This is a genomic window from Priestia sp. YIM B13551 (assembly GCF_042787905.1).
In the GTDB taxonomy this organism is placed as follows: Bacteria; Bacillota; Bacilli; order Bacillales; family Bacillaceae_H; genus Priestia.
On sequence record NZ_JBHZOX010000008.1, the window covers coordinates 57,672 to 114,534 of the forward strand.

The 56,863-nt window shown below is 37.8% G+C and carries 62 protein-coding genes, 1 pseudogene and 3 riboswitches (1 of these 66 running past the window's edge); of the genes and pseudogenes, 22 read left to right on the plus strand and 41 right to left on the minus strand.

The genetic code is table 11. The features are described 5' to 3' along the window. A protein-coding gene (locus ACFX4N_RS25945) for an NAD(P)-dependent oxidoreductase (protein WP_192101062.1) crosses the window boundary here: on the plus strand, positions 1–347 show its 3' portion. 274 nt of this gene lie to the left of the window's left edge; only the last 347 of its 621 coding nucleotides appear in the window; the start codon falls outside the window, past its left edge; the stop codon is at positions 345–347. A gap of 38 nt (positions 348–385) precedes the next feature. Here the strand turns inward: ACFX4N_RS25945 and ACFX4N_RS25950 are convergent, their stop codons facing one another. Continuing rightward, positions 386–583, minus strand: a complete 198-nt coding sequence (locus tag ACFX4N_RS25950) for a hypothetical protein (RefSeq protein WP_029320754.1) — start codon at positions 581–583, stop codon at positions 386–388. 181 nt (positions 584–764) lie between these two features. Here ACFX4N_RS25950 and gpmA point away from each other — a divergent pair, with 181 nt between their 5' ends. Next, complete coding sequence (gene gpmA / locus ACFX4N_RS25955) at positions 765–1,490, plus strand: 2,3-diphosphoglycerate-dependent phosphoglycerate mutase (protein ID WP_050689456.1); 726 nt, start codon at positions 765–767, stop codon at positions 1,488–1,490. Positions 1,491–1,521: 31 nt separating this feature from the next. Here gpmA and thiD read toward each other — a convergent pair whose 3' ends face one another. The 9 genes from thiD to ACFX4N_RS26000 all read right to left on the minus strand — a co-directional run bounded on the left by thiD (position 1,522) and on the right by ACFX4N_RS26000 (position 7,514). Next, positions 1,522–2,331 carry a bifunctional hydroxymethylpyrimidine kinase/phosphomethylpyrimidine kinase gene (thiD, locus tag ACFX4N_RS25960; RefSeq protein ID WP_057274981.1) on the minus strand — a complete coding sequence of 270 codons (810 nt, stop codon included), beginning with the start codon at positions 2,329–2,331 and terminating at the stop codon, positions 1,522–1,524. A 22-nt stretch (positions 2,332–2,353) separates the two neighbouring features. Beyond that, positions 2,354–3,373, minus strand: coding sequence for a thiazole biosynthesis adenylyltransferase ThiF (locus tag ACFX4N_RS25965; RefSeq protein ID WP_013055284.1), 1,020 nt, complete (start codon positions 3,371–3,373; stop codon positions 2,354–2,356). Next, complete coding sequence (locus tag ACFX4N_RS25970; RefSeq protein WP_013055283.1) at positions 3,370–4,137, minus strand: thiazole synthase; 768 nt, start codon at positions 4,135–4,137, stop codon at positions 3,370–3,372. The genes ACFX4N_RS25965 and ACFX4N_RS25970 overlap by 4 nt, the downstream gene beginning before the upstream one ends. A gap of 5 nt (positions 4,138–4,142) precedes the next feature. Beyond that, the gene (thiS, locus tag ACFX4N_RS25975) at positions 4,143–4,346 is read right to left on the minus strand and encodes a sulfur carrier protein ThiS (protein WP_013055282.1); all 204 of its coding nucleotides are present in this window, start codon (positions 4,344–4,346) and stop codon (positions 4,143–4,145) included. Then, the gene (gene thiO / locus ACFX4N_RS25980; protein ID WP_377263301.1) at positions 4,343–5,470 is read right to left on the minus strand and encodes a glycine oxidase ThiO; all 1,128 of its coding nucleotides are present in this window, start codon (positions 5,468–5,470) and stop codon (positions 4,343–4,345) included. Before thiO ends, thiS begins: the two co-directional genes overlap by 4 nt. Continuing rightward, on the minus strand, positions 5,454–6,077 hold the full coding sequence (locus ACFX4N_RS25985) for a thiamine phosphate synthase (protein ID WP_013055280.1): 624 nt from the start codon (positions 6,075–6,077) through the stop codon (positions 5,454–5,456). Before ACFX4N_RS25985 ends, thiO begins: the two co-directional genes overlap by 17 nt. Positions 6,078–6,198: 121 nt before the next feature. Further along, positions 6,199–6,300, minus strand: a riboswitch (TPP riboswitch). Between the two features lie 162 nt (positions 6,301–6,462). Then, on the minus strand, positions 6,463–6,678 hold the full coding sequence (locus tag ACFX4N_RS25990; protein ID WP_013055279.1) for a hypothetical protein: 216 nt from the start codon (positions 6,676–6,678) through the stop codon (positions 6,463–6,465). 47 nt (positions 6,679–6,725) lie between these two features. After that, positions 6,726–7,115: a fluoride efflux transporter CrcB gene (crcB, locus tag ACFX4N_RS25995; RefSeq protein WP_013055278.1), complete on the minus strand. Its 390-nt coding sequence runs from the start codon at positions 7,113–7,115 to the stop codon at positions 6,726–6,728. After that, positions 7,116–7,514, minus strand: a complete 399-nt coding sequence (locus ACFX4N_RS26000) for a fluoride efflux transporter FluC (RefSeq protein ID WP_057274995.1) — start codon at positions 7,512–7,514, stop codon at positions 7,116–7,118. It lies immediately after the preceding gene. A 341-nt stretch (positions 7,515–7,855) separates the two neighbouring features. Between ACFX4N_RS26000 and ACFX4N_RS26005 the strand changes: the two genes are divergently transcribed. The 3 genes from ACFX4N_RS26005 to ACFX4N_RS26015 are packed head-to-tail and all read left to right on the plus strand — an operon-like array spanning position 7,856 to position 10,130. Continuing rightward, the gene (locus ACFX4N_RS26005) at positions 7,856–8,677 is read left to right on the plus strand and encodes an amino acid ABC transporter substrate-binding protein (RefSeq protein WP_013055276.1); all 822 of its coding nucleotides are present in this window, start codon (positions 7,856–7,858) and stop codon (positions 8,675–8,677) included. Beyond that, on the plus strand, positions 8,661–9,365 hold the full coding sequence (locus ACFX4N_RS26010; RefSeq protein WP_013055275.1) for an amino acid ABC transporter permease: 705 nt from the start codon (positions 8,661–8,663) through the stop codon (positions 9,363–9,365). The genes ACFX4N_RS26005 and ACFX4N_RS26010 overlap by 17 nt, the downstream gene beginning before the upstream one ends. 30 nt (positions 9,366–9,395) lie before the next feature. Continuing rightward, entirely contained in the window at positions 9,396–10,130 is a 735-nt protein-coding gene (locus ACFX4N_RS26015) for an amino acid ABC transporter ATP-binding protein (RefSeq protein ID WP_013055274.1), read from the plus strand. A gap of 34 nt (positions 10,131–10,164) precedes the next feature. On the opposite strand, the gene ACFX4N_RS26020 is transcribed toward ACFX4N_RS26015, so the two are convergent. After that, positions 10,165–11,109 carry a nucleoside hydrolase gene (locus tag ACFX4N_RS26020; RefSeq protein ID WP_057274980.1) on the minus strand — a complete coding sequence of 315 codons (945 nt, stop codon included), beginning with the start codon at positions 11,107–11,109 and terminating at the stop codon, positions 10,165–10,167. Between the two features lie 183 nt (positions 11,110–11,292). Between ACFX4N_RS26020 and ACFX4N_RS26025 the strand changes: the two genes are divergently transcribed. After that, a complete protein-coding gene (locus ACFX4N_RS26025; RefSeq protein ID WP_057274979.1) occupies positions 11,293–12,288 on the plus strand; it encodes an NADPH:quinone oxidoreductase family protein in 996 nt (331 codons plus the stop codon). Positions 12,289–12,341: 53 nt separating this feature from the next. Here the strand turns inward: ACFX4N_RS26025 and ACFX4N_RS26030 are convergent, their stop codons facing one another. The 3 genes from ACFX4N_RS26030 to ACFX4N_RS26040 form a co-directional block, all read right to left on the minus strand. Then, a complete protein-coding gene (locus ACFX4N_RS26030) occupies positions 12,342–12,773 on the minus strand; it encodes an Rrf2 family transcriptional regulator (protein WP_013081642.1) in 432 nt (143 codons plus the stop codon). 66 nt (positions 12,774–12,839) lie between these two features. Beyond that, the gene (locus tag ACFX4N_RS26035) at positions 12,840–13,169 is read right to left on the minus strand and encodes an antibiotic biosynthesis monooxygenase family protein (protein ID WP_192101060.1); all 330 of its coding nucleotides are present in this window, start codon (positions 13,167–13,169) and stop codon (positions 12,840–12,842) included. Between the two features lie 123 nt (positions 13,170–13,292). Beyond that, positions 13,293–14,702: a SpoVR family protein gene (locus ACFX4N_RS26040; protein ID WP_013055269.1), complete on the minus strand. Its 1,410-nt coding sequence runs from the start codon at positions 14,700–14,702 to the stop codon at positions 13,293–13,295. A 321-nt stretch (positions 14,703–15,023) separates the two neighbouring features. On the opposite strand from ACFX4N_RS26040, the gene ACFX4N_RS26045 reads away from it, so the two are divergent. Further along, complete coding sequence (locus ACFX4N_RS26045; protein WP_013055267.1) at positions 15,024–15,275, plus strand: YhdB family protein; 252 nt, start codon at positions 15,024–15,026, stop codon at positions 15,273–15,275. A gap of 210 nt (positions 15,276–15,485) precedes the next feature. Then, complete coding sequence (locus tag ACFX4N_RS26050; protein ID WP_057274977.1) at positions 15,486–16,097, plus strand: biotin transporter BioY; 612 nt, start codon at positions 15,486–15,488, stop codon at positions 16,095–16,097. Between the two features lie 34 nt (positions 16,098–16,131). Here ACFX4N_RS26050 and ACFX4N_RS26055 read toward each other — a convergent pair whose 3' ends face one another. From ACFX4N_RS26055 to ACFX4N_RS26105, 11 genes are all read right to left on the minus strand, one after another. Continuing rightward, positions 16,132–17,886, minus strand: coding sequence for a phospho-sugar mutase (locus tag ACFX4N_RS26055; RefSeq protein ID WP_192101059.1), 1,755 nt, complete (start codon positions 17,884–17,886; stop codon positions 16,132–16,134). Positions 17,887–18,051: 165 nt separating this feature from the next. Then, a complete protein-coding gene (locus tag ACFX4N_RS26060; protein ID WP_013055264.1) occupies positions 18,052–19,731 on the minus strand; it encodes a glycerol-3-phosphate dehydrogenase/oxidase in 1,680 nt (559 codons plus the stop codon). A gap of 187 nt (positions 19,732–19,918) precedes the next feature. Next, a complete protein-coding gene (gene glpK / locus ACFX4N_RS26065; protein WP_057274975.1) occupies positions 19,919–21,409 on the minus strand; it encodes a glycerol kinase GlpK in 1,491 nt (496 codons plus the stop codon). Between the two features lie 67 nt (positions 21,410–21,476). Further along, positions 21,477–22,304, minus strand: coding sequence for an MIP/aquaporin family protein (locus ACFX4N_RS26070; RefSeq protein WP_013055262.1), 828 nt, complete (start codon positions 22,302–22,304; stop codon positions 21,477–21,479). Between the two features lie 178 nt (positions 22,305–22,482). Then, a complete protein-coding gene (locus tag ACFX4N_RS26075; protein WP_013055261.1) occupies positions 22,483–23,037 on the minus strand; it encodes a glycerol-3-phosphate responsive antiterminator in 555 nt (184 codons plus the stop codon). Positions 23,038–23,150: 113 nt separating this feature from the next. Then, positions 23,151–24,689 (minus strand): carbon-nitrogen hydrolase family protein, encoded by a 1,539-nt coding sequence (locus tag ACFX4N_RS26080; protein ID WP_013055260.1) that lies wholly within the window; start codon positions 24,687–24,689, stop codon positions 23,151–23,153. A 123-nt stretch (positions 24,690–24,812) separates the two neighbouring features. Next, positions 24,813–25,583: a L,D-transpeptidase gene (locus tag ACFX4N_RS26085; protein ID WP_057274974.1), complete on the minus strand. Its 771-nt coding sequence runs from the start codon at positions 25,581–25,583 to the stop codon at positions 24,813–24,815. 189 nt (positions 25,584–25,772) lie between these two features. After that, positions 25,773–26,567 (minus strand): SurA N-terminal domain-containing protein, encoded by a 795-nt coding sequence (locus ACFX4N_RS26090; protein WP_057274973.1) that lies wholly within the window; start codon positions 26,565–26,567, stop codon positions 25,773–25,775. Between the two features lie 259 nt (positions 26,568–26,826). After that, on the minus strand, positions 26,827–27,819 hold the full coding sequence (locus ACFX4N_RS26095) for a Gfo/Idh/MocA family protein (RefSeq protein WP_098901484.1): 993 nt from the start codon (positions 27,817–27,819) through the stop codon (positions 26,827–26,829). A 174-nt stretch (positions 27,820–27,993) separates the two neighbouring features. Then, positions 27,994–28,131 (minus strand): hypothetical protein, encoded by a 138-nt coding sequence (locus tag ACFX4N_RS26100; protein ID WP_179865099.1) that lies wholly within the window; start codon positions 28,129–28,131, stop codon positions 27,994–27,996. 128 nt (positions 28,132–28,259) lie between these two features. Beyond that, a complete protein-coding gene (locus ACFX4N_RS26105) occupies positions 28,260–28,652 on the minus strand; it encodes a YhcU family protein (protein WP_013055257.1) in 393 nt (130 codons plus the stop codon). Positions 28,653–28,807: 155 nt separating this feature from the next. Between ACFX4N_RS26105 and ACFX4N_RS26110 the strand changes: the two genes are divergently transcribed. Beyond that, a complete protein-coding gene (locus ACFX4N_RS26110; protein WP_098548319.1) occupies positions 28,808–29,719 on the plus strand; it encodes an RluA family pseudouridine synthase in 912 nt (303 codons plus the stop codon). On the opposite strand, the gene ACFX4N_RS26115 is transcribed toward ACFX4N_RS26110, so the two are convergent. The 3 genes from ACFX4N_RS26115 to ACFX4N_RS26125 all read right to left on the minus strand — a co-directional run bounded on the left by ACFX4N_RS26115 (position 29,657) and on the right by ACFX4N_RS26125 (position 33,050). After that, positions 29,657–29,869 (minus strand): hypothetical protein, encoded by a 213-nt coding sequence (locus ACFX4N_RS26115; protein ID WP_377263309.1) that lies wholly within the window; start codon positions 29,867–29,869, stop codon positions 29,657–29,659. The two genes, ACFX4N_RS26110 and ACFX4N_RS26115, sit on opposite strands and share 63 nt — an antisense overlap. Before the next feature lie 146 nt (positions 29,870–30,015). Then, the gene (locus tag ACFX4N_RS26120; protein ID WP_192101058.1) at positions 30,016–32,034 is read right to left on the minus strand and encodes a methyl-accepting chemotaxis protein; all 2,019 of its coding nucleotides are present in this window, start codon (positions 32,032–32,034) and stop codon (positions 30,016–30,018) included. Between the two features lie 140 nt (positions 32,035–32,174). Further along, entirely contained in the window at positions 32,175–33,050 is an 876-nt protein-coding gene (locus ACFX4N_RS26125; RefSeq protein WP_192101057.1) for a cation diffusion facilitator family transporter, read from the minus strand. Positions 33,051–33,382: 332 nt separating this feature from the next. Between ACFX4N_RS26125 and ACFX4N_RS26130 the strand changes: the two genes are divergently transcribed. Then, complete coding sequence (locus ACFX4N_RS26130; protein WP_057274969.1) at positions 33,383–34,339, plus strand: L-lactate dehydrogenase; 957 nt, start codon at positions 33,383–33,385, stop codon at positions 34,337–34,339. Between the two features lie 62 nt (positions 34,340–34,401). Then, positions 34,402–35,982, plus strand: coding sequence for a lactate permease LctP family transporter (locus ACFX4N_RS26135; RefSeq protein ID WP_057274968.1), 1,581 nt, complete (start codon positions 34,402–34,404; stop codon positions 35,980–35,982). 97 nt (positions 35,983–36,079) lie between these two features. Here ACFX4N_RS26135 and ACFX4N_RS26140 read toward each other — a convergent pair whose 3' ends face one another. After that, the gene (locus tag ACFX4N_RS26140) at positions 36,080–37,072 is read right to left on the minus strand and encodes a zinc-binding dehydrogenase (protein ID WP_192101056.1); all 993 of its coding nucleotides are present in this window, start codon (positions 37,070–37,072) and stop codon (positions 36,080–36,082) included. Between the two features lie 418 nt (positions 37,073–37,490). Here ACFX4N_RS26140 and ACFX4N_RS26145 point away from each other — a divergent pair, with 418 nt between their 5' ends. After that, the gene (locus ACFX4N_RS26145; protein WP_013055250.1) at positions 37,491–38,021 is read left to right on the plus strand and encodes an IseA DL-endopeptidase inhibitor family protein; all 531 of its coding nucleotides are present in this window, start codon (positions 37,491–37,493) and stop codon (positions 38,019–38,021) included. A gap of 248 nt (positions 38,022–38,269) precedes the next feature. Here ACFX4N_RS26145 and ACFX4N_RS26150 read toward each other — a convergent pair whose 3' ends face one another. Then, the gene (locus tag ACFX4N_RS26150; RefSeq protein WP_098548321.1) at positions 38,270–38,533 is read right to left on the minus strand and encodes a hypothetical protein; all 264 of its coding nucleotides are present in this window, start codon (positions 38,531–38,533) and stop codon (positions 38,270–38,272) included. A 127-nt stretch (positions 38,534–38,660) separates the two neighbouring features. Between ACFX4N_RS26150 and ACFX4N_RS26155 the strand changes: the two genes are divergently transcribed. Further along, positions 38,661–39,803 (plus strand): AI-2E family transporter, encoded by a 1,143-nt coding sequence (locus ACFX4N_RS26155; RefSeq protein WP_013055248.1) that lies wholly within the window; start codon positions 38,661–38,663, stop codon positions 39,801–39,803. 35 nt (positions 39,804–39,838) lie between these two features. Here ACFX4N_RS26155 and ACFX4N_RS26160 read toward each other — a convergent pair whose 3' ends face one another. Further along, entirely contained in the window at positions 39,839–40,234 is a 396-nt protein-coding gene (locus tag ACFX4N_RS26160) for an SET domain-containing protein (RefSeq protein ID WP_013055247.1), read from the minus strand. Between the two features lie 335 nt (positions 40,235–40,569). Here ACFX4N_RS26160 and rarD point away from each other — a divergent pair. Next, a pseudogene (gene rarD / locus ACFX4N_RS26165) lies at positions 40,570–41,489 on the plus strand (EamA family transporter RarD). 62 nt (positions 41,490–41,551) lie between these two features. Next, complete coding sequence (locus ACFX4N_RS26170; protein WP_013055245.1) at positions 41,552–42,322, plus strand: TatD family hydrolase; 771 nt, start codon at positions 41,552–41,554, stop codon at positions 42,320–42,322. Positions 42,323–42,354: 32 nt separating this feature from the next. Here ACFX4N_RS26170 and ACFX4N_RS26175 read toward each other — a convergent pair whose 3' ends face one another. Beyond that, positions 42,355–42,492, minus strand: a complete 138-nt coding sequence (locus ACFX4N_RS26175; RefSeq protein ID WP_013055244.1) for a lmo0937 family membrane protein — start codon at positions 42,490–42,492, stop codon at positions 42,355–42,357. 194 nt (positions 42,493–42,686) lie between these two features. Here ACFX4N_RS26175 and ACFX4N_RS26180 point away from each other — a divergent pair, with 194 nt between their 5' ends. Further along, positions 42,687–43,130: a YfmQ family protein gene (locus ACFX4N_RS26180; protein ID WP_013055243.1), complete on the plus strand. Its 444-nt coding sequence runs from the start codon at positions 42,687–42,689 to the stop codon at positions 43,128–43,130. A 524-nt stretch (positions 43,131–43,654) separates the two neighbouring features. On the opposite strand, the gene ACFX4N_RS26185 is transcribed toward ACFX4N_RS26180, so the two are convergent. The 5 genes from ACFX4N_RS26185 to ACFX4N_RS26205 all read right to left on the minus strand — a co-directional run bounded on the left by ACFX4N_RS26185 (position 43,655) and on the right by ACFX4N_RS26205 (position 48,209). Next, a complete protein-coding gene (locus ACFX4N_RS26185; RefSeq protein ID WP_013055242.1) occupies positions 43,655–44,182 on the minus strand; it encodes a GNAT family N-acetyltransferase in 528 nt (175 codons plus the stop codon). Between the two features lie 69 nt (positions 44,183–44,251). Then, the gene (gene nikA / locus ACFX4N_RS26190; RefSeq protein ID WP_057274963.1) at positions 44,252–45,793 is read right to left on the minus strand and encodes a nickel ABC transporter substrate-binding protein; all 1,542 of its coding nucleotides are present in this window, start codon (positions 45,791–45,793) and stop codon (positions 44,252–44,254) included. 142 nt (positions 45,794–45,935) lie between these two features. Beyond that, positions 45,936–46,127, minus strand: a riboswitch (cobalamin riboswitch). Positions 46,128–46,129: 2 nt separating this feature from the next. Beyond that, complete coding sequence (ftsZ, locus tag ACFX4N_RS26195; RefSeq protein WP_057274962.1) at positions 46,130–47,134, minus strand: cell division protein FtsZ; 1,005 nt, start codon at positions 47,132–47,134, stop codon at positions 46,130–46,132. Between the two features lie 359 nt (positions 47,135–47,493). Further along, positions 47,494–47,883 carry a tautomerase family protein gene (locus tag ACFX4N_RS26200; RefSeq protein WP_013055239.1) on the minus strand — a complete coding sequence of 130 codons (390 nt, stop codon included), beginning with the start codon at positions 47,881–47,883 and terminating at the stop codon, positions 47,494–47,496. A gap of 167 nt (positions 47,884–48,050) precedes the next feature. Continuing rightward, positions 48,051–48,209: a hypothetical protein gene (locus ACFX4N_RS26205; RefSeq protein ID WP_013055238.1), complete on the minus strand. Its 159-nt coding sequence runs from the start codon at positions 48,207–48,209 to the stop codon at positions 48,051–48,053. Between the two features lie 260 nt (positions 48,210–48,469). Between ACFX4N_RS26205 and ACFX4N_RS26210 the strand changes: the two genes are divergently transcribed. Next, entirely contained in the window at positions 48,470–49,423 is a 954-nt protein-coding gene (locus ACFX4N_RS26210) for a TRM11 family SAM-dependent methyltransferase (protein WP_057240565.1), read from the plus strand. Positions 49,424–49,459: 36 nt separating this feature from the next. Here ACFX4N_RS26210 and rluF read toward each other — a convergent pair whose 3' ends face one another. Then, a complete protein-coding gene (gene rluF, locus ACFX4N_RS26215) occupies positions 49,460–50,167 on the minus strand; it encodes a 23S rRNA pseudouridine(2604) synthase RluF (RefSeq protein WP_025601719.1) in 708 nt (235 codons plus the stop codon). 339 nt (positions 50,168–50,506) lie between these two features. Here rluF and ACFX4N_RS26220 point away from each other — a divergent pair, with 339 nt between their 5' ends. Further along, positions 50,507–51,082, plus strand: a complete 576-nt coding sequence (locus ACFX4N_RS26220) for a TetR/AcrR family transcriptional regulator (protein WP_192101055.1) — start codon at positions 50,507–50,509, stop codon at positions 51,080–51,082. 21 nt (positions 51,083–51,103) lie between these two features. Continuing rightward, positions 51,104–52,540 carry a DHA2 family efflux MFS transporter permease subunit gene (locus ACFX4N_RS26225; protein ID WP_057274960.1) on the plus strand — a complete coding sequence of 479 codons (1,437 nt, stop codon included), beginning with the start codon at positions 51,104–51,106 and terminating at the stop codon, positions 52,538–52,540. A 91-nt stretch (positions 52,541–52,631) separates the two neighbouring features. Here ACFX4N_RS26225 and ACFX4N_RS26230 read toward each other — a convergent pair whose 3' ends face one another. The 3 genes from ACFX4N_RS26230 to ACFX4N_RS26240 form a co-directional block, all read right to left on the minus strand. Then, complete coding sequence (locus ACFX4N_RS26230; protein ID WP_377263316.1) at positions 52,632–52,766, minus strand: hypothetical protein; 135 nt, start codon at positions 52,764–52,766, stop codon at positions 52,632–52,634. Between the two features lie 237 nt (positions 52,767–53,003). After that, entirely contained in the window at positions 53,004–53,453 is a 450-nt protein-coding gene (locus ACFX4N_RS26235) for a hypothetical protein (protein ID WP_025601723.1), read from the minus strand. Between the two features lie 436 nt (positions 53,454–53,889). Then, positions 53,890–54,378, minus strand: coding sequence for a QueT transporter family protein (locus tag ACFX4N_RS26240; RefSeq protein ID WP_029320702.1), 489 nt, complete (start codon positions 54,376–54,378; stop codon positions 53,890–53,892). Between the two features lie 9 nt (positions 54,379–54,387). Continuing rightward, positions 54,388–54,432, minus strand: a riboswitch (PreQ1 riboswitch). Positions 54,433–54,628: 196 nt separating this feature from the next. On the opposite strand from ACFX4N_RS26240, the gene ACFX4N_RS26245 reads away from it, so the two are divergent. From ACFX4N_RS26245 to ACFX4N_RS26255, 3 genes are all read left to right on the plus strand, one after another. Then, on the plus strand, positions 54,629–55,039 hold the full coding sequence (locus ACFX4N_RS26245; RefSeq protein WP_013055230.1) for an Lrp/AsnC family transcriptional regulator: 411 nt from the start codon (positions 54,629–54,631) through the stop codon (positions 55,037–55,039). 382 nt (positions 55,040–55,421) lie between these two features. After that, the gene (locus ACFX4N_RS26250) at positions 55,422–56,288 is read left to right on the plus strand and encodes a YitT family protein (protein WP_013055229.1); all 867 of its coding nucleotides are present in this window, start codon (positions 55,422–55,424) and stop codon (positions 56,286–56,288) included. A gap of 349 nt (positions 56,289–56,637) precedes the next feature. Then, complete coding sequence (locus ACFX4N_RS26255) at positions 56,638–56,856, plus strand: hypothetical protein (protein ID WP_013055227.1); 219 nt, start codon at positions 56,638–56,640, stop codon at positions 56,854–56,856. Positions 56,857–56,863: the final 7 nt, after the last annotated feature.

Genomic DNA, 56,863 nt, shown 5'->3' on the forward strand with positions numbered 1-56,863 from the left:
ATTACGGCGTTCATCGTATTCTTACTATTGGAACTGCAGGCATCTTACAATCACGAACAGAACCAGAAAAGTATCGTTTTCAATCAAATGAATCAAAGCGTAAAACGACCAGAGCAGCAGAAGATCATTTAAAAGGATACTTACACTTGAAGGAAAGTGATCTAAACTGGACGGTTATATGCCCAACATACTTGCCTGAGGGTGAAATAACAGGCACGTATCGAGTGGAAAAAGATATTTTACCAGCTGATGCCGTTAAAATTTCAACGGGAGATACCGCTCACTTTACCTACCATGAGATATGGGCTCAAAAATTTTCCAAATGCCGCGTTGGAATTGCTTATTGAAAAATCAGGAGAACTTTTCGTTTTCAAAACGAGAAGTTCTACATCCAGAAAATACCAATTATAGCTAATCCACCTAGAACAAAACCTCCTATTTGACCAACGAGAGCCGGTGTCAAAACAGGCTTTCCTTTTTCTTTCTCTAATGTGCTAATATCAAGCTTCATCTGATACATTTCTTCTTTTAAATCTTCAATCTGGCTGTGCAACGCTTGAATCTGACGTTCTTGGTCACTCATCGACTATCTTCCCTTCCCTTTTTTATTTTTATCATATGCGTAAAAAAGTTAAAGCTTTACTTTTCAGCATCACTTTTTCTAAATGATAAAAACTCCTTTCCCCGGCTTTAGGATAAAAAACTCTTTCCTTCTCATAATAAAAAAGAATAGAGTCCTTAGTCACTGTTGAAAGGAGAACACGATGATAAAACTTGTGTTGATTCGGCACGGACAAAGCGTGTGGAATCTGGAAAATAAATTTACAGGCTGGACGGATGTAGATCTTTCTAAAAATGGATTGCAAGAAGCGCGAGAAGCTGGAAAAGTGCTAAAGAAAAACGAATATACTTTTGATATTGCCTATACTTCTGTTTTAAAACGATCCATTCGCACTCTATGGATTGTCTTACATCAAATGGACTTCATGTGGATTCCCGTATACAAATCTTGGAGGTTGAATGAACGGCACTACGGAGCTCTTCAAGGTTTAAACAAAGAAGAAACCGCAAAAAAATTTGGAGAAGAGCAAGTACATTTGTGGAGAAGGTCGATGAACGAACGCCCTCCTGCTTTAAAGACAACAGATATTCGCTATGAAGCTTCCAACCCTAAGTATAAGGAATTAGCTAAGGGACAATTTCCTGTAACGGAAAACTTAGCCGATACAGAAAAGCGGGTTCTAGAATATTGGAACGAAACTATTGCTCCTTCTATTAAAGCTGGCAAAAAGGTTATTATTTCCGCTCACGGTAATACGATTAGAGCTCTGATGCAGTATTTGGATAACATTTCGCCTGATGGCATTGCGAACTTGAATATTCCCACAAGCGTGCCGCTTGTTTATGAGCTTGATGATAATTTAAAGCCCCTTAGACATTATTATTTAGGCATCGATGGAGAGATTCCTACACATATTCCTTCTTCATAAAAAACGTGCCTAGATTGTAGGCACGTTTTTTTTATATGTTTGAACGAAAGTATTTTCTATACGCCCAGTGATTAGTAGGACCGTGTCCGGAACCAATTTCAAGCGTATGCTTAATCGCATAGTGAACAAAATCCGAAGCGGTTTGAACTGCTTCAACCACGCTTTTACCTTTCGCTAATTCAGCCGTGACGCAAGCAGCAAACGTGCATCCCGTTCCGTGTGTATGCTTTGTATTCATCTTTTCATGCGTGATTTCAACGTACTTATGACCATCATACACTATATCAATCATATCTTGATGAGATTGATCATGTCCGCCTTTAATTACCACGTGCTTTACACCTAGCTCATGCATCTGTTTTGCCGCTTCTTTTCGGTCTTCAATCGTGTGAATTTCTTTACCCGTGATGACTTCCGCCTCCGGTATGTTCGGCGTAATGACTTCACAAAGAGGCAATAATTCTTTTAGAGCCTGTACAGCTTCTCTTTGAAGAAGAGACTGACCGCCTTTTGCAATCATAACGGGATCAACTACAACATTTTGCAGTCCGTACTGTTTGATTTTACGAGCCACTGCGTAAATAATATCAGCACTGAACAACATACCTGTCTTCACTGCATTAGGAAATAAGTCAGTGGCAATTGAATCTAACTGCGTTTCAACTGCTTCTACTGCTAAAGGATAAACTCCTTGAACGCCAACTGTATTTTGTGCAGTCACAGCTGTAATAACAGACATGCCAAAAACGTCACGCTCTTGAAATGTTTTTAAATCTGCTTGAATGCCTGCTCCTCCACTGCTGTCTGATCCAGCAATGGTTAATGCTTTTGGTACTGTCATGCCTGAAACCTCCATCTCTTTCTTACCCAATATACCGATGATAAAGTGACTTTGCTTCTACTATATCGTTTGTTCCATGGACAAAGACGCGCCCATCTTGAAACATCACTAAACGGTAATCATCTACATAAAAAGAAAGCAGATACGGATTTTGTTCAATTTTATATCCTTTTTCTTTTAATCGTTCACCTAAAGACTGCAGCGGCTGCTTGGCTGATTTGCCCGGACGGATTTGTACCGTGTTTCTTCCGCATAGCACAGCTGTTTTCGTTTGATTTTCATATTGTAAAAAGGGATACGTTTGTTCACTGCCGCATGAGCGGCAAGCAGATTTGCGAAACACGTTCACATTGATGCTCGTATACTCATTTTTCCATACGTCAAACGAAACAAGTTCCCTCCTGAGCGCATTCCAGTCTCCGACTAATATTTTTAACACTTCTGTTACTTGATGAGCGACTACCATTTGTACAGCAGGACTAATAATCCCCACTGTATCACATGTTAACCCTCCAAGCGGTACAGATTCAAGCAAACAGGATAAACACGGTGTTTCACTTGGTATGATAGTATAACTAATTCCATAACTTCCTACACATGCTCCGTAAATCCAAGGAATATCATATTTTTGTGATAAATCATTCATTACAAGGCGTGTGTCAAAATTATCGGTTGCATCAATCATAACATCTACCCCCTCAACAAGCTGTTCTAAAACTTGAGGGGTACCGTCTGCTACGTGCGCTTCTACTTTTACATCATGATTAATATCGTGAAGCCGTTTTTTAGCGGCAATTGCTTTTGGAATTCTTTTATCAGCATCTTTTTCACTATACAATTGCTGCCGCTGAAGGTTGCTCCACTCTACATAGTCCCGGTCAATGAGCGTTATTTTCTTTACCCCCGCTCGCGCAAGGGCCTCGGCGTTCCCTGTTCCAAGAGCGCCTGCTCCTACAATCAGAACATGCTTTTCTTGAATTTGCTGCTGTCCGCCTTTTCCAATAGGTTGAAACAATTCTTGGCGGGAATAACGATTAATCAACCGATACTCATCCCTTCTGTTGGACTGCTTGCCGTTGCATATTGTTTCTTTTCAATACGTCCTGCTTCAAATGCTGCTCGTCCTGCTTCAATCGCTAGCTTCATAGCACGAGCCATTTTCACAGGATCTTTTGCTCCTGAAACAGCTGTATTTAATAACACACCATCTGCTCCTAGCTCCATAGCTTGAGCTGCGTCTGAAGCCGTTCCAATACCTGCATCTACAATTACTGGAACAGTTGATTGTTCAATGATAAAACGCATGTTCAACGGATTAATAATACCTTGACCTGAACCGATAGGCGAAGCTCCTGGCATAATGGCATGTACGCCTAACTCCTCTAAACGACGCGCAAGTAAAACATCATCTGATGTGTAAGGTAAAACGGTAAAGCCTTCTTTTAACAGTTCTTCACTGGCTTTTAATGTTTCAACTGGATCAGGAAGCAGCGTTTTATCACATCCAATTACTTCTACTTTCACCATGTCACAAAGTCCAGAAGCCTTTGCTAATTTAGCAATACGTACGGCCTCTTCTGCATTTTTTGCTCCAGCAGTGTTAGGCAAAAGAGTGAAACGCTTCACATCAAGCGCTTCTAATAAATTAGGCTGATTTTGATCAAAAATATCCATTCGTCTCACAGCAAATGTTAAAATTTCTGTTTCTGACTCTTCTACCGCTTGACGCTGAGTCGTAAAGTCCGGAAATTTCCCTGTTCCTAATAGTAAACGTGAATTAAATGTATATTGTCCAATTTTTAACATACTCTTCATCCTCCTCCGACAAATGAAACAACTTCTAATATATCGCCATCTTTTAAGCATGCATCGCTATGTTCTTCTTTTTGCAAAATGTTCTTGTTTAGCTCAACAATTACCACTCGTTCATGCAGGTTCTGAGCCTGCAACAAGTGCTCGACCGTTTCAATTTCATCTCCAAAAGTAACGGTCTTACCATTAATGATTAGATTCAATGAACTCCCTCCATTACTCTTGTTAGCTGAAATGATGTAAAAAATGAATGATTCGGCTTTTTCCCTAACAAAGCATCAGCCATAATTTTTCCAGTTGCAGCACTTAATAAAATACCGTTTCGGTAGTGGCCAAACGCCATGTGTAGATTCGCTATTTCAGGATGCGCTCCTAAATAAGGCCAGCCATCATTTGTTTGCGGACGAAGACCAGCCCATGCTTTTTCAAATGTGGCTTCTTTAATAGCCGGCAGAAGCGCAGAAGCTTTATTCAGCAAAAATTGAATACCTTGTGCAGAAACCGTCTTGGTAAAATCATGCTGTAGCTTAGTTGCCCCGATTACGATTCTTCCACCAGTCTTAGGCACTAAGTAAAAACCTTCATCTAAAAAAATCGTTTTAGAAAGCAGCGGCTTTTGACTTTGAAGAGCAATACACTCCCCTTTTACGGGAAACACCTGACCTACATGTTCAGAAGAAATAAAGCGTTTAGCCCATGAGCCTGCTGCAATAACTACTTTTTCTCCATAAAAAGAGCCTTTGGACGTCTGTACACCTTTTACTGTTTCATTTTCCATAATAAGAGAATGAACGTCACAGTATTCGAATACATCTGCTCCGTGATACAAGGCTCCATGAGCAAGAGCTTGCGTTAACTTAGCCGGAGCTAGCTGGCCGTCTCCCGGTATTGTAATGGCTCCGTATATGTCTGGAGAGAGCCCGGGTTCTAACAAACGCGCTTCTTTTACATCGATCCATCTTACATGTTCATCCCACCGGTGGTGCTGAGCGGCTTTTTTCTTTAATACGTGTGCATCTTCTTCTGTTACAGCGACTTTTAATAAGCCTTTTTGAATGAGCTCTACATCGATGGCCGTTTTTTCTTTTAGTTCCTTCACCAGTTCAGGAAACATGCTTCTGCTCTTAATAGCAAGGTCTAAAAGAGGACCTTCTTCATTAATTTCAGCTTGAGCACCTAAAATACCAGCGGCTGCACTTGAAGCTTCACAACCAATTTGATTGCGTTCAAGAATAGCTACTGACGCTCCTTGTTTTGACAAATGATAAGCGATAGAAGAGCTGATTATACCTCCTCCGATTAACAGTACATCATAATGCTGCTTCATTTTCTCCACCTCCAGATGTCCATATATGAGAATATTGTTTAATCGCTTTGAGGGGATCTTGCGCAAGCATGACACCAGACATCACAGCTATACCGTGTGCTCCTGTTTGAAGCACCTCTTTGGCATTTACAGGTGTAATTCCTCCAATGGCAATAACCGGTATCTGCACAGCGTCTACTACTTCTTTTAGTGCTGCTATCCCTCGACTTTTTAATCCTTTTTTTGAATGTGTTGAATAAATATGTCCGTATAGAATGTAGTGAGCACCATCTTTTTCAGCTTCTAAAGCCTCTTCCACAGAGTGAACTGATTTTCCGACAATAAGAGAAGGAAATGCGTCTATAACAACCGAAACGTCTAAACTATGATAGGCAAGCTGTACGCCTTTTGCTTTTAAAGCATGCGCTACATCAACTCGGTCATTCAAAATAATTTTAGAGCGACAAAATGGCAGGCTTTCTAGTAAACATTGAATCTGCTTTGCCGTTTTCTCTTTTTCTCTAATATGAACGGCGCCCGCAAAAGGCGCGATAGCCGTTAAAATTTTTTGAAGCTCTTCGATTGGCTGCTTATCTGTTGTAATGACATGAAATTTAGGAATATCCACATGATCGAAACCTTTCTATTCAGAATAAAGAGAAATTTCAATCACCTCATCTTGTGTAGAGGGTTTTATTACATACAAAAAACCACTCTACAACGTAGAGTGGTTAGCATGCATCGTTATGTAAACATGATCACCACTTCCCTACGCTGGTCCAAACCAGATCAGGTTCAAAGGGTCCGAAATACATTCGTCTCAGCTTCAAAAAGCTCCCCTAGTGATTGCTATTTATTGATTTTGTTTTCGCACTTAAAATTATAACACAACTAGATGTAAATACAATATCTCTTTATGCTCTTACAGCTCTCTTCTTTTTATAGATGTATCTTTTAAGCTTCTTTAGTAAGTAAGAGGCCCGGCGCACCGCATCATTCTGCTTTTTATATGGTTAGTAATCGGTATAGTCGTCAAATTCTTCTTTGTCTTTTTCCTTTTTCCGATCCCATATAAACAGCAGGAGTAACATAATAAAAGTTAGAATATAAAAACCGTAAAAAATAAATGCCGCGACAACATTTATAAATAAAAATAAAAAACCGATGATCTGACCTGCAACAGCTACAATCAACAAAATGTATTTCCAAACTTCTGCTTTTCTATCCATTCTCTACTTCTCCGTCTTTTTGTTTTTCCCTACTAGAAACGTTCTCTTTACTTAAATAAAAACGTTCCTGCCAGTAAACCGACTGTAAATAAACCAACTGTTCCAAATGCTGAAATCCCCACATACGCCAACATTTTTCGATAAGATTTTTCTCGAATTAACTGTACGGTTTCCACACTGAACGTTGAAAAAGTGGTAAAGGCACCAAAAAACCCAATGCCAATCATTAAAAATATTGAATCATCATAAGCATGACTCGGAACCTTTCCATAATAACTACCGTAAAAAAGACCAAGGCCAAACGCACCGAGCAAGTTTACAAACAGCATTGATACTGGAAAAGGAGGGTTTGAAACTATTTTTGTAACTTTTAAACCCAAAAGATAACGGCATATCCCTCCAGCTGCCCCGCCAAGTGCCAAGCTCACTATGCTCATTTACTTCACCTCATGTACTTTCACTAAATTTTCCCCTGCCGCTTCACCGCATAGATAGCCTGCTAAAGCAAGAAGGATTCCACCTACTAAAGAGACAATTACATAAATGGCTCCCCAAAATAAATGGTGCTGAGTGAGAGAAATGACGTCTCCTGCAAACGTTGAATACGTTGTAAAACCGCCGCACACGCCAACTCCTAGTCCAAGCTTTATCCATTCTTTTGGCTTTTTCCACACAAAAAATCCTGTTAATAGGCCTAGTATGAAGCTTCCTAATAGGTTTTCAATTACCGTTCCTATTGGATAGCCCGTGTATAATAAGGAAAGATTCAGCAAATAACGTGCATATGTACCAGCGATAGCACCAAAGGCAATTGAGATTAAGTTTATGGCTTTCATCATATCGCTCCGTTTCATAAATTCTTCTTTAAGTGTACCATAAGGAATTTATTTCTACCTTAACATTTAACTATATGTTTATTGCACCAAAAGTCATGAAAAAATGAAAGAGAAAATCGTCGCATGAAACTTCCTTTTTACTCCTCAAATCTCCCTTAAAAATCCACTTAATCCAAATTTTAAAATCTTTCTGTATCCTTATGACAAACCGTGTATAGAAGGTATATTTCCCTTATTTTAAGTCACATTAATCGTATAAGTTTTTTTTGTTGACTTTTGCTGTGTTCTTGTTTAGTATCACAGAGTATCATTTCCTATCAGAATACTAGGGGGTTTAGAAAATGAAGAAATTTGCTGCACTTTTGTCGCTACTATTAGCTTTCACAGTTGTGCTTGCCGCATGCGGTTCTAGCTCAAAAAATGAAGCAAACAATGGAGACAATAAATCTTCACAAGGGGATTTATATAATAAAGTGAAAAAAGATGGTGTATTAACAATTGGAACTGAAGGTACATACCCTCCGTTCACTTTTCATGATGACAAACAAAAGCTAACTGGGTTTGATGTAGAATTGGCTCAAGAAGTAGCTAAACGTCTTGGCGTAAAAGCTGAGTTCAAAGAAACACAGTGGGATGGCATGTTTGCCGGATTAGATGCTAAACGCTTTGACATGATTGCTAATGAAGTGGGTATTCGTGAAGATCGTCAAAAGAAATACGATTTCTCTGACCCATACATCCAGTCAGGCGCTGTATTAATTGTTCGTAAAGACGAAAAAGATATCAAATCATTTAAAGATTTAAAAGGAAAAAAATCAGCGCAGTCATTAACAAGTAACTATAAAGACATGGCTCAATCTTATGGTGCAAACATTACGAGTGCTGAAGGTTTTGCTCAAGCAGTAGAACTAATGAGCGCAAACCGTGTTGATGCTACAATCAACGATAAATTATCGTTCCTTGACTATAAGAAAAAGCACCCTAACGCACCTATCAAAATCGCGGATGAAAAATCCGATGGTGCTGCAAGCGGCTTTATGTTTAGAAAAGACAGCGGTAAGTTAGTGGATGAAGTAAACAAAGCATTGAAAGATATGAAAAAAGACGGAACATACGCAAAAATTTCTAAGAAATGGTTTGGCGAAGATGTTTCTCCTAAATAATATTTTTCCTGATGGAGAGCGATTGAATCAATTGATTTCAATCGCTCAATCATCTCTCCTACCAATGCTAAAGGGAGCTATTCAATATTCTATTCCACTAACATTAATCACGTTTGTACTCGGTATCATTTTAGCTGTCTTAACAGCCTTGGCTCGTTTATCATCTATAAAAGTTTTAAATATAATTGCGCGCATCTATGTATCGATTATTCGAGGTACACCGCTGCTTGTGCAATTATTTATTATTTTCTACGGCTTACCCAATTTAGATATAACAATTGATCCATTTATCTCTGCTATTATTGGATTTTCATTAAGTGTAGGTGCGTATGCATCTGAAATTATCCGAGCAGCGATTCAATCTATTCCTAAAGGACAGTGGGAAGCTGGTTACTCACTTGGTATGACCTATTCCCAAGCATTAAGACGGATTATTTTACCGCAAGCAGCACGTGTATCGATTCCGCCATTATCTAACTCTTTTATTAGCCTTATTAAAGATACGTCACTTGCATCGCTCATTCTTGTTTCTGAGATGTTCCGTAAAGCTCAAGAAATTGCTTCGACTAACTATGAATTTTTACTTCTTTATAGTGAGGCAGCGCTCTTGTACTGGATTATGTGCACAATCTTATCCATTATCCAAGGACGCATTGAAATAAGACTAGATCGTTACGTATCTAAATAACCGTTTCGAGTAGCTAAAGGAGTTTTTCATATGATTAATATCAAAAATTTGCATAAATCATTCGGTGATTTGCAAGTATTAAAAGGAATTGATTTAAAAGTTGAACAGGGCAAGGTAATTGTATTGATTGGTCCTTCTGGATCGGGTAAAACTACTTTTTTACGTTGCTTAAATCTTTTAGAAATCCCAACAGACGGCACGATTGAACTTGATAAAAAAAGCATGAATTTCACCAAACCTGTTCGTAAAAAAGACATTACTTCATTTCGAAGCCTAACAGGTATGGTCTTTCAAAACTATAACTTGTTTCCTCATAAAAGTGCGCTTGAAAATGTTATGGAAGGTCCTGTAATTGTAAAAGGCGTTTCTACTCAAGAAGCAGAAAAAAGAGGGAAAGAATTATTAACACGAGTTGGCTTAGGAGACAAGCTTGACTTTTATCCTTTCCAACTATCAGGCGGACAACAACAGCGTGTTGGCATCGCCAGAGCAATGGCGATGGACCCAAAAGTTATGCTGTTTGATGAGCCTACTTCAGCTCTTGATCCTGAGCTTGTAGGAGACGTTCTTCAAGCGATGAAAGACTTAGCAAAAGAAGGAATGACGATGGTGGTGGTAACTCACGAAATGCGCTTTGCCCGTGAAGTAGCGGATGAAGTTATTTTTATGGATCAAGGTGTCATTATGGAAAGAGGTACACCGGATCAAATATTTTCAAATCCTCAACAAGAGCGGACACGTCAATTCTTGAATATGATTCATTAAAAAGGTTGCACACTTTCATGTGCAACCTTTTTCTTTATTTGGCTACTGCTTTTTTCATTAAATCTGTAATGTACGTAAAGAACGCTTCAGCTGTGACATCATATACGACATCTACAGGTCGTCCCTCTTGGGAAATTTCTGTTCTTCCTTGGCTCGGTGTTTCTGTATGCACAATACTCGAAACGGTTTTTACCTTCACAAGTGTTGAATTCCCTGTAAATGCTGTTGTGAGTACATCCCACAAATAATATGTTGAATTGGTTTCAACATGCACAAGCGGCGGACAGGCCGCGTAGCACTGCCCTACAAAGTCTACTCCTTCATACCTGCGAAGTGAAGCCCACATTTGACGAATAACCGGTGTTAATGGAACTTGATTCGTGCTTTCTAAAGCAACCATCTCAATTTTAATTCTGCTTTCCCATACTTTTGCTACTGCTTCTGGATCCCAAAAAGCATTCCATTCCGCCGTTCCATCATGTTCAGGCTCCTGTACATTTCCTACTTCTTGAAATGTACCGCCCATCCACACTAACTTGTCAATTTTCTCTTCTATTTCCGGCGCTTTTTCAAGTGCTCTTGCCAAATCAGTTAATGGTCCTGTAAATAATAAAGTCGTTTTTCCGGCTGTATGTTGTAATGTTTCAATTAAATGATCGTGAGCAGGCAGCTGACTTATTTTTGTTTGCACTTCCCCTTTTTCATTTAAAATCGGCAGTGCATCTACATAAAATGTATGCATGCGCCATTCCTTTGGAAATGGGTTCATACCGCGTGAAGTAGATTTGGCTACCTCAATATCATAACTTCCAAAACGATCAATAATTTTTTGGCTTGCGCTGATACCTGGCTCTAGGTATCCGTCAGCGGGAATAACAGATACCCCTGTTACCTTTACATCATCCATTTGCAGCAGTAAAAAAAGGGATACTAAATCATCAATACCTGCATCATGGTTAAAATATATGTTTGTACTCATTTCTCTTCTCCTCTTTCCTATGTATTGCTAACTAATGTTTAGCTATACCGCTATTTTATAATGAAATGACTCGTTTCGTAATCAAAGTATTATGAACTTCTTTTACTATTTTCTATAATGGGTATAGAAATAAGGTAATCTATGTATAGACATATACATCTCAGTATAGAAAGGAGAAATAAAATGGAGCAATCATTTTCAGCATTAGTGGTAGATAAAAAAAGGGAAGACCAAGTGGAGGCGTCCGTCCAAGAACTGACGCTAAACGATTTGCCAGAAGGCGATGTACTTATTCGCGTTCATTATTCAGGGGTGAATTATAAAGATAGCTTAGCCAGCATCGCAAACGGCAATATTGTGACAAGCTATCCGTTTGTCCCAGGAATCGACCTAGCAGGAGTTGTTGTATCTTCTGACAGCCCTGATTTTAAAGAAGGTGATCGTGTCATTGCAACAAGCTATGACATTGGCGTATCACACTTTGGAGGCTATAGTGAGTATGCGCGCATACGCAGCGAATGGATTGTCCCTCTTCCTGAAAATTTAACGTTAAAAGAAGCAATGATTATCGGAACAGCTGGCTTTACAGCTGCTTTATCTGTGCATCGCTTAGAGGAAAACCATACTAGTCCATCTAATGGCTCTGTGCTTGTAACAGGCGCTACGGGAGGTGTAGGAAGCTTTGCGGTTGCCATTCTTTCAAAATTAGGCTACACAGTGGAAGCAAGTACGGGAAAAAGCTCGGAAGCAGCTTATTTGAAAGAGCTTGGCGCTTCCTCTATTGTAGCGCGTGAAGACGTTTATAACGGCAAATTAAAAGCATTAGGCAAGCAAAAATGGGCCGCTGCGGTGGATCCTGTGGGCGGAGAGCCTCTAGCTTCTGTTCTCAGTCAAATTCAGTACGGAGGCTCTGTAGCTGTCAGCGGGCTAACAGCTGGAGGCAAAGTGCCAACAACCGTCTTTCCCTTCATTTTAAGAGGGATTAATTTATTAGGTATCGATTCTGTTTACTGTCCAATGCCTACTCGAAAAGAAATTTGGAATAGACTCGCTAATGACTTTAAGCCTGAAAGCTTCGAACTTTTCATTCAGCAGGAAATTTCACTACAACAGCTCCCTGAGGTACTTCCGACTTTATTAAAAGGACAAGCTCGAGGACGAACAATTGTGAAGCTATAAAAAAACGGAGAAACCTAGGTTTCTCCGTTTTTTTTACGAACAGAAGCATGTTATTATGCATCTATTTTTGCTATTAAATCCGTCACTAATTCTTTCATGGTCACATCGGCTAAGACTTGTTCCATGGCATCTTGAGAACGTTTTAAAATCAATTCAAGGACACTTTGAATATTGGCTCCTACAGGACACTCCACATTCGGATTTTCATGCATTTGAAACAATTCTCCTTCTTCCACTGCCGCCACCGCTCGATAAACGTCTAACAACGTTATCTCTTCTAAATCTTTCAATAGATAAGCTCCGCCAGCTCCGGCTTTTACACCCACGAGTCCAGCTTTCTTTAACATCCCAATTACTCGTCTTATAACAACAGGATTTGTATTTACACTGCTAGCAATCCACTCTGAAGTACTAGGGTGACTGCTATCTACTTTAATTAAAGATAGTATGTGAACGGCCACGGTGAATCGACTGCTAATTTTCATTGCTCTCACTCCTATTTTGTTGTAATCATTATAGTTACAACATTTATGAAAGTCAAGCATGCTTTTTTAGGAAAAAATGTCCTCTTCTACCGCCTCATAAAAGCGCAGCGTTTTCTTGATTTCCATAGCTTCAGAACATGCTTTCATTTTCTTTTTATTCGCTTCTTTATGTTCGTTCACATGTTCTTCTCTTGAGATCCACGCTTGAAAGAACTGCTTGTCTTCCCACTTGGATACAAAGACATATTCAACTTTATCTGCGGAATCTTTTTTCCAGCATTCGAACGATAAATTTCCTTTGGCTGCCTCAATTTCTGCTTTGTTTTTGTTAGCTTTTTGCTTGAGCTGTTCTTCAAATTTCTTTTCTGTTTCAAAACTTGCGTTTACAACAAACATCTTATCTTCCTTTCTAAATGAAAGTAATTCTCATTCGATTATTGCACAGTAATTTTATTTTTTCAATTTATATGGATAAATTACAGAAGCCCAAAAAGACCGCTGTTTAAGCGGTCTTCTTTTTTACAAATGTTTTCTATGCACTGTTTTTCCATCATACGTAAAGGCGATTGGCTTGCCTTCCATTACCGTTTCTAAATGAACGGGGCGGCCCCAAAGCTGATGAACGTACGGTACCACTTTTTCTAAGTATTTGACATCTAATTCAATTCCTTCATACCAGTGTTTTAAATAGAGCTCTCCATTTTTTAAATAGTCTCCATTGGTTACTGTGATGTAAGGAAATCCGCCGTTTACGCGCATATTAACAAGCTGATCTCTAACTTCTGTCCACTCTTTGTCGACGATTTTATAGTCTTTTCCTTGTTTTTGGAATAAGTACATATCCTCCCGCATGACTAAATCTTTTGTTAAGTAATTGCGGATAAAGGAAATATCTGATTCAACCTCACGTACCTCAAACATCTTCTCTCTTCCTGATCCAGGCTCCACGCCCCGGCGAATCATATCTTCTGTTGGATTATTGTAGCGTTCTTCAATGTCTTCAAAGATTTTTAATCCTAAATAATATGGATTGATTCCCGTCTTAGACGGCTGCACAACCCCTGCATTTAGCTTGGCGAATTCTATCGCTTCATCACTCGTTAAGTCCATTTCTCGAATAATGCGCTGATGCCAGAAAGAAGCCCAGCCTTCATTCATAATTTTTGTTTCAAGCTGCGGCCAGAAATAAAGCATTTCTTCTCGCATCATCGTTAAAATATCCCGCTGCCAATCCTCTAAATAAGGACTGTATTCTTCAATAAATAATAAGATGTCTTTTTCAGGCTGAGGCGGAAATTTTTTAAAAGACTTTGGAGGTTTTGGTTTTTTCTTTTCTTTATAATCCAAATTCCATAAATCATCGTAAGGAGAAATGATTTCTTCTTCCGATGATTCTACATCATCTATGCTCCAAGAAAGCTTGGCACGCATAAGAGACGGATCAATATGTTCCTGAATCGATAGGACAGCATCCAAAAACTTTTCTACTTCACGCTTACCGTGCTTTACTTCGTATTCTTTAATTCGATCAGCGGTCGCTGCCATACTTTCTACCATATCCCGTTTAGTGTTGGCAAAACGGCTGTTATTTTTAAAGAAGTCACAGTGGGCTAACACGTGAGCTACAATTAATTTATTCTGAATAAGCGCATTGGAATCCAATAAAAATGCATAACAAGGATCTGAATTGATAACTAATTCATAAATTTTACTCAATCCAAGATCGTAGTGTAATTTCATTTTGTAAAATTGTTTTCCAAAGCTCCAATGTGAAAAACGAGTTGGCATCCCATATGCACCAAACGTATAAATAATATCTGCCGGGCAAATTTCATAGCGCATCGGATAAAAATCTAAGCCGAAACCGCTAGCTATTTCCGTAATTTCATCAATCGCACGGTATAATTGCTTATAATCTGCTTCTTTCACGACAGCTCCCCCTTTCACTCCTTACTTCAATCTATGTACAAACATGTCAATTCATGTGTTTTCATCAAAAAGAAGCTTTATTTTTTCAAGAAAAGGGGATTTTTATTTAGTTGTCTTAAATAATGGATGTAATATAACTGTTATGCTGCATCATTCTTTGCCTTTCTTATCATTTATCCTGTGCTGTACGTTTATTCTTCTTGCATAATGACTACAACCTCTTTTAATTATGCACTGGTCTTTTGCCCAACATTTACAGCGTAAGAATTCCCGCAAATATCATACACTAATTTCAACTCCTCAAAAGGAGGAACGTTATTAATGGATGTAATTGATTATGATCGAGCTTTGTATTACACACACCGTTCACAATGGGATAACTTATTAATTTTAATGGTTCGAACAGACGACGATTTTCTTTCAAAAAAGATTGAACATTTTTTGCACGCCTACAATTTTGAACGAAACTACCGCATCATTCAAGAAGAGCTTTATTCTTTACTACGCTACATTGATCATGCAACGGAATATTCGGAGCACAACCCGGAGCTTCTGGAAGAATCATTGTACTAGTATTTTTGATACACACACTTGGACAAAGAAGGGATGAATTCCCTTCTTTATTTTTTTATGTTGCACTAAAAATATGCATACTTTATTTCAAAAAACATCAAATAATATATGTAAACACATTTATTTTTATCGTTGACATAAAAGTGAATTCGACGTACAATCTTCAGTACATACGCTAAGATATTTCAGTACATACTGGGAGGAACATATATGAGTACTAATAAAAGGTTTCGCACATTAGATTTAACGCTAGCCGGTATGTTTGCGGCTCTTATGGCTATTGGTGCAAACATTACTTCTTGGGCACCTTTTTTACAAGTAGGTGGCGTGCCTCTTTCACTTCAGCCTTTTTTTGTTATATTAGCAGGAATTTTACTTGGGAGCCGAATGGGTTCTATTTCGATGATTGTATACGTATTAATTGGCATTGCCGGCGCCCCGGTATTTGCTCAATTTAAAGCAGGAATTGGTATTTTATTTGGAAGCACCGGCGGCTTTTTGCTTTCTTATATCGTAGCAGCATTTATCACAGGAAAAATTATGGAAATGCGCGGCAAGCCAACTTTTTCTATCTTTTTAATTTCATCGCTAGTTGGTATTGCCGTTATTTATTTAATTGGTACTACGTATATGTATGTAGCGGTTAATTACTGGCTTGAAGCTCCTGCAATGACATATGCAGCCGCTTGGAAGATTATGTCGTGGTTTGCGGTAAAGGATCTTATTTTTACTGTTCTTGGGGCTATGCTTGCTCCGAGAATTTATAAAGCCCTACGATCTTCTCCGTATTTGTCAAATACGCAATCAAATAAAGTATCATAAAAGAAGCCTGCTCAAGTTTGAGCAGGCTTTACTTTTATACCCTTTTCACTTTATCTAATACACGTTCTACTTCACCCATTACAGCTGTTTGTACAGCTTCTAAATGGGCAATGCTCGTTGCTTCATCTTCTGACACGACGCCAAAATAGAACTTCACCTTTGGCTCTGTACCAGACGGACGAAGGCAGAACCAAGAACCGTCTTCTAAGATATATTTTAATACATTTGATTTTGGTAATGTAATTTCTTCTACTTTTCCTGCTTTAATATGCTGACGCTCACTTAATGTATAATCCTCTACAACCGAAACATTTAATCTTGCAATGTCAGTAGGAGGTTCATTTCTAAATGTAGCCAAAATATGCTGAATTTGCTCAGATCCTTCTTTTCCTTTAAGCGTTAAAGATTTCAGACCTTCACGATAGAAACCATATTTAGTAAACACTTGCTGAAGCGCTTCATATAGCGTCATGCCCTGCTTTTTATAATAAGCACAAGCTTCTACTGCTAGAATGGCTGCTTGTACAGCGTCTTTGTCACGAGCAAAGTCACCAATTAAATAGCCGTAGCTTTCTTCATAACCGAATTGGAATGTATACTCGCCCGTTTGCTCATATTGCTTAATTTTTTCACCGATAAATTTAAAACCTGTTAGAGTGTCAACAACTTGCAGTCCAAATGAACGAGCAATTTGTGCGCCGATTTCTGACGTTACAATCGTTTTTAACACAACGCCATTAGCAGGCAGCACGCCTTTTTCTTTCTTTTGAGAAAGCAAATAGTGAAGCAATAAAGCACCCGTTTGGTTTCCTGTTAATAACGCATATTCACCGCTTGGATCTTTGACAGCAATTCCCAAACGGTCTGCATCTGGATCCGTTGCGATTAAGATATCTGCATCAATTTCTTTTCCTTTACGAACAGCATATTCAAATGCAGCCGGCTCTTCAGGATTCGGAGATTTAACCGTCGAGAAATTTGGATCAGGAAGTTCTTGTTCTTCAATAACCGTGACATTTTCGTAACCGATGGATTGAAGCGCGTTGCGAACTGGCTTATTAGCTGTACCATGTAGAGGTGTAAACACTACCTTTAAGTCTTTACCTGTTTCAGAAGCTAGCTCTGGATTAATTAAAATCGTTTTTAGTTTCTCATTGTATGCTTCGTCAATCGCTGAACCAATCATTTCAATAAGACCTTTTTCTTTTAGCTCCGCTTCAGATTGAACAGCTAATGTAAGTTCATTTTCCACAGCATTTACAAAGCCAACTAGTTCATCAGCTTCTTTTGGCGGCAGCTGACCACCGTCTGGACCATATACTTTGTATCCGTTATATTCAGGAGGATTGTGGCTCGCTGTAATAACAATACCTCCAAATGCGTTTAGCTCACGCACTGCAAATGAAAGTTCAGGTGTTGGTCTTAGCTCTTCAAATACATACGTTTTAATTCCGTGACTTGCTAATGTTTTTGCTGCTTCCATCGCAAATTCAGGCGATTTGTGGCGAGAATCATACGCAATGACTACGCCTTGCTTGATAGCTTCTTCACCAGCTTGTTTAATGTACTCAGCAAAGCCTTCGGAAGCTTTTCGGATTGTATACGTATTCATACGGTTTGTACCCGCTCCAATTTCCCCACGCATTCCGCCTGTTCCAAATTCCAATGTTTTGTAAAAACTATCTTCTAATTGTTTTTCATCACCTTTGATTGCGTCTAAATTTTGACATAATTCAGGATCTAAATTTGGATGATTAATCCAAGATGTATACGTTTCTTTCCAACTCATAAAAAAAAGCCTCCTTATATAAATGTAAATATGTATGAAAAGAGAAAAACGAGTAATCGTCTTTCTCTTTTTTTAACAGTCATATTATATTTCTTCGTCCAAATTTGACTTCCTGCTATTATATTATGGCTGTATTGACAAATTTTGAGGTACTTTTTTATTTTATCATGAAATACCTGTCATACGGTTAACTTTTTCATCTACTGGTACAACTGCGTCATGAAGGTGCTGTTCTAATTCATCCGTATAAGCTTTTGTTTGCTCAGGCGTCCACTTTAACTCTTCGGCCATATGAGCAATCACTTGTTTTTTCCAGCTTCTTACCCAGTTGATATCAAAGAATAAAGCGCCCGTACGTCTAATGAAGAAGTCCACTGGTTTTGAAACCATTTCTTCTTCTATGCCATATTGAATTTGCAGAAATACACTAGCTGGAAGGTCGCTGTTTTTTAGCTGATCGGGACGTTCAATCATGTAGCGGTATACTTTATCTACGTTTGAACCATAGCGTTTTACAAGCTTTTCAGCAGCGTCACGTGATAACCCTAGTTTGATGCCTTCCTTGACTTTTTGCTCTACAAACGTTGGGAACCCACCTGAACCGCCTACATTACCTCCAGAAATCGGTAAATGTTTAGTTTGACAGCTTTCAAATTCGCGTCCTTCTGCTTTAAAATCTTCAGCTACGCGATTTACGACAATTTCAGCCATTTTACGGTACCCAGTTAATTTCCCTCCAGCGATTGTAATTAAACCTGATTCTGATGTCCAGATTTCATCTTTACGCGAGATTTCAGAAGGATCTTTTCCTTGTTCGTGAATAAGTGGACGAACACCCGCCCAGCTTGATTCTACGTCGTCTACTGTAATATCAACCGTTGGGAACATATAGTTAATCGCATCAATAACATATTGACGGTCTTTTACAGTCATACGCGGATGTCTAGCGTCTTCTTTATAGACCGTGTCTGTTGTGCCCACATATGTTTTTCCATCACGCGGAATTGCAAACACCATACGTCCATCAGGTGTATCAAAATAAATGGCTTGTTTTAATGGAAAGCGCTCTTGATCAATAACTAAGTGAATTCCTTTTGTTAATTGAAGCTGCTTGCCTTTTTTTGAATTATCTTTTTCACGCAGCGTGTCCACCCATGGACCTGCAGCGTTGACGATTTTTTTTGCATAAATATTATATTCTTTATTCGTAAGCTGATCACGAACAACAACCCCTACTACTTTTCCTTTATCGTAGATAAAGTTTTCCACTTTTGTGTAATTGACTAAGTCTGCTCCTCTTGCGGCAGCTTCTTTAGCTACTTCAATCGTTAAACGTGCATCATCTGTTTTATATTCAACGTAGTAACCGCCGCCTTTTAAATCTTTAGATTTCACCAATGGCTCGCGGCTAAGCGTTTCTTCTGCGCTAAACATTTTGCGGCGCTCTGAGCGTTTTACACCAGCTAAAAAATCATATACGCGCAGTCCAATTGAAGTTGAGAATTTACCGAATGTTCCACCCGTATGGAAAGGTAACAGCATCCACTCCGGAGTCGTTACATGAGGCCCATTTTCATATACGATGGCACGTTCTTTACCAACTTCGGCTACCATTTTAACTTCAAACTGTTTTAAATAGCGTAGACCGCCGTGAACAAGCTTCGTTGAACGACTAGATGTTCCTGCTGCGAAATCCTGCATTTCAACTAATGCCGTTTTCATGCCTCGATGAGTCGCATCAAGCGCAATACCTGACCCAGTAATTCCCCCACCAATTACTAGTAAATCATATTGATTTTGTGTCATGTCTACCAATTTATTCGAACGTGTTTGACTTGAAAACATACGTCATTCCCCTTTCAATTTTTAAAGATATCAAAATTTTCCAATATACAAAAAAGAGAGACCACAAATCACATATATAGTATGTCTATATATGGATCTGTGGTCTCTCCGATTCTCCAACCAATTTATTAACTTGATTAAATTATATCATACATGCGCTTTTAATTAAAGTGTTTTCATCAAATAATTACTTAAAAGCCATTGTTGCATGTACGGCTTTTTTCCAGCCGCTATATAATTCTTCACGCTTTTCTTCTTCCATATTTGGTTCGAAAGATTTTTCCATATTCCACTGCTGCGCAATTTCATCGCAATCTTTCCAGTAGCCGACCGCAAGACCCGCTAAATATGCTGCCCCAAGAGCCGTTGTTTCATTCACTTGAGGACGCTCAACCGGAACGTTTAACACATCACTTTGGAACTGCATTAAGAAATTATTCTTAACTGCTCCCCCGTCTACACGCAATGTTTTTAATGTAATTCCAGAATCTGCTTCCATCGCACTTAATACATCTCTTGTTTGATAAGCCAGTGATTCAAGCGTTGCACGGATAAAGTGTTCTTTTTTTGTACCACGAGTCAACCCAAACATCGCTCCCCGTACATCGCTATCCCAATAAGGTGTTCCAAGTCCTACGAAAGCTGGCACAATATATACACCGTCTGTAGACTCTACTCGCGTTGCATAGTTTTCAGTTTCAGCCGCATTTTTAAACATTCTTAAACCGTCGCGAAGCCACTGAATAGCAGATCCTGCTACAAAAATACTGCCTTCAAGCGCATATTCTACCTTACCGTTAATCCCCCATGCTAATGTAGTTAATAAGCCGTGATCGGACTTAACTGCTTTTTCACCCGTATTCATGAGCATAAAGCAGCCTGTTCCATAGGTGTTTTTCGCCATTCCTTTTTCATAGCACGCTTGTCCAAATAAAGCGGCTTGCTGATCCCCTGCTGCTCCAGCAATTGGAATGTTTTTACCAAAGAAATGATAATCTACTGTATGAGCGTATACTTCAGAAGAAGGCTTTACTTCTGGAAGCATTGATTTCGGTACCCCTAAGATATCTAGCAGTTCATCATCCCATTTTAAATCGTAGATATTGAACATAAGCGTGCGGGATGCGTTTGAGTAATCCGTTACATGCGCCTTTCCGCCTGATAGCTTCCAAATTAACCATGTATCAATTGTTCCAAATAACAATTCACCGTTTTCTGCTTTTTCTCGTGCACCTTCTACGTTATCTAAAATCCACTTCACTTTTGTTCCAGAGAAGTATGCATCAATTAATAATCCCGTTTTGTCGCGGAACGTATCGTTTAATCCTTTTGCTTTTAATTCTTCACAAATACCAGACGTTTGTCGAGACTGCCATACAATTGCATTGTACACCGGCTTCCCTGTTGTTTTTTCCCATACTACTGCTGTTTCACGCTGATTGGTAATCCCAATTCCTTCGATTTGATCCGCATGAACACCTGACTCAGATAAACAAGATGCGATAACTGCTAGGATAGAACCCCAAATTTCACTTGCATTATGCTCTACCCAACCTGGTTTTGGAAAGTACTGTGTAAACTCTTTTTGAGCTACATGTACAACTTCACCTTTTTTATTAAATAACATTGCTCGTGAGCTTGTTGTTCCTTGGTCTAAAGATAAAATAAATTTTTCCATATCAATATCCCCTATTCTCTGTATATTGTCGTTTCTTTATTGTACATAGTTAGATGGTAAAGCTCATTCATTTTTTCGGTACTACTGCTGATTGAATCTGTGCTGCCTTTTGTTTAGAAACAGCGTAGATAACTGCTAAAACAATCAGCGCTAGACTTAAAACAACCCATAAGCTGCTTGACATTTTATTTAAAAATGCCGCTTGGTAAAATACTGCCCCGATTGATCCGCCTACTAAAGGACCCACTACTGGCACCCAAGCATATTTCCAGTTCGAGCTGCCTTTGCCAGGTATGGGCAAGATAGCATGAGCAATACGAGGTCCTAAATCACGAGCAGGGTTGATGGCATAGCCTGTTGTTCCTCCTAATGATAAACCAATACTTACGATTAAAAATCCTACTACTAAAGGATTTAATCCATCTGTAAATTTATTTGCTCCAATTGCTAAGATTCCTACTACTAATACAAACGTTCCAATCGCCTCACTTAAAACGTTTGCAAATGGGTTAGCAATTGCTGGCCCCGTTGCGAATACGCCTAATTTTGTACCAGCATCTTTTGTTTCTTTCCAGTGTGGAAGATAGTGTAAATAAACAACTGTTGCACCAAGAATGGCTCCAATAAACTGAGCTAAGATGTACATCGGTACTTGTGACCATGGAAAATCACCTGTAATAGCAAGCGCTACGGTTAACGCTGGATTTAAGTGTGCCCCACTCATATTACCAACCGCATATGCTGCCATCGCTACTGCCATTCCCCATCCCATTGTGATAACGATCCATCCCGAATTAGCAGCAAACGATTTTTTTAAATTGACGCCCGCACATACACCAGCGCCAAGGATAATTAAAATCATTGTTCCAATTATTTCTCCTAAGAATGCTTGCATATAGATAACCTCCCCTTTGTATGAAAACGATTAAGATGACAAGAAAATAAGAAAATCCACAATACATCCCCCTAATAAAATCATTAAAAGGCTATACCGTGGATCTCCTATTCTCCCTCACATCTATTAACTTATCTAGAAGTTTACTAGATGATGAAAGCGTTGTCAAACAGTTTTTTTAAGTTGAAATACTCCACAGTTCTCTATTTGATGTTGTAACAGCAGAAGCCCCGGCTTCTAAAGCATTATGAACTTCTTCTGCCGTTCGTATTAAGCCTCCAGCTAACACCGGAATGCCCGTTTCAGCTTTAACTTCTTGGATTAAAGTGGGCACAATTCCAGGAAGAAGCTCAATATAATCCGGTTTTACTTTCTTCATTAACTCATAGCTTTTCTTCAAAGCTGTGCTGTCCAATAAAAAGACCCGTTGAATGGCATAAATCCCTCTTTGTTTAGCTTTTAAAATAACGTTTGTTCTTGTCGAAATAATTCCCGCAGGCTTAAACTCCTGACACAAAAAATCAACCGCATACTCATCGTGCTTTAAGCCATGAATTAAATCTAAATGAATGATTAGCTTCTTTTCATGCTTATGGACCTCTTTCATAATTCCTTTTAGCATGCCCACTTGATTGTCTAAAAGAACTCCGTACTCATAATTACTTACTAAAAATTTTTCCAATTGCTTCATATCTCGAACAGCGGGTAATACCGATTGTCCATGAAAACTCATGTTTTCCCCTCTTTTCCATGGTTAGTCCACAAAATTCATTGTAATAGTTTTTATTATGGCAAAAGTTGAAATAAAAAACACCATGCATTTGCATGATGTTTTTAGAAACTGCGTTATTTTTTATATTTAATATTGTAAACGTCATGGCGTCGGTCTTTTAATTGACGAACCGTTCCCGATTGACGCTGGCGGCGAAGAATTTCTAAATCTACATCTCCAATAACTACCATTTCAATATTAGGATTACATTCTCCTACAATACCGTCTCGTGCAAATTCAAAGTCAGACGGTGCAAAAATAGCAGACTGAGCATACTGAATATCCATGTTTTCTGTTTCAGGCAAGTTTCCAACTGTACCTGCGATAACCGTATAAATTTGGTTTTCGATCGCGCGCGCCTGAGAGCAGTATCTTACGCGCAGATAACCTTGACGGTCTTCCGTACAGAATGGTGTAAAAATAATATTTGCACCTTTATCGGTAGCAATACGGGCAAGCTCCGGAAATTCAATGTCATAGCAAATTTGGATCGCAATTTTACCGCAATCTGTATCAAACACTTCAACTTTATCTCCTGGGCTAATTCCCCACCATTTTCTTTCATTAGGTGTAATATGCACTTTGTACTGCTTTTCAATTGTTCCATCTCGGCGGAATAGATAGGCAATATTAAAGATATCTCCATTATCTTCTTCGACAAAGTGGGATCCTCCAATAATATTTACGTTATATTTAACCGCTAAGTTAGTAAATAGCTCAATGTACTCTTCCGTATATTCTGCTACGCGCTGAACCGCTTTGCTTGGGATCTTTTCATTCAAGAAAGACATTAGCTGAGTTGTGAAAATTTCCGGGAATACGCAGAAGTCGGCTTTTGCATCATAAGCAACATCTGTATAATATTCTACCTGTGTTGCAAACTCTTCAAATGAATTGATCTGTTTCATCATATACTGAACAACACAAATACGCACTGGGAATGATGTTTTAAAATGGCGTTTTGAACGGCGAACGTAATCTACGTTGTTCCATTCCATCAACGTTGCATACTTATTAGAAGCTAGATCATCAGGAAGATAACCAGGGTTTATACGCATAAGCGTAAATCCGTTCATTAGCTGAAAAGATAGCACTGGATCATAAATTTTATGATGAATAACTTGCTCTACATATTCTCTAGGCGACATTTCAGCTGAATGCTTATGGTAATTAGGAATTCTTCCTCCAATGATGATACTTTTCAGGTTCAATTCACGTGCTAAATCTTTACGCGCTTCATATAAGCGGCGTCCTATTTTCATGCCGCGATACTTTGGATGAACCATTACTTCAATTCCATACAGATTGTAGCCTTCCGGGTTATGATTTGTAATGTATCCTTCGTCTGTAATATCGTCCCACGTATGCTGATCATCGTACTCATCAAAGTTCACAATCAAGCTTGAACAAGATCCGATAATTTCCCCGTCGTACTCTGCACATATTTGTCCTTCTGGAAAAATGGCCAGGTGACTTTCAAGTTGTTCTTTTTTCCACGGATCCATTCCCGGGAATGATAGCTTTTGAAGTGCTAAAATTTCATCTATATCGTCCGGTTTGATGTTACGAATAATCATTTTTTTCTCGAATTTTGATAAATCTATTGTAGACATACGCTCAAACAACCCTTTCTCTCTCTTCATTAGGCAATTAGTTTCCCTGTTTTTTATTATAATAAACATTATTAAAAATTCAAAAAATACCGTTCATATAGTCAGCTATATGAACGGTATTTTCTATTTGCAAATATCTAATTTTATGGATGTTTTTTTATTAGGATAATTTTCAATAAATCCTGGCCCTAAAGAGACTTTAATGCCATCTATTTTATATACATTATAGCGTTCACCGCGATTTAACGTACGAATCTTTACCCATTTTCCTTTTTCTTCCTTCAATAAAACCATCGGTGATTGAATCGTTACAAAACCAATTTGGCCTTTTGAGAGCTTTTTCGTTTTACAAAGATTCTGGGCGACTGGAGCACTGCTTACTTTGTATTTGTTTTTAACAGCGATTGAATCAAAACTTTGAGAATGGAATTGACCAATAACCACTTTTGTACCGGTTTGAACACGGTCAAACAGCCAGCGTACCTCTTCATCATACATACGAATGCACCCAGAACTTGCGTAAGTCCCGATAGAACTTGGATTATTATTTCCATGAATAGCATACGTCGTTCCATATGTTCCGCGCGCATTTAATCCTAGCCAGCGATCACCTAGCGGATTCCTAGGATCTCCTCCCCGAATGTTGTCTTTATAATAAGGCCGGTTTTTAATTTTATTCACAATGCTAAAGGTACCCTCTGGTGTATAACTCATCTGCCTCCCCGTCGCAACTTTGAACGTCCTTACTAATTTTCCTCTATCATAAAAAGCAAGGGTGTTAGTAGATTTGTTAATAATAATAAGTTGATTTGACGCCGCAGACGCATTGCCTGTCAGACCCATCCCCGCGAGTAAAAAAACAAGCCCAACAAAAAAAACAGCCACCTTTTTCATTTATCGACTCCCCCAATTTCTCTTATATCTATATAAGAAAAGTATAGGATGAAAGGCAAACCATCAGAACACTTTTTACCTTATAAGTCAAAATACAATAAAATCTTTCACGCACCCCTTTTTACTGACAAGAAACAATAAATGTACATAACAAAAAAACGGCCCTTTAAAGAGCCGTTTCATTTGTATTTAAAGCTTCACTTCAACTTTTGCATTTTTCTTAAGTTCTTCAACTTTTTTCTCCAATGCTTCTTGTTTCTTTTGTTGTTCAAGCTGCTGCTTAATTTGTGGCTTTACGTCTTCAAGCTTTGGCATTTGAGATTGTTCTTTACCGCCGCTTGCTTGACTTTGGCTTTGTTTTGCAAATTGATCGTAATAATCTTGAATTTCTTTATCTGTTACTTCTGGTGTTTGGATGTCTTTATCTAAGTACTGCTGATATTTAATGCTGTCAGCCAGCTCAGACTTTAATTGTGATTGAGTTAGTCCTGCATCTTTTAAAGCCGCTTTAAACTGTTTATCTGTTTTGAACTGCTTTTTCGTTTCTTTTAACTTTTTATTTACTTCTTCATCAGTTGCTTTATAGCCTTTTTTTTCAGCTTCTTGCAATAGCAATGTTTGACCTACTAAATTGTCAATTGTTTGCTGCTTTACTTGTTTAGCTGCTTCTTTAGATGTTGGGTCTTGTCCCATTTGTTGGTACTGATTTTGTGATGTAGCCAGGGCTGCATTATATTCTTCACCAGAAACTTTTTTACCGTTTACAACTGCTACGGTTTTCTTCTCATCTACTTTTTGTTTATCTAATTTCTTCTGCATTTCTTTTGCTTGCTTTTCCTGCTTTTCCTGAGCCTCTTTTTGCTTCTCAGTTTGTGCAGTTTTCTGATCATCACTTTTTGATTGCTTTGCATCATCGTTTGAACCGCATGCTGTTAAAGCTGCAGCAATTAACCCAATGAGCAATGTATACATCAGTTTTTTCATGATTAATCTCCTTTCATAATCCTAAACGATTATTAGCTATTCGAAAAAATCATCTAGGGGGCATTGTATATGATATAGGCGTAAAAAGAAACCATTTAGGCTAATTTTAAACATATGTAATAAGATTGAAACGTTCTGTAATCTTATGAAAGGTAAACAATTTCGTTTATACGACCTGTCTAATCATAACATTATTTAGTATGATTTACATAATTTACAGCAAGTTATTCATAGTACATTCTTTTCTTTAAAACTTTCTTTACATTAAAGATGACAGTATTCGATCACATAATCTCATCGTTTTTACATTGTCACTTCCACTGGAAAGAAGTTCTTTATCACTTGTACAACACTCAATGAAATGAGCCATCTCTCCAACAAATCCACGAAGGTAAAGATCTCGATATGCTCCTGACATTGGAGAAGTAGAAGGTGTAAACACACGGTCGTTTTCTTTTAATGACTTCCATGGTAATTCATCAAAAGTCTGAGATTCGTGAATAGTCAATGCGTTTACTTCATCAGCAAAAGCAAAGCCATTGTCAAATGTCACTAATAAGTTTTCGCTTTCGCGAGACCACGCTGTCATGCCAGTAAAATACAGGCTTCCTACCGTGCCATTTTCAAACTTCAGCGAAATACTATTTGAAATATACTCACCATGATTATTTCTGAACCCTGTCACGTGAACGACTTCGCCGAACAAGTGACGGACAAGATCAACGATATGTATGGCAGCAAGCTTCATAAACTGCTCTTCATCTTTACAAAAAGGGGTACTGTCTACAGCAAACCTCGCTTGAAATGAACGGACGTTTCCAAGGTTTCCTTCTTCAATTAGCTCTTTTAGTTTTATATAGCAAGGTGCATAGCGCTTCATAAAACCTACCATTACTTTTACGCCAGCTTCCCTAGCAGCATCTGAAATCTCTTTTGCTTCTCTTTCATTCATCCCCAAAGGCTTGTCCACATAAACATTTTTTCCCGCTCGAATGCAATCAAGCACCAAAGCAGGATGATCTTCAGGCTGTGCCACAACTACTACTCCGTCGCACTTTTCCTGCTTCAGCATTTTCTTATAATCATCGTATGGCGTACCGCTGCTCCCAAATCGCTGAAGAGCAGCTTTTGATCTTTCCATACTGCGTGTGGAAATTGCTTTAATTTCTGCTCCCGCTTCAATAACGGACGGATAAATGTTCGTTGATGCGTGAAAGCCTGCACCGATAAAACATAATTTTGCTTTTGTCATGTTTTCGCTCCTATTTGTTTTTTGTGATGGCTTTATACAAGTTTGACCATATCACAAGCTCTTTTTGAATGTCCAATTGAAATCTGAAATATGCCAATAAAAAGAAAGAAGTTGAGACACAACTAAATGAGTCCAATTGAAAGACGAAAAACTATTATACATGAGCTGAACCGCTTATGACACCACAGTTGATTTTCGTGCAAGACTTTGCTTTCCGCGGGCGGGCGCTGAGCCTCCTCGTCGCATACGCTCCTGTGTGGTCTCACCTGTTCCGCTTTTCCCGCAGGAGTCTCCGCCTTGCCCTCCAATCAACTGCTAGAAAGACCTCCCCTCAAGAAACCTACGTTTACCATAACAAAAAAATGAACCACTAATCAAAAATCTCGATCAATGGTTCGTTCTTCACTTCGTCTAGAATACTTTTGTCCCAGCCTCTTTCTTTAATTTATGTATGAATTATAAAACGATTCATACGAATACGTAATCAAATTGTTTTCTTTTGCAAAACACTCAATGGAAACAGGAAATAAGAACCCGTATTTTTTTAAAATTGAAATATTTTTTTCGAATTGCTCGCAGTCGCTTTCTTCAATCGGCCGATGTTGAATCGCTTCAATCACGGCAATTATTGTCTGAAGGCTACTAATGACTTGCAATGCTTCATCGAGTAAGCCATTATATAAATGGTCTGTACAATAATCTGGGTTTAATAATTCATCAGGATTAAGCTTATCTACAGATACATACCGAGGTAACAAGTCATAGCGAAGCTGTTCAGTCAACTCTTCTATGTAATTCTCCATTTCTGGCGGAGCTGCTTGGGCAATTTTCATGGTTACCCCCCCTTTTTTCTCTTAACTTATGTCTCTTTATTTAGCATAACACAAACATAAAACGAGAACTTCAGGTAGTTATTTCCTCCTAATTATTTACAAGTTCTTTTAAAAGATTAAAGGATATTTACTAGTATGTAAGGAAGGGATTAAATATGAGTATACACGGCCAATGGCTAGAAGATAAAATCGCAAAAAATGATGCAGGGCAAACAATTGAAGATTATTTAAAAACGAAATGGCGTATTCCTAAAAAAACGTTGCATCAGTTTCGGATGAATAAAAATGTCCTTATAAACGGTGAGCCTTTACCATGGAGAAACACGCTTAAGGAACATGATAAAATGTCACTCCCTTTTTTTGAAGCAGAGCCTAATGAAATAACACCTTACAATGTTGATATAGAGATTTTGTTTGAAGATGAGCACGTACTAATCGTAAACAAACCAATAAACCTAGATACTCATCCTTCATCAGAGCAAGACCAAAAAACTCTTTTGAATGCTGTAGCTGCTTATTTTCAAAAAATAGGCCTCAAAACAAAGCCTAGACACGTTCACCGTTTGGACAGCGATACATCAGGTGCTATCTTATTCACGAAGCATTTTGTAGCAAGCTCTGTGTTTGATCAGCTGCTGGCTGAACGTAAAATTAATCGGACTTATATTGCCCTCGTCCAAGGAATCATAAAAAAAGAGGACGGCATCATCAATGAACCCATTGGACGCGATCGTCATCACGCTACAAGAAGAAGAGTATCTAGAACGGGACAAGCTGCCAAAACACGTTATCGGGTGTTAAAACGCAATACGGCAAAAAACGAAACGCTTATTGAACTTTCGCTCGAAACCGGACGCACTCACCAAATTCGTGTTCATATGAGTCACATCGGCTATCCATTACTTGGCGATACGCTTTATGGAGGAAAGAGATTAAAAGAGCAGCAGCAAGCTTTACATGCCATTAAGCTTTCTTTTATACACCCGTTTACACATCAGCGTGTGTCAGCTGTTGCACCTCCAACTCAGCAAGTCTTTTTGCCTTACAGCAAGTTGTTTTCCTATTAAACATAAAAGAGAGATTAAGACACAACCAGCTAAAGGCAAACAAATAGGAGAAATATGCTCATATGGATCGCTTGAGACACCGCTGCTGATTTCCGTGCAAGACTTCGCTTTCCGCAGGCGGCCGGAGTCTTCGTCTTGCCCTCCAATCACCAGCTAGAAGCAGCAACATACATGAAACCTGCGTTCACCATATCAATAAAAAAAATCCGAACAAGTTGGATTCTTTATCAAGAATCTCAATTCACCGTTCGGATTTTCCTTTAACTAAAATACTTTTGTCCTAGCCTCTTTTTTTTCTATTGAATTTTAAACTGACGAATCAAGTTAGCTAATTCTTCACTAATCTCTTGCAGATGTTCAGCTGATTGAGAAACAGTAGAAATAGCTCTAATTTGTTCTTCTGTAGAAGCGGTAATTTCTTCAGTTCCCGCTGCTGATTGCTGTGCAATAGCTGCTATGCTTTGAATTGCCGCTACCACGTCTTCCTTATGCTCATCGATACTGTCCATGCTGCTTGTCACATGTTCGACAGCCGCTGCCACTTGTTCAATCGTAGTTGCAATTTCATGAAAAGCTCGTTCTGTATCTCCTACCACAAAGTCTTGAGACTTTGAAAGCTCTTCTGTACGGTTGCATTCTTCACGCGCAGCAGCGACTTCCCCTTGAATCGCTCCAATCGTATGGCGAACTTGTTCAGTGGCCTGAGAGGACTGTTCAGCAAGTTTTCGCACTTCTTCAGCTACTACCGCAAATCCTTTGCCATGTTCTCCTGCACGAGCTGCTTCAATACTAGCATTTAATGCAAGTAAATTTGTCTGATCTGAAATACTATTAATCGTGAAAATAATAGATTCAATTTTTTTCATCTTATTTGTTAATTCTTCCATTACAGCTTGAACAGCGTGAATCGTTTGAGACGATTCAGTGGTTTGGTTGCGAAGGAGCTGCATCTGTTTTAAACCTTTTTCATTGATGCTTACAGCTTCAATCGTCATTTTATTAATCTGTGCGTTTTGTTCAATGACTTCTTCAATTTGCGAAGATAAACTCATCGTTTTATGATTAGTAGAGTCAGCATCAGAAGCTTGCTGCGTGGCACCGCTCGCAATCTCATGGATAGCCCGGCCGATTTCCTCACTGGATGCAGTTGCTTCTTCAGATACGGCGCTCAAGTCTTCAACAGACGTTTTCACTGTCTCAACAGACGTCTGAACCGTGCCGATCAATGTTTTCATTTTGGCTACCATATCATTAAATAAATGAGTAAGCTCACCAATTTCATCTTTTGACTTCGTCTTCACCTGAACCGTTAAATCGCCAGCTGTTACTTTGGCTACTTCATTTTTCAAGCGGCGAATCGGATTAGTAATGATTCTTGAAAAAAAGATGGTTAACACCACTGATAATAAGATGCCAATTAACGCAATCCAGACAATAACAGTCAGTAAATGATGAGCGCTTGAGAGCATTTCATTATAAATAAAGGCATTTCCTATCTTCCAATTCGTCCCTTCGAGAGTATCATATGCCATCACTCTCTCTTCACCTTGAAAGGTATACTTCATGAAATCTCTATTCCGGTCTGCTTCGTACATTTTTTTCATAAATGGCTGATTCATTAAATTTTTCCCAGCTTCTGTTGGATGAACGAGCGCTGTGCCATTTTGATCAAATAAAAATGCATACCCACCGTGATTTACTTCTGCTTTACCTACAATGTTTTTTAATGCATCTAAGTCTAAATCAGTAGCTATAACGCCCAGCACATTTTTAGTATCTGGATCTAAAATAGCCTTTGCAATTGTCACGACCGTCTTTTTTGTTGCTGCATCTTCATATGGATCCGTATAAATAACCTCATCAGGTGATTCTACCGCTTGTTTGTACCATACCCTTGAAGTCGGATCATAGTTTGAACCAAACTCTTGTTTAGGAACAGAATACATTCCTTTATTTTTAGTGCCTATGTATTCAAGTACTAGGTTTGGATACTTTTCTTTAAACTGTGTAAACTCTTTTTGAACTGTGTTCCATGTAAAATACGGATTTTTCTCTTGGTTTGTTTGATCTCCTTCCTGCTTAACAAAATTAACAATTACATCGTTTTCACTATACGTCAGCAAAGAACGACTATACATGTCTAAGTATGTATGAATCGTTTCTTTTAACTCTTTCACTTGACTTTGAGACTGAACTTCTACATCTTTTTCTATTTGCGTTTTGGTAAATTGATAAACAGCCCCTGAAACAACTAATAATAAAATAGCTATAAAAATACTAAAAAATACTACGAGCTTTGCACTTAACCTCTTCATTCCCTCACCCTTCTACAAAAATCTTTATATTACTAATAACGGCTTTTCATTTTCATTTTTGAAGAAGTTTTTGTGATTTATTTCAAATTCCCGCAAAATAAAACCAGCGCATCCTTTCATAACGAAAGAACGTGCTGGTCTTATTTTTGCTTTTCGTATGCATCAGGTTCAATATGAACAAGCGTATCTTTAATTTGATGCTTATCGTTCATCATATGTTCAATTTGATCAGCAATTTCATGGCTTTTGATAACATTTAAATGGGGATCTACTTTAACAGTTACATCAATCACGACTTGATTACCAAGCTTGCGCGCTTTCACATCTTCTACTTCTTTTACACCTTCTACAAGCTCGATGCTTTCTTTGTAGTGCCCTAACTTCTCTTCGTCGAATCCGTCCGTTAAGGAATGAGCCGCTTCTTTAAAAATCTCGATGGCTGTTTTACAAATAATAATTCCCAGAGCAAAAGCAGCTACCACGTCCAGCCAGGGCAGGCCGAATTGTGAGCCGAAAATTCCCACAACAGCCCCTATACTCACAAGTGCATCAGACAAATTATCTTTAGCAACCGCATATAAAGACTGGCTATCAAGTTTTTTAGCAAGCTTAATATTATATCGGTAGACACCACCCATAACAGCAGCCGCTCCAAGACCTACCCAAGCAGCCAGTAAATTAGGCGCTTCAGATTTGTCCATAAATAATGACTGACCCGCATCGACCAATACTTCTAGTCCGATGACCATCATGATAAAAGAAGCAATAAGTGAAGAGATATGTTCCGCTCTGGAATGTCCATAGGGATGATCATTATCGCGAGGTTTTTTAGAGATTTTTAAGCCGACTAAGACGGCAATTGATGCAATAATATCTGTAACATTATTAAGACCGTCGGCTTTTAATGCAGAGGAAGCGGTGACACCCGCAATGATAAGTTTACATGCTGATAAAAAGATATATGATAAGATACTAACCCAAGCACCTTTTTGGGCTTGCTCATAGTAGTTCTCCATCCTTTCCACTCCTTTATTCAAAATAAGCAAACTTAGTGTAACAAATGGATTTCGTGTGGGTCTATAGAAACATTATTGGCTGCTAACATACAAATAGAGAATGTTAAACTCTTTAGCTTTCTGCAAAACAAGTTGCCTTTACTCAACACTTTAAACGTTTAAGATCTTTCTAAATGTGGCACTTCATGTAGAAGGACATTTTTTTAAATCGCCCTGTAAAATTGTTTACTATTTTTTAAAGGGTGTGATTTTTATCACAGCTGAAGCTATTTATTCTTGTTACACTAACATTGTGAAAAACATCACAAAATAAAATTCAAAGGATGATACAAATGAAAACACAATTTACACCAAAAACACGAAAAGTTGCCGTTATCGGAACTGGTTTTGTTGGCTCAAGCTACGCTTTTTCAATGGTGAATCAAGGTATTGCCAATGAATTAGTGTTAATCGATATGAACAAAGAAAAAGCAGAAGGTGAAGCACGTGATATCAATCATGGAATGCCATTTGCCACACCGATGAAAATCTGGGCTGGAGATTATAAAGACTGTGCTGACGCTGATTTAGCAGTTATTACAGCGGGCGCTAATCAAGCTCCAGGGGAAACACGCTTAGATCTAGTTGAAAAAAACGTTAAAATTTTCGAATGCATTGTAAAAGATATTATGAACAGCGGATTTGACGGCATCATTTTAGTGGCAACAAATCCAGTTGATATTCTCGCACACGTTACACAAAAAGTATCAGGATTACCAAACGGACGGGTAATTGGTTCAGGAACGATTCTTGACACAGCTCGCTTCCGCTACTTGTTAAGCGACTATTTCGAAGTAGATTCTCGCAACGTCCACGCTTATATTATGGGGGAACATGGAGATACGGAATTTCCTGTTTGGAGCCACGCGCAAATTGGCGGTGTGAAGCTCGAACATTTTATCAATACTGCCGCTATTGAAAAAGAACCGGATATGCAGCATCTATTCGAACAAACCCGCGATGCGGCTTACCATATTATTAATCGAAAAGGAGCGACTTATTACGGAATTGCAATGGGGCTTGTACGCATTACCAAGGCTATTTTAGATGATGAAAATTCTATTTTAACAGTATCTGCTTTATTAGAAGGACAATACGGTATTTCTGATGTGTATATCGGCGTACCAGCTATCATTAATAAAAACGGCGTGCGTCAAATTATTGAATTGAATTTAACTCCTCACGAACAGCAGCAGCTCGAGCACTCTGCTAGCATTCTTAAGCAAACTCGCGACAGAGCTTTTGTGTAACATCTAAAGATTTTTGCGGGGGACTCCCCCGCTACCTTGTTTTAAATATGTAGTAGAGGTGTATGAATATGACGTGGACTCAGGTATATAATCCTTTAGATAATATTTGGCTTTCTGCACTAATTGCACTCATTCCCATTATCTTTTTCTTTATTGCTTTAACTCTTTTGAAATTAAAAGGACACATTGCTGCCGGTATTACGGTGCTTCTTTCTATGATTATTGCTATTTATTTTTATGATATGCCTGCCTCAATGGTTTTAGGAGCCACAGGCTATGGGTTTCTGTATGCACTTTGGCCCATCAGCTATATTATTATCGGAGCGGTGTTCTTATATAAGCTAACTGTCAAAAGCGGACAGTTTACTACCATCAGACAATCTATTATTTCAATAACCGATGACCCCCGCTTGCAAATGCTGCTTGTTGCTTTTTCCTTTAATGCTTTTTTAGAAGGGGCAGCGGGATTTGGAGCTCCAATTGCCATTACAGCAGCGCTTCTAGTTGGACTTGGGTTCAAACCGTTAAAAGCAGCGGCGCTATGTTTAATTGCTAATACAGCTTCAGGAGCGTTTGGCGCCATGGGGATTCCTGTCATTGTCGCAGGACAAGTATCTGGCATAGATCCAAAAGAAATTGCTCATTTTCTTGGCACGCAGCTTCCGATTATTTCTTTTCTTATCCCTTTTTTACTTGTCTTTATTATGGATGGGATAAAAGGATTAAAAGACGTATGGAAAGCAACGAGCATCACAGCCGTTTCCTATGCACTGACACAGTATTTAACTGTTACATACATCGGCCCTGAACTTCCAAATATCACATCTTCTATTGTGAGTTTGCTTGCTCTTGCTTTTTATATTAAACGAACAAGCCCGGCAGCAGCTAAAAGCTTCAGCCTGTCACCAAAACAGATTTTAAAGGCTTGGTCTCCTTTTATTCTATTAACGATACTCGTTACGGCTTGGAGCATTTCTTTTGTCAAAACGATGCTTGAACATATGAACCTGCTTATTAACGTCCCATTTTTACACAATCACGTAATTAAAGCAGCGCCTTTAGTAAAAGATCCTACGCCTTACGCTGCTGTCTTAAAAATAGACCTATTTGCAGCAACAGGTACAGCAATTCTTATTGCTTGTATCCTTTCAGTTTTCTTGCTTAACGTATCGCCAAAAGTGGCATGGACCACTCTTTTAGAAACCGTAAAAGAATTATCAAGACCTATTATTACTATTATGATGGTCATTGCTTTTGCTTTTATTTCAAATTATTCAGGACAGTCTTCTACACTTGGATTAGCGCTCGCTACATCAGCTGCTTATTTTCCATTTTTATCTCCATTTCTTGGCTGGATCGGCGTATTTCTAACGGGGTCTGTCGTATCAAATAATGCGCTGTTCGGCAACTTGCAGCTAACTACAGCTCAGCAAATTAATGTTTTGCCAATTATTCTTGTAGCGGCCAATACTGCCGGCGGAGTGATGGCTAAAATGCTTTCTCCTCAATCAATTGCCGTCGCTGCCGGAGCAGTGGGACTGGCTGGAAAAGAAAGTGAACTGTTCAAATACACGCTCAAATACAGCATGGGATTTTTGATACTAGGGGGATTTGTTACCTTTTTGTTAGCTTGGTGGTTATGATAAAAAACTGCTAAAAATCCTGTTATTACCTTGTTTCTTTCATTTAAACAAACGTTTGATTATATAAAAAGGTCCCCAGTTAGCGCTGGGGACCTTTTTATTCTGAAATAAGTAAACCTATATTGCCAAATTGTTTTCCTTTATCTAATCGTTCGCAAGCTGCAGCTGCCTCTGACAACGGATAGAATCGATCGACGATTGGTTTAATTTGATGTTTCTCTATAAAATCCATCATGTCCACAAATTCTTCCTGACTTCCCATAGACGTGCCAAGTATATTGAATTGAGGATAAAAAATAGTTCTTAGAGGCAATTCAACTTCATTTCCAGAACTCGCCCCAAAATTAACAATTCTTCCATTTGGCTTTAATATTTCAAAATAAGTAGGAAATAAAGCTGCCCCCACACTATCAAGTATGATATCTACTTTTCTATTGTTGATTTCTTCTTTTAGACTGCTTCCACTGTCTAATGCATAATCCGCTCCATGCTTTAGAGCTTGCTTTCTTTTTTCATCGCTTCTAGAAGTGACTGTTACGTTAGCTCCGATAGCTTTTGCGAATAACAATCCATAGGTCGCGACTCCGCTTCCTATACCGGGAATAAGGAGGTGCTCTCCTTTTTTTAACTGCCCTTTTGTAAATAGAGCTCTATAGGCAGTTAAAGCGGATAATGAAAGAACCCCCGCCTGTTTCCAAGATAGATAAGATGGCTTTTGCACAACATTATCCGCTTTTATGATTACATACTCTGCAAATGTTCCATTCGATGGACCACCTAAAATTTTAGGTGTAAACGGAATGTCCTCTACACGATCCCACTCCAGACTTGGATTAATGATCACTTCTATTCCAGTTTTTAAACCTTTTACGCCTTCTCCCACTTCTTCTATAATACCTGCACCGTCTGAACCGGGAATAAACGGCTTATCTCCTTTACCTCGATTTTTCATAACGAACAAGTCTCTCCGGTTTAAACCTGCTGTTTTTAACCTTATTTTTATTTCTCCTCTTTGAGGTTGCATCTCCTGAAGATCTCTGTAATTCATGCCTGCTATTCCACTTTTTTCACTATGTATAATGCCTTTCATCATTTCGCCTCCTCTTAATCTACCCTACTAAAAAGCTGAAAATGGTAAAAGAAATATGCCTAAAAAAGGGAAAAAAAACAGTTTTCACATTCACTTTTTCACCGTTTTATCTTTATTTTTCTGTATCGTAAAGGTATTAAGCTTCTTTTATTACAGTTTTGTTACAAACAATATTTTTGTAACAAAAAGATTAAAAAGTAGAAAGAAACGCCTGAAAACGTTGATAAATCAACATTTAACTGGTAATTCCCTTACTATATCTATTTTAGAAACTAGTAAAAAACTAAAAAAATTTAAGAAAAAAAAGACAAAACACTTTCTTTTGTTACAGATTTATTGTAATATAAATGTAACAAAAGAAATATAAAACACATAATTGTTACATAAATAAGGTTAATTAATTAGGAGTGAGTTAGAAATGAAAAAAATTGGACTAGTTTTATCATCAATCGCTATTTTCTTTACACTAAGCACTGGAGTTACAGCACAAACAACATCTACAACACTAACGGATGCAAATGCTGTCAAAATTGCAGCTAGTGCCAGCAATCATTTCTGGAGTGCTCTGCACGGTTATAAAAACAAACCATGTACAGAACGTACATTTGAATATAAAGGAACTGAGTACGTGTATCTTTGCCCTGAATTTGATACAAAAGCTGAGCTATCAAGCTACTTATCTGAGACATTTACAAATAGTGCAGTAGAAAAAGGATTAACAAATTATGGCTATATCACATATAACGGCAAACTTGCACATCCAATCGGCGACGGATTCAGCATGTTAGAGTGGTCAAAAGCAAAAACAAAGCTTGTGTATCAAACAGCAACAGTTCGCTCTTATGAATTCACAGTTCCAACTGTAGATGGCGGCAGCGTAAAACGCACTGTCACATTCTATAAATCTAATTCTCAGTGGAAAGTAAATAAATTTGACGCTGTTCAATAATAAAAAAAGCAGGCCTGCTTGAGCAGACCTGCTTTTTTCTTTTTTATCGATAACATAAATAAAACTTCTACTTACAGCGCTCTAATAGCTGTAAATAGAAGTTGAGATCACAAGTTTAAGTAAATCAAATTTTGTCGAATCCTGTAGAAACAGTGATAAGTTACGTTTTATATTACAGGCTAAATTGCTTATTGTCAACATAATTCAGCAAAAAGATAGGGCAATATATTCAGAGCATAATAAAGACATTAACTTGGATTTTGTTCATGTTCCTCTGGGTTATCATGTACAGGATGCGCGCCTGGAAATAATCTTTGCGCTTTTTCATGAAGATTTTTGTTTTCATAATTAAATGCGCTATACGTTCGCTGCCCTTCTTCCCATGAAGCAGATTTCCCAAGTTTTTGATTAACAGGAGAGCCGAAAGGACCGTCTGGAAATTCTTCAGCGGTTATATACTCGTGGCTTTTTTCTACTGTAGAGAAATCATCATACGGTTTGTGTTCTTTCAATGATTTCACCCCTTCTTTCTAGAAGATTTTCTACTAGTATGCACACTTCTTTGTAAAAAACCCTCTTAAATTAGTCTAAATCAGGGTATGATAACTATACATTTATTTTTTAAAGGAGTTGAACAGCTTGGAACCTAGACCTCAGAAAGGAACTTTTTTCCGAGAAAAAATCTTAAATAATAAATTTGTTGTATATACAATTATTATTTTTATTCTCAGCATGACTATTTTTTCGTTATCAAAAATCGGATTTATTTTAATTCCTATCTCTATTTTTATTAAAACAATCGCACTGCCGATTATCTTAGCAGGAATTTGCTTTTATTTATTTAATCCGCTTGTTGACTTTTTAGAACGAAAAGGTGTAAAACGAATTATTTCCATTCTTGTTTTATACATAGTGATTATCGGCGCATTAGCCATTATTATTTCATCGGTTATTCCGCCTCTAAAAAATCAAGTTGACCGTCTTATTGATAATATCCCAGAGCTGACGCATGACGTTCAGCATGCGGTGACGAATCTTTCAAATAACCGATATGTCGAGCAGGGTCTTCAGTCGGCCAACACAGACCTAGACAAGCTTTCAAAAGATGCTTCCAAACACTTGAGTAAATATGTTTCTGGATTTTCAAGCGGTATCGTTAATTTTGTCGGAACCATCACAGAAATAATATTATCGGTTGCCGTTTTACCCTTTATTCTTTTTTACTTGTTGAAAGATGGAAAAAATCTTCCTAATTACATTGTGAAGCTGCTTCCAAATCGTTCTCGTTCTGAGGCTAAGTTTATTTTAGCCGATATGAATCATGCACTAAGCGCATATATTCGCGGGCAAATTTTCGTTGCAATTTGTATAGGTGTACTGCTTTTCATTGGCTATCTGATTATTGGATTAGACTATGCATTACTTTTAGCGATTATCGCCATGGTAACCAATGTTGTGCCTTACCTTGGTCCTATTATCGCCATCATACCAGCAATTATTATTGCGTTTATTACCTCTCCTTTCATGCTTGTAAAACTAGCCATTGTCTGGGCAGTTGTTCAATTGCTTGAAGGTAAAGTAATATCTCCGCAAATTATGGGAAGAAGCCTAGACATTCACCCGATTACAGTCATTTTTGTCATTCTAACCGCCGGAAACTTATTCGGAATCATAGGTATTATTTTAGCCGTCCCTGGATATGCCGTTTTAAAAGTTATTATTACGCATATTTATCAATTCATCCGTTTGAATTCTACTATGTATCCAGATAAAAAAGCATAATAAAAAGCCCATCGATTTTCGATGGGCTTAACTTTTTACTTTTGTTCTTCTTCATCTTCACGATCAAACCAAAGGAGCTCTTGATCATCTTCATCTCCATTATAGTTGATGAGAATTTCTTCTCCTGCTTGGATATCCGTATATGCATAAAAATCAAAGGTATGATTGTCAAAATTAATTTCATACGTAGCATTGGGTGTATACGAGTGATTAAACAGCATACCGTATCCCAAAAGAATAGCCGTATGATTCACTCCATATTCAAAAGCATAATCCGCTAGTGTTGTTTTCTCAATAAAATCATGCTCTTTATTAGGATAAGCGATAACAGGAGCTTCGTGAATAAGCGTTCCTTTTTTAATATCTTGCTTAGCAAATACACCTCTATTAAATTCTCCGTCGCTTATCGCAGACACTTTTATTTCGATCATATTCGTCACCTATATATTCTTTCCTCTAAGATTTTTTTCTTCCTTAAGCTTGACAGTTTCTAATGGGGAAATCAACTGTTTTTCATAACCACTTGAATATAAGCTGAAGGAGCGCTTATCATGCACACTTGTGTAAGCACTTACCTTATTAGAAACATGCAATTTGATTTTATTTTAGACATGGAAAAGCAATGACCTTGCGCATAGCGCTTTTTTGAGCCATTCAACATGTGAAGAATCGTTTTTCTCTGTGATATAATCGTTTATGCTGCTTTTTTATGTTAATCTATGACTCTTACTACCAAATGTATCTCATGTTAGAAAGAAGGTTTTAAATGAACTTAAATCATGACAAAGATAGTGTAACGTATGCAGTCCTTTCTTATCTTATGTGGGGGCTCACGCCAATTTATTGGAAGCTGGTTCACCACGTAGCACCAGGGGAGATTTTAGCTCAGCGCGTTTTTTGGTCTTTTATTTTTATGCTTATTCTTTTATTGATAACAAAGAAATGGCGTACATACATTACGTTTGTAAAAGAAATAATGAAAAAACCATCCTTATTCTGGTCCCTTTTGACTGCGTCTGTACTTATTAGTGCAAATTGGGGCATTTTTATGTGGGCTGTCATTGATGGAAAAATAGTAGAAGCGAGCCTTGGACAATATATTAATCCCCTAACAAGTGTTTTATTAGGTGTTATTGTCTTAAAAGAGAGATTAAGCGGGGCTCAAATTTTTGCATTTATACTAGCAGGGATCGGCGTATTAACACTCAGTCTTCATTATGGTGTGGTTCCTTGGATTTCGCTTAGTTTAGCTCTTACTTTCGGATTATATGGTTTCGCAAAGAAAAAGATTAAAACTGATTCAACAATGGATTAACTCTTGAAACGATGGTCATCTCCCCTATTGCATTAGCATACATAGGCTACCTCACGTTTCAATCACACTTGCAGTTTTTTGATTTTTTTTCAACAAGTCTTTTATTAATCGGAAGTGGAATGGTCACAGCTCTACCACTCTTATTATTCACAAAAAGTGCTAAAAAAGTATCATTATCAATGCTTGGTATTCTTCAATATATTTCACCAACCTTATCTCTGCTAGCAGGAGTAATTCTATACCATGAATCGCTAACAAAAGCTCATGTTATTGCTTTTAGTTTTATTTGGTTAGCTCTTATTGTTTATACGTTTTCATCTATTACTAAATGGGGGAACAAAAAACACATAAAAAATAAGATGGAAGCCTAACAGAAGCATACATTTTCTTACGTATTATTTCTAAACAAATTGGGCTGAAAGGAGCGATATTTATGAAACAAATCATTGACGCTCATATTCACCTCGATCAATATGAACCGAAAAGCTGGAAAGACATAATAGAGAAGGATCCTTCGTTACAAGCGCTTATTTCTGTATCTTCCACATTACAGTCTTGCCAACTTAATCAAAAAATCAGCCAATTGTATTCCTGTGTGAAACCAGCCTACGGATTTCATCCTGAACAAATACTGCCTTCTTCAAATGAATTAGCGGAGCTGTTTGCCTGGATTGATCAAAACAATGAAGAAATGATAGCTGTTGGTGAGGTTGGTCTACCTTATTACTTAAATCAGACCTATACTCTTTCTCTAGAGCCCTATTTGGAGCTGCTTGAAGCTTTTATTATTCATTCAAAAAAGTGGGGAAAACCGTTAATTCTTCACGCTGTATATGAAGACGCTGAAATTGTGTGTGACTTACTAGAAAAACATTCCGTGTCTAAAGCTCACTTCCACTGGTTCAAAGGAGCTAAAAAAACCGTTGAACGAATGAAAAACAACGGTTACTATATTTCAGTTACACCTGATATTGTATATAAGCCTAAAATCCAAGCGCTTGCCATGGAATACCCTCTTGACTACTTGATGGTCGAAACAGATGGTCCGTGGCCATTTGAAGGACCTTTTCAAAACCAGACAACGGTTCCATCAATGATACATCAGTCCGTTGAGGAAATAGCACGTCTCAAAGGAGTTTCTGGAACGGAAGCATATGATTTTTTATATCAAAATACGTCTTGTTTTTATAATCTCTCCACATAAAAGGCCTTTCCCTAAGGAAAGGCCTTTTATATCTAAATTCGTTTCACAAGTTTTACGATTAGCACAATCACTGCAATGACAAGAAGAATGTGAATGATGCCGCCGCCAATATGAAAAACTAATCCTAATAACCAAAAAATAAATAAAAGTCCAATAATCGTCCACAACATAATTTTTTCTCCTTTTTTTATATGTAGTATTTGTTATAATTCTATATTTCCCTAAATGTGCATAAATAAACGCATTTCATATACATCTTTTCACTAAGGAAGGTTCACATAATGTACAAAAAGTACTCATGTTCTCTGTGGTAAAATAAGTATGTAATCTTATTTCATTTAAACTATAGCGGAGATGATTAACTATGACGTGGATTGTATTACTTTCCATCATTCTTGTAAGTGCACTCAAAATATTAGTAACGTGTCTTCCAACTCCAGTGGTCAAATGGCTTATGACTAAATTTCAATTACACCCAACACTTGATGATCAAAACGTTACTGTCACAGTTGATGGGAAACATTTAGAAGGCAAAGACAAAATGCAAGTGATTGATTATTTTAATAAAGCAACATTTTTAAAACAATATTATGTCCATGAAGGAAATAAGGACTATTATAAACACCTAGAAGACAGTGAAACTCCACTGGTTATCGATACGAAAAAAGGAAAAAAAGATGTTCGATTATGCGTATACAGTTATGATGATCATGTCGATGTCGTAAAACAGTATAAAAAGAAAATTATTGCTTACAGCCTGCTGTCTGATCACCTTCAAAAGCAGTCCATAACAGCTGACCTAGCTTAAACCAGTCGCCTATAAGGCGGCTGGTTTAGTTTTAGGTTGAAGCTATCTTATTTAAAAATTCCAAACTTTAACATTAATTCTAATGCTATAATATAAATTAATTGGTTGAAGTAGATTTCGGCGAGCATCAAAAGTTTCTTTTCAAGTGGGCCTTTGGGACAACTATTGTCATGACAATTACAGCCATTTTAACAAATGCTATTTCCCTTTAGAGTTCTACCATAAAAAAGGAAGCCGACTACCATAAGGCAATCGGCTCACACATGTAGGATATTGATTTAACACTAACAAAGTACAACACAACACTAGTAATTATATAATATATTTCATTATTTTGAAAGCGATTTCATATATATTTTCAAAAATATTTTGTTATTTGTTTTTCATAGAAAAAAACCACGTTTCAGCCAATTCGAAACGTGGTTCTTTTCTGTAAGGACTTGCCCTACAGGCTATAAATGTAAGTACGTTCATTATAGCATGAGCTCTTATCTAGATTCCATGGTAATTACTGTATAATATCGTTACATTACGACCGGTTGTATTTTTCTGTCCATATGCAGCGTATTCCATGGCTCATCCTGTTCAGCAAGCCTTTCGATAAAACCTTGTGAAATCCAGAATGGGATAGCCCCCGGTAAAAAAGGATGAGTATGCAGATACAACGTGTCATAAAAATGATTTTGAGCAAATTGTTCCACTGCCTTTAACAGCTGCTGTCCAATGCCTAGACGCCGGTATGCTGGATCGACATAGCATTTTACAATCTCGGCTGCAGTTTTATGTTCATATCGCTTTTTTAATGCATGAAACCTTCCATCGTAAGCGTATAAACCAATTGTTCCAATTACTTGTTGATTTTCCGTGACAGCTGCAAAAAAAGCAGCGCCTTTCGCTTGAACATAATGTTCATTAAAATGAAGCAAATCCACAGAAAGCTGATTTTTTTCCAGCATAGGAAATAGCTCATTCCGCATATTCATGACAAACTGAATCACTTCAGCATCCTTTTCTTTTACTTCTTTAATTTGATACATTTGTACTTCTTGCACGTTTACTGTCACATCCTTTTATCTATCATTGTATCCTTTCTCTTTTTCCTATAGGAACAACGATATTGACTATGGCGTTACGTCTAAATGCTGAGTCAGCATATAATACTCGCTTGGATTTGTTGTCCAGTTTTTCACTTTTTGATTATAAGCAACAACAATGTTTGGATGTACAATCGATGACGTCAGCATTTCCCCATTAATCAAAGCGGTTGCTTGCTTGGCTAGCTGATCTCGTTTTGCGTCATCTACTGTTGAATTTAACTGTTCTATCATTTTTGTTAGCGTATCGTCATTAATCCGGCTGGCATTTAAACCACCGCCCGGCAAATAGTTCGTGCTTAAATAATAGCTGGCATCCCCTCTAGGTGCTGTGATAAGGCTGTACAATGCTAAATCCCAATCATCTTTTGCCATTACATATTCATCGCTGTCTTCAACTAGGTGAATCTTAATATTAATTCCTAACTCTTTCGCATTAGACTGTATAAGCTGAGCAATCAAAGGAAGTTCTGGCAATGAGCTGTATGTGACAAGAGAGAGGGATAATGGCTTTCCATTTTTGATTACTTTGCCATTTTTGAGTTGATAGCCTGCTTTCTCTAAATATTTTTTAGCATATGCTATTCCTTTTGTCTCACTAGCAGTATTATCAGCAAAAGGAAATTGGGGTAAAAATGGACCTCGAGCCGCTGCCGCTTGATTGTTCATTATGCTGCTGACAATTTCTTTCCGGTTCAGTAAGGTATCGATAGCTTTTCTTACAGTTTCGTCTTTTAATGCGTCATTGGTTTGATTATAAAGCAATAAATGAGTACGCACACTAGGTACTCCACTTACTTTGAAAGACGAATTCGCTTGTAAAGTGCTCAAGCTTTCTAAAGGCGGGCGATAAATAATATCGGCTGTCCCGGACTGAAGAGCCGCAACTCGCGCATTAGCATCTTCGTTAAATGCAAAGATCGCATTTTTCAATTTTACTTTCCCATTCCAATAATGTTCATATCTTTCTAACTTCACTTGATTTCCTTGATCGAAAGTCAAAACGTGAAATGGCCCTGTGCCAATGGGCTTCTTAGCTATACTAGAAACATCAACATCTATAATAGCTGTGTTTGGATGCACTAACTCAGAAGGAAATTTAGGCATTGGTTCTTTTAATGTAATTGTCAGCGCATGACCGTTCGCTTTCATTTCTTTAATATTTAAAGCGTTTTTCATCGCATAGCTTTGATCTATCGTTCTTTGAAGAGAAGACTTAACGGCATTTGCATCTAGCGCTTTGCCATTTTGAAACGTAATGTTCTTTCTTATCGTAAATGTCCACGTAAGACCGTTATCTTTCGTTTCCCACTTTTCAGCAAGCCAGGGCTTTATTTTTAAATCATTGCTGATTTTAACAAGCGTCTCCCCTACTCCCGCACGAACTGCTGTATAATTATCATCCGTATGAGGATCAAGCGTTGCAGATGTAAAATTAAATAAAAACGTCACACTTTTATCCGTTTTCTTTCTTTCTTTTATACTTATGCTCTCTTCATTAGGAGCGCAAGCAGTGAGGCAAAGTAACACAAGAAATATCATAGATACGAGTTTTTTATTATTTATCATTGATTTTTCCACCTTCTATTTTAATACACAAAAAAGCACTTCTAAAAAGAAGTGCTTGTCTTCACAACAAATTCAGATAAACGTATCCCTTGTTTATCCTATTTTTGGTTCTGCCAAAACACCTCCCTATCCTCGTAGGTTATTGTGTGCTGCGATTTATGGCAGGTCTCCTGGCTTCAAGTCACTGCCTTATACCGCCTTCCCGTCTCTAAATAGACAGTGGCTTTTTTGACATAAGGCTCCTTGTTACAGTGGCGGGACCGCTCCGGATTTGCACCGGATTCCCTTTTAAGGCAATTGAAAAACAATTGCCACCATAAAAGCTGGTTATTTAATTTAGTAGCGTGCTCTTGAAACTCTAGAAGTAGAAGCTGATGGTGAAACATCTTCATCATCAAATCCAGTGGCAATAACGGTTACCATCATTTCGTCCTTTAAATCTTCATTGATCACGGACCCAAAAATCATATTTAAGTCCTGATCAGAAGCAGACGTGACAATATCTGCTGCTTCCTGTACTTCGTAAAGACTCAAGCTGCTGCCGCTCGTAATGTTCAACAGCACGCCTCTTGCTCCATCAATCGATGCATCTAGCAGCGGACTAGAAATCGCTTTTTTCGCTGCTTCAATTGCCCGGTCTGATCCGGAAGCTCGTCCGATACCCATAAGCGCAAATCCTTGATTAGACATGATTGTTTTTACATCAGCAAAGTCAAGGTTAATCAGCCCCGGAACAGCGATTAAATCTGAAATACCTTGAATACCTTGGCGAAGAACATTATCTGCTTCACGGAATGCTTCAAGCATAGGCGTCTTTTTATCGACAATTTCAAGCAAGCGGTCGTTTGGAATCACAATAAGGGTATCTACCGATTCATTCATCGCAGTAATACCGCCTACTGCTTGCTTCGTACGTTTATTTCCTTCAAACTTGAACGGGCGAGTGACTACTCCAATTGTTAAAGCATTTAGTTCACGGGCAATTTGGGCAATAACCGGAGCTGCTCCAGTACCGGTTCCTCCGCCCATACCAGCTGTTACGAATACCATATCTGCGCCTTGCAGTACTTCTTGAATTTGTTCTCTGCTTTCTTCGGCTGCTTCTCTTCCCACTTCTGGATTAGCTCCTGCACCTAATCCTCGCGTTAAGGCCGCACCAATCTGCATTTTCACATCTGCTTTAGATAAGTTAAGCGCCTGAGCATCCGTATTAACGGCGATAAATTCTACTCCTTGTACACCGTGTTCAATCATACGGTTAACGGTGTTATTTCCTCCACCGCCGACCCCAATTACTTTAATTCGCACTAGTGGCGATACACCTGCATCAAATCCAAACATTCTAAGTTCCTCCTCAATGATCAAAATTACTTTCTCTTATTATCCGAAAAAACACGTGAAGAACCTTTTACTCCTATGTTTAACGCGTAACTGTTCTTTTGTTTTACAGATTTTATACACTTCTCTTTTAACCTTTAAATCTTTACATCTTTATGTAAATTTATTGTTGTTCTAAAATTAGTACGCCGAACTCTTTTATGGTTTTTCCACTCAAAATGGCATATAAGCTTATTGTATCATTCATTTGACAGATGTCTGTATTTAATTTTGAGTAAGATGTGACTAAGAGAATAATATTTTTATAGACAAAATGAGAAAAAGCCCTTAGAAATAAGGGCTTCTCTAGATAATAAACCGTTTTATAATTTCCCAGTTAAGAATTGAGCTTCTCCCATGCCAAAGCTCCAGTCAGCATTACCGTTTTCAACAATCGAAATCATAATGTCGTTTGGCTGAATGCCGCAGCTCTCTCCAAGCTCTTTTACAATTAATCTGTAAAGAGCTTGCTTTTGCTCTTCTGTCCGCTGTTTACTCGTTACACTTATAATAACCAAATCCTTGCTTCTCTCAAAGCCAAGACCTGTATCTTCAATAATCATTTCATGAGCAGGATGCTGATGTACAATTTGATAACGGTCGCGCTCCGGGACGCCAAAGGCTTCTAGCATCGCTCGGTGAGCAGCGTCTAGTAATGTTTTTAACTCTTTTTCATCTCTTCCTTCTATTACATCAAATCTAAGTAATGGCATACTAAGTAACCTCCAGCTTTTTGTCTAATGTATTATTGCTTCATCATATCACAACTATCATTTGTTAAAAAAAGATATGCTATTCACAATGTGCTCTCTAGTGAAAGAGACCTCAAACGCTTCAATAAAAGCTGAACCTAATAAAAAGAAATGAGCAGCATAACGGCTCATTTCATTAGTACAAAAACATTTATAATAAGAGCTAAAATACATACAGATACAATGGCAATGAGTACGTTCATCACAAGGTTTTGCGAGGATGTTTTGGCTTGTTTTTTCATATCAGCCCGACTCATCTGTTGCTTTTCATGATCACTTTTAGACATCACGTAGCCTCTCCTATTCATCAAAATGTCAGCAGTGTGTAAATGATTTTTGAGAAACCTTGATCCAGTTCTTTTGTATAGACAGCAGCACATGCAGGTTATCACCAGTTATTTTAGCATGTTTTGTCAAATAAGTGGACTATGTAGCGCTTCAATTTAGTATTCACGGGCAAATATATTTAAATTCGTTGCTTTTCTCTTCTTTTCTCGCTATTGTTTGAGAAGAAGGATAATTAGATACGATAAAGGATGATACGATATTGAATAACCATACGCAGCTGCCTCAGTATATCTACACATACGCATGCAGCGAAGAGGAACTCTCACTATGTCAATTAGAGAGACGCTCTCTTTTTGAAATTGAAACTGAGAAACCTATCATAAAAAGTGCCGTTAAACTTGATCCAAGCAGAAGCCCTTTTATCAAAGAGCGATTAGATATTATGTATGAATCAGATGACCTTGCAGATATTTGTAAACAAGTAGAAGATATTGACCTTGGAGACAAAACATTTAAACTCATTTTCATGAAAATTAATGACTTGGAAAAAGATCAAAAAATAAGTTATAAAGGTCAGCGTGCTATTGAACGTGATGTGGGTTGGCATTTTGTAGCAGAAGCAGACTTGCATAACCCTGACCATTTGTTTGGCATTGTTCCATTTGAAGGACGCTGGTATTTTGGGAAATATCAAAAAAGCGAAGCGGTATGGCTGCATCATTTGAAGAAACCGCGTGAATACTCTACAGCACTCAGTACCCGCCTTGCAAGAGCTGTAGCTAACATTGCCGTTCCAAACCCTGAAGGAATCAAAGCGATTGATCCATGCTGCGGTATCGGTACAGTCCTTGTAGAAGCCCTTTCAATGGGCATTGATATTGTAGGACGCGATATCAATCCACTTGTGACCGACGGATCTCGTGAAAATATTGCGCATTTCGGCTTAAGCGGTGATGTCAAAACTGGACCGATTTCAGATGTTACAACTCACTATGATGTAGCTATCATCGACATGCCTTACAATCTCTACACCCACGCGACGCCTGAAGATCAGCTTTCTATTTTAAAACACGCTCGCCGCTTTGCGGATAAAGTAGTCGTGATTACAGTAGATACGATTGACCATATGATTCATGAAGCTGGCTTTTCTATTTCAGATCGCTGCGTAGCGCGCAAAAGCGTATTTTCTAGACAAGTAGTTGTATGCGAATAAAAAAGACACCAGTCTAACAGGCTGGTGTCTTTTTATTTACCACTCTTTAGGTTCATAGTCTAATTCTTTGAATAGCTGCGTACGCTCTTTTTTCGTTAAATCTCTCCATTGCCCAACAGGTAAGTTGTTTAAATGGATATTCATAATACGCGTGCGCTGAAGGCGGTATACTTCATATCCGAGCACTTCACACATACGGCGAATTTGACGATTTAAACCCTGTGTTAAAATAATTTGAAACTCATACTTAGACAGCTGTGTCACTTCACAAGGAAGCGTTTTTGTGCCTAAAATTTTTACTCCCTCAGACATGTTTTTGATAAACTCTGGTGTAATTGGCTTATCTACTGCAACAATATATTCTTTTTCATGCTTGTTTTCTGCACGTAAAATTTCATTAATAATATCGCCGTCATTTGTAAGTAAAATTAAGCCGTCTGAATCCTTATCAAGTCGTCCAACGTGGTGAATACGCAAAGGGTGATTGACTAAATCAATGATGTTTCCCTTTACTTTTTTTTCACTCGTACTTGTAATGCCGACTGGTTTATTAAGCGCAATATATACATTATTTCGAGCAATCCGAAGCTGTTGGCCGCTTACTCGAATATCATCGCCAGGCTTAACTTGATCTCCGACTTTTGCAACCTTTCCATTAACGGTTACTCTTCCTTCACTAATTAACTTATCTGCCCCGCGTCTTGACGCCTTTCCAGATTCGCTAATAAATTTATTCAGTCTCAGGTGAATCACAACCTTACATTTAAAAATTTTAAAATTTGTCTCTTCTATTAGAAACAGACATATGCCAATTTCTATACCGTCCCTATCGTAACATGCTATACGCTTCTCGTCTGCTTTTAATTTCATTACTTAATCATATTTTTTTAACAGTAATAGAAGTATAGCTCCAAAATACTTTGTAACCTTATTCTTAACATTTCAATCAATGCTTACACCTGTGAAGCTTGCATCAATCTTCACTTATATACAAGACCTAGACGTCTGGATTGACTGATCAGTATAGAGTTGCTACCATTATACTGACCGATCAACTAGTAATTATATCAGGGAGCTGTTTTCATGGAACCAACCAATTCAAAAGAAAAAATTTTAAGCGCAGCTGCTAAACTTTTTCGCAAAAAAGGCTATCACGCCACCAGTCTAAGTCAAATTACAAAAGAAAGCAGCGCTCCGAGAGGATCTATTTATTATTATTTTCCGGATGGAAAACAACAGTTAGCAAAAGAAGCTATTCAAAAAACGGGAGAAAGAGTCAAAGCTTATATCGAAAAATCCCTCGCTTCTCATGAAGATGCCGCGGCAGCTATTCAATATCATATAAAAATGATGGCTGATCGAATGTTTGAACAAGTGGAAAATGAAGAGGATATCTCTCTCGCTGCTATGTCGAGTGAAGTATGGTCATCAAACGAAACGCTTCGTATGGCCTGTGAAGACGTGTATAACGAGTGGGAGCAAGTTTATGCAGATAAGTTAGTTTGTTCAGGTTATGAACAAGAGAAAGCAAGACAGCTAGGTTCAGCTATACAGTCTTGGATTGAAGGTGCTTATACTCTTTCATTAACTAAAAATAGTACAGTCCCTATGCAAATTGCAGCTGACCAAATTGGTAAGCTGTTTGCAAACAAAAATTAATTTAGTAAAAGGAGGTCACTTATGACACAAACAGAAGAAAAAATGAGTACACAAAGTAAGCTTATCCTTTTCATTTTGATTCTAGGAAATTTTTTATGCTTAATTAGTGAAACGGTAATGAACGTGGCCTTGCCAAGTATCATTTCAGATTTTCACATTAGAACGAGCTCAGCTCAGTGGTTAACTACCGGATATATGCTTGTAATCGGCATCTCTGTTCCGGTGTCTGCTTTCTTAATTCAACGATTCACATTAAGACAGCTGTTCGTGACGGCTATGAGCTTTTACTTAATTGGGTCCTTCATTGGATTTATTACTCCATGGTTTTCTCTGCTTTTTGTGGGCCGTATGATTCAAGCATTAGGGACAGGCATTATTTTACCTCTTGTGATGAGCACAATGTTAACACTCGTGCCTGTTAGCAAACGCGGCACCGTAATGGGGATTTTTAGCGTAGCTATTTTATTTGCACCGGCAATAGGACCGGTTCTTTCAGGATTAATTATTCAATATTATTCGTGGCAAATTATATTTCTAGGTCTTTTAATTGCAGCGGCGCTTATTTTCCTATTTGCTCTTTTCAAGCTCAGTAACGTTTCTGAAACATCTAGACCAACAATTCATATCCCATCTGTGATTCTTTCTACAATTGGGTTTGGAGGAGTTGTTTATGGATTTAGCGCAGCTGGTGAAGAGACGGGATGGAGTAATCCTATCGTATGGCTTACGCTCATAATTGGCGTCATAGCTCTTGCTTTATTTGTCAGACAGCAAAGCAAGCTGAATTCTCCTATGATTAATATGAAGCCTTTTAGATCGTCTGTGTTTTCAAGATCGATTTTCTTAATGTTTCTTATTATGATGATTCAGTTTTCAATGATGTTAATTTTGCCGCTATATTTCCAAACGGCTGCGGGACTGTCTCCTTCGCAAACAGGGTTTCTTATGCTTCCAGGCGGCGTAACGCTGGCTCTAACAGCTATGGTGGGAGGACGTTTGTTTGACAAAATTGGATTTAAACCGCTGCTTTTAACGGGCTTAGTCCTTTTAACAATTATCTTAAGTTTGTTCACTACTATTTCAAGCGGAACAAACACGAAGACTGCAGCCATCTTATACGCAGCCTTTACAATTGGCGTAGGTTTAAGCATCGGGCCCGTGATGACGCTTGCTTTAAATCAAGTACCAAAACCGCTTCATGCTCACGGTTCAGCTATTTCAAATACGATTAACCAAGTTTCAGGCGCGATTGGACCCGCTTTGTATACAAGTATTATGACCATGGCTTCTCAGCACTTTATTCAACAATCAAATGAAACGAATAAAACGCTGTTACAAATAAAAAGTATGACAAGCGGGGTTCATACCGTCTATTATGTAGCCATCGCTTTCGCCGTCGTTTCGTTCCTGCTCGCTCTTACGTTAAAGAAAAAAGACCAGCAGCTTGAAACACAATAAGTAAGAAACTGATAAGAGCTGCTCACAATTTGAGCAGCTTTTGTTACATGCAGAATTTATATTATAAATGTAAGAGCAATCATAGATACTATTAAAACAAGGATAACAATACTTTTCTTTCTATCTTCCATGCTTCAATAGCGCCCACGACACCACCAATGACTAAAATAAAAGTACCTATAACGTGCAGAGGCAGCAGAGATAACAGCTTGCCTAAACTCGCCATAACTCCTCCGGTCAATATAAATCCTGTTGTTACAATAGATTTTACAGATGTTAAGTCTCTTATAGCTTCTTTTTTTCAGTTTTACTCAGTTTAAAGTAATCTACTATACTAAAAACAGCGGGTGTTCCCCATAAAATAAAGAAGCTAATCAATCTATCGGTGTCTACACTCACTGTTCATTCACCACCTTTATCAATCCCTTACGCTCAGTTCCACCATTTAACAAATAGTTATATATTATTCTTGCTTCAAGGATCCTCCAAAAGAAAATTGATGGTAGTCATCAAGCTTATTCCAATACCCTATGCACTTTACGTCAGGCTCATCAATAGCTAACGCTGCTTTATTAGTTCCTTTATAAGGAAGAAATGCCGTTAACTTAACCTTTTGTTTTGGCTTGATATTTAATTTATTTCCTTCTGCTAACACCTTAAATTTATTATCAGAATAACCGTTTTTCATTTTTAAAGGATACGATAAAAATACATTATTTTGTTTGATGGTCAAATCGCTCTTGTTTACTAATTCCATTTCATATGAAATCCCTTGCTTCATTTTTTGTTCTTTGATTACGTTAATACTTATCTTTTCTAGTTCTCTTAAAGGAACGTTGTCTTCTTCTTTTGAACACCCGGCAAATAAGATGACTAACGCTAATAAAACAAGAATTCCTAACTTTCTATTCAAAAAACAATCCCCTCTCTAGTAACAAAGGTTATTTTACAATCATAACTCAAAAAAGTTATTTAATGGTAAAAATACAATTAAAAAAGCAAACCGTCATCGGTCTGCTTTTTTAATTGCTACGCATAGGTAATGTGTTGTTGTGCGAAAAACTTTTCGATAAGGAGTTTGCCAACTATATGTATATCGTAACAAAAGAAAAAAGAATGCGCTGTGAGATTTGTCACTTCTTGTTTCAAAATAATCTAACCGGATATTTCCTATTGCCTTAAGCAAAAAGAGCAGAACGCAAACGCGATCTGCTCTTTTTACATGCTAGATATGGGTAATTTGTCCATGCGTGAAAAGCTCTTCAATAAATAAGGGGTTTATCACTACACCTATAGAATAACAAAGAAAAAAAGATGCGGCTGTGAGATTTATCACAGCCGCATCTTTTTTATTCAACTAGCTTATTAAATTGTACACGTTTATTAATTGCCGCCATAATTGGTGCTCCAACAAGCATAACAATGAACTCACCAACAGCCGTTGTTAACCATGTAAAGAAAAATGGTAAATCAAATGCTAAGTGCAGTTCAAACGCAATAATAAACATCGTGAACGTAAATACAAGTGTATTAACAAGCATACGAGCCCACATATTTTTAATGTAGCGCATAGAAAAAATGGTAATGAGTAATGATAGCACAGATTGTCCTACCCCAAACACCAGATCATAAGCGACCATTGGTGAAAAAAACAAATTCGTCAGAAATACTCCTAGCACAATGCCGTACACGTACTTTTTATTAAACACAATTAAGTGATTGAACATTTCCGATATACGAAATTGGATATTGGTGAAGCCAAACGGCTGAATTAACATGCTGACAGCAATATACATAGCAGCTAAAAGACCGTTGACGCAAAGTGTTCTTATATTCATCTTACTATTCTCTCCTTAGTTTTTTAACGTGGGATGGTTACGAACCACGTAAACACTCAAAGAATCATACAGCAAGCTTAAGCTTTCGTCAATCTAGCTGTTTACAAACTACTGCCGGTTTCTATATCTTGCATATTGACTGCTCTTTTTTCTTACTTTTCTTTAGTATAAAATAAAAGACGTATCAGTATACATAGGTGACATCAAGTAGTTAACCCTTTTGATTTGAAATACGAAAGGATTTGTAGCGATGTTAGACAATACAGATAAGCGCATACTAGAAGAGCTATCAAAAAATGGACGTATAAAGATGAAAGAATTAGGAGAAAAAGTGCATTTAACCGGACAAGCCGCTTCTGCTAGAGTATTAAAGTTAGAAGATGAAGGCATTATCAAAGACTATACAATTAACATTGATGAACGAAAACTCGGCTACATCATCCATGCATTTTTAAATATCTATACGCAGAGCATTCATCATCACCCCTACCTTACATTTTTAGAAAGTCAGCAGGAGTACGTTATCAACAACTTTAAAATCAGCGGCGATGGCTGCTACTTATTAGAATGCAAATTTCATTCAAATGAAGAACTAAATGATTTTTTGACAGAGCTAAATCAGCATGTGAATTACAAACTTTCAATCGTCATTAACAAATAAATTTTTTTAAAAAATAAAGGTATATTAATTTATGAAAATGGTAATCCTAATAACGTATTCCCCCTATTCCAATAAATTTGAAAATCCTTTGCGCCATCGCAAAGGATTCTTTTTTTATGTAGGAAACCGCCTTCTATTTTTTGAAAAGTTGAACATCTCTCACAGCGTTGACATAGCGGTCAGAGGTTTATATAATCGGTGACATCGAAGCATAGAAAAGCAGGATCAAGACCTATACACGTATCGTAATTCTTCGTCTTAGAAGTTGATCAGTTTTATAACTAGACAATTTCTAAGACGTTTTTTATTTCATTATTTGTGAAACACTAGTAAAAACAAGATTCCACGTGAAAATATCCTAATAATCAAGGAGGTTTGTATATTGAAAACAATCTATAAAGACATCATCTTAATTATTGTTGGAGCACTTTTAGTTGCTGCATCCATTGATTTTTTCGTCATTCCAAATAAATTAGGTGACGGCAGTACAGTTGGTATTGCTCTTGTTTTATATTATTTATTTCATATCCCTACAAGTATCAGCACATTTCTTGTAAACCTTATATTTATTGCCTTAGCCTATAAATTTCTAACCAAAAAAACGATTCTTTATACGATTCTAGGAGCCGTCATGACGTCCGTTTTCCTCGGTCTAGTCAGCTATATTCCTTTTCACGTTCACGACATGATTTTAGGAATTGTATTCGGGGCTTTACTAATGGGAACAGGACTTGCTCTCATTTTTATCGCAGATGGATCTACCGGTGGAACAACTCTTTTAGCTTATTTATTAAACTATACAAAAGGCTATAATATTTCTAAAAGCATGTTCTATATGGACAGCGTCATTATTTTAGCATCAGTTTTTGCTATTGGCGTCAACAACACACTCTATACTTTTATATTCGTCTATCTTTGTGCCAAAATCGTAGATGTCGTTATTGAAGGTTTCCACAACAAAAAAGCAATGACGATTATGTCTGATCAATACAAAGACATAGCACAAGTCATCACCAGTGAATTTGGAAATGCAGCTACCATCTTTTACGGATATGGCTACTACGCCAACAAAGATAAACGTATTATTTACGTTGTTATTAAAAAGAACGAGTTATTAAAAATTAAAAAGAAAATCCAGCAAATTGACCCGAATTCTTTTATTGTCATCCACGAAGTAAAAGAAGTTGTCGGCGGAAAATTTGGATTTATCGGCAATTCGCCTCATGAAACAAAAGCCGCTGCTAAATAAAAAAATCCACCTCTTGGTGGATTTTTTTATGAAAAAACCGTTAAGAAAAACGAAAAGATACCTGCTAAAAAGTAAACCGACCCTAACGCAATTGCTCCTGTAACGACCGTAAATACACTTAATCCTATAGCCACCTTCATTTTCATCCACATCCCTTTTTAGATTAGTAGTATAAGTATGTCCAAGGATAGGAGATTTATAACTATGCCCTCCTATTTATTTCATATATCGATGCAACAATTGTCTATTCAATGTGTTCTAAAACCACCCCTGACGACATAATGTATAGGAAGGATTTCATATACACATCTTTGTATCACACATATCATATGAAATTAGGTGAGATAAAATGGTGGCTGTCCACTTTTTTGAAAATAGAAAGCTTCTATTAAGCCAGCTGAGGGAAAACATTCCTTCTACGGGTGATGATTTAAAGATTAAAGGACGAAAAGGAACCGTCGTGCTTGTGAATGACATCGATGAAAAAAATGTTCACGTGGAAGTTGCTTTAGAAAAAGTAGTGAAAAAGAACTTAGCGTTAGATAACGCTAAAAAGAAAAGGAGATAAGCGGCTT

Excerpts from the sequence above, each read along its gene's own strand:
- ACFX4N_RS25950 (WP_029320754.1), bottom strand. The coding sequence starts at position 583 with ATGAGTGACCAAGAACGTCAGATTCAAGCGTTGCACAGCCAGATTGAA.
- ACFX4N_RS26240 (WP_029320702.1), bottom strand. The coding sequence starts at position 54,378 with ATGAATATAAGAACACTTTGCGTCAACGGTCTTTTAGCTGCTATGTAT.
- ACFX4N_RS26230 (WP_377263316.1), bottom strand. The coding sequence starts at position 52,766 with ATGGCGAGTTTAGGCAAGCTGTTATCTCTGCTGCCTCTGCACGTTATA.
- ACFX4N_RS26180 (WP_013055243.1), top strand. The coding sequence starts at position 42,687 with ATGACGTGGATTGTATTACTTTCCATCATTCTTGTAAGTGCACTCAAA.
- ACFX4N_RS26020 (WP_057274980.1), bottom strand. The coding sequence starts at position 11,109 with ATGAGTACAAACATATATTTTAACCATGATGCAGGTATTGATGATTTA.
- ACFX4N_RS25970 (WP_013055283.1), bottom strand. The coding sequence starts at position 4,137 with ATGTTAAAAATTGGACAATATACATTTAATTCACGTTTACTATTAGGA.
- ACFX4N_RS26010 (WP_013055275.1), top strand. The coding sequence starts at position 8,661 with ATGTTTCTCCTAAATAATATTTTTCCTGATGGAGAGCGATTGAATCAA.
- ACFX4N_RS26060 (WP_013055264.1), bottom strand. The coding sequence starts at position 19,731 with ATGTTTTCAAGTCAAACACGTTCGAATAAATTGGTAGACATGACACAA.
- crcB (WP_013055278.1), bottom strand. The coding sequence starts at position 7,115 with ATGAGCATAGTGAGCTTGGCACTTGGCGGGGCAGCTGGAGGGATATGC.
- ACFX4N_RS26050 (WP_057274977.1), top strand. The coding sequence starts at position 15,486 with ATGAGTACTAATAAAAGGTTTCGCACATTAGATTTAACGCTAGCCGGT.
- ACFX4N_RS26085 (WP_057274974.1), bottom strand. The coding sequence starts at position 25,583 with ATGAAAAAGGTGGCTGTTTTTTTTGTTGGGCTTGTTTTTTTACTCGCG.
- ACFX4N_RS26105 (WP_013055257.1), bottom strand. The coding sequence starts at position 28,652 with ATGAAAATTGCCCAAGCAGCTCCGCCAGAAATGGAGAATTACATAGAA.
- ftsZ (WP_057274962.1), bottom strand. The coding sequence starts at position 47,134 with ATGTTTGGATTTGATGCAGGTGTATCGCCACTAGTGCGAATTAAAGTA.
- ACFX4N_RS26200 (WP_013055239.1), bottom strand. The coding sequence starts at position 47,883 with ATGCCATTACTTAGATTTGATGTAATAGAAGGAAGAGATGAAAAAGAG.
- ACFX4N_RS26000 (WP_057274995.1), bottom strand. The coding sequence starts at position 7,514 with ATGAAAGCCATAAACTTAATCTCAATTGCCTTTGGTGCTATCGCTGGT.
- ACFX4N_RS26045 (WP_013055267.1), top strand. The coding sequence starts at position 15,024 with ATGGATGTAATTGATTATGATCGAGCTTTGTATTACACACACCGTTCA.
- gpmA (WP_050689456.1), top strand. The coding sequence starts at position 765 with ATGATAAAACTTGTGTTGATTCGGCACGGACAAAGCGTGTGGAATCTG.
- ACFX4N_RS26055 (WP_192101059.1), bottom strand. The coding sequence starts at position 17,886 with ATGAGTTGGAAAGAAACGTATACATCTTGGATTAATCATCCAAATTTA.
- nikA (WP_057274963.1), bottom strand. The coding sequence starts at position 45,793 with ATGATAAATAATAAAAAACTCGTATCTATGATATTTCTTGTGTTACTT.
- ACFX4N_RS26135 (WP_057274968.1), top strand. The coding sequence starts at position 34,402 with ATGAATATGACGTGGACTCAGGTATATAATCCTTTAGATAATATTTGG.
- ACFX4N_RS26005 (WP_013055276.1), top strand. The coding sequence starts at position 7,856 with ATGAAGAAATTTGCTGCACTTTTGTCGCTACTATTAGCTTTCACAGTT.
- ACFX4N_RS26130 (WP_057274969.1), top strand. The coding sequence starts at position 33,383 with ATGAAAACACAATTTACACCAAAAACACGAAAAGTTGCCGTTATCGGA.
- ACFX4N_RS26205 (WP_013055238.1), bottom strand. The coding sequence starts at position 48,209 with ATGTCTAAAAGTGATCATGAAAAGCAACAGATGAGTCGGGCTGATATG.
- ACFX4N_RS26220 (WP_192101055.1), top strand. The coding sequence starts at position 50,507 with ATGGAACCAACCAATTCAAAAGAAAAAATTTTAAGCGCAGCTGCTAAA.
- ACFX4N_RS26070 (WP_013055262.1), bottom strand. The coding sequence starts at position 22,304 with ATGCAAGCATTCTTAGGAGAAATAATTGGAACAATGATTTTAATTATC.
- ACFX4N_RS26255 (WP_013055227.1), top strand. The coding sequence starts at position 56,638 with ATGGTGGCTGTCCACTTTTTTGAAAATAGAAAGCTTCTATTAAGCCAG.
- ACFX4N_RS26080 (WP_013055260.1), bottom strand. The coding sequence starts at position 24,689 with ATGTCTACAATAGATTTATCAAAATTCGAGAAAAAAATGATTATTCGT.
- thiO (WP_377263301.1), bottom strand. The coding sequence starts at position 5,470 with ATGAAGCAGCATTATGATGTACTGTTAATCGGAGGAGGTATAATCAGC.
- ACFX4N_RS26145 (WP_013055250.1), top strand. The coding sequence starts at position 37,491 with ATGAAAAAAATTGGACTAGTTTTATCATCAATCGCTATTTTCTTTACA.
- ACFX4N_RS26125 (WP_192101057.1), bottom strand. The coding sequence starts at position 33,050 with ATGGAGAACTACTATGAGCAAGCCCAAAAAGGTGCTTGGGTTAGTATC.
- ACFX4N_RS26075 (WP_013055261.1), bottom strand. The coding sequence starts at position 23,037 with ATGAGTTTTCATGGACAATCGGTATTACCCGCTGTTCGAGATATGAAG.
- ACFX4N_RS26175 (WP_013055244.1), bottom strand. The coding sequence starts at position 42,492 with ATGTTGTGGACGATTATTGGACTTTTATTTATTTTTTGGTTATTAGGA.
- ACFX4N_RS26015 (WP_013055274.1), top strand. The coding sequence starts at position 9,396 with ATGATTAATATCAAAAATTTGCATAAATCATTCGGTGATTTGCAAGTA.
- ACFX4N_RS26025 (WP_057274979.1), top strand. The coding sequence starts at position 11,293 with ATGGAGCAATCATTTTCAGCATTAGTGGTAGATAAAAAAAGGGAAGAC.
- ACFX4N_RS26245 (WP_013055230.1), top strand. The coding sequence starts at position 54,629 with ATGTTAGACAATACAGATAAGCGCATACTAGAAGAGCTATCAAAAAAT.
- ACFX4N_RS26095 (WP_098901484.1), bottom strand. The coding sequence starts at position 27,819 with ATGACAAAAGCAAAATTATGTTTTATCGGTGCAGGCTTTCACGCATCA.
- ACFX4N_RS26030 (WP_013081642.1), bottom strand. The coding sequence starts at position 12,773 with ATGAAAATTAGCAGTCGATTCACCGTGGCCGTTCACATACTATCTTTA.
- thiD (WP_057274981.1), bottom strand. The coding sequence starts at position 2,331 with ATGACAGTACCAAAAGCATTAACCATTGCTGGATCAGACAGCAGTGGA.
- ACFX4N_RS26160 (WP_013055247.1), bottom strand. The coding sequence starts at position 40,234 with ATGATCGAAATAAAAGTGTCTGCGATAAGCGACGGAGAATTTAATAGA.
- ACFX4N_RS26120 (WP_192101058.1), bottom strand. The coding sequence starts at position 32,034 with ATGAAGAGGTTAAGTGCAAAGCTCGTAGTATTTTTTAGTATTTTTATA.
- ACFX4N_RS26170 (WP_013055245.1), top strand. The coding sequence starts at position 41,552 with ATGAAACAAATCATTGACGCTCATATTCACCTCGATCAATATGAACCG.
- ACFX4N_RS26225 (WP_057274960.1), top strand. The coding sequence starts at position 51,104 with ATGACACAAACAGAAGAAAAAATGAGTACACAAAGTAAGCTTATCCTT.
- ACFX4N_RS26035 (WP_192101060.1), bottom strand. The coding sequence starts at position 13,169 with ATGTTTGTTGTAAACGCAAGTTTTGAAACAGAAAAGAAATTTGAAGAA.
- glpK (WP_057274975.1), bottom strand. The coding sequence starts at position 21,409 with ATGGAAAAATTTATTTTATCTTTAGACCAAGGAACAACAAGCTCACGA.
- ACFX4N_RS26090 (WP_057274973.1), bottom strand. The coding sequence starts at position 26,567 with ATGAAAAAACTGATGTATACATTGCTCATTGGGTTAATTGCTGCAGCT.
- ACFX4N_RS25990 (WP_013055279.1), bottom strand. The coding sequence starts at position 6,678 with ATGGATAGAAAAGCAGAAGTTTGGAAATACATTTTGTTGATTGTAGCT.
- ACFX4N_RS26110 (WP_098548319.1), top strand. The coding sequence starts at position 28,808 with ATGAGTATACACGGCCAATGGCTAGAAGATAAAATCGCAAAAAATGAT.
- ACFX4N_RS26140 (WP_192101056.1), bottom strand. The coding sequence starts at position 37,072 with ATGAAAGGCATTATACATAGTGAAAAAAGTGGAATAGCAGGCATGAAT.